Here is a 57671-nt window from a genome sequence, read left to right as displayed (position 1 = left end):
TGTTTTATTTGGCGGTGAGGGAGGGATGATTCGCCACTGCGTGGCTCACCCCTTCGGGGCGGCCTGCGGCCGTTCATCGCAGCAAGCTGCTCTGCTCGAACCCGGCGAGGGTTCTCACCCCCCCTCTTCGAGATGAGCTGATGACACTTCCCCAAAGCAAAAAACCGACCATAAGGTCGGTTTTTTGCAATTTGGCGGTGAGGGAGGGATTCGAACCCTCGATACGTTGCCGTATACACACTTTCCAGGCGTGCTCCTTCAGCCACTCGGACACCTCACCAAATTTTCACTGCTTGAAGTGGCTTTCGGAGCACGCTGCGCGTGCATCTTGCCGACTTCGTCGGTGGGCAGCCACTCGGACACCGCACCCAATTTTGGTCTGTGCTTTAACGTGTTCAGCCAACACGAATTCGCTGCGCCGTTGCGCTGGAACGGGGCGTAATGTAAGGGATAGGCGCGAGGCGGTCAATGCAATTTTTTATCTTTTGCCACTGTTTGCTCAATAAGCGAACCAAGTGACTAAAAATATGCCATTTCCTATCCCTTTCCATCAATTTTCAACCGCTTCGTGCAAATGTTCTCCTCGAATTGCCTCTTCCAGCGAACCGTAGAACTCCAGCTCTCCCGGCACCGGACGCACCTTGGCCCGCGCCAGGGTCTTGAGGGGCTGGAATTGCAATTCAGCCACCTTGAGACGGATCCCCGCCTTGGCCATGCGTTTTGCGAACTGCTGGAAGGCGGTGAGACCGCCAGCATCCAGGATGGAGACCGCCTCCATTTGCAGGATCAACTCCTTGTGGTCCTTCACCTGGGCAAGTAACTCGTCAAAGACCCGCTCGGCGGCGGCAAAGAACAGTGGCCCGTTGATCTTGTAGACAAGGGTCGAGGGGGACACCTCGCTGGCATAGCGTTTGTGATCCGCCAGGTTGTGCAGCCTGGTCATCTTGGCTATCTCGCGCATGAACAGCAAAGAGGCCAGGATCACCCCGAAGGTGATGGCGATGACCATGTCGAAGATGACGGTCAGCGACAGGCAGACCAGCAGCACCAGTACATCGGATTTAGGCGCCCGGCGCACCAGATCCACCACCTTGTGGGCCTCGCTCATGTTCCAGGCCACCAGCAGCAACAGGGCGGCCATGGCAGAGAGCGGCAACCAGGAGAGCCAGGGAGCCAGCACCAGGATGGCAGCCAGCACCACCAGCGCATGGACAATACCGGAAATGGGCGAGGTGGCACCGGCCCGCACGTTGGCGGCGGAGCGCGCGATGGCGGCCGTCGCCGTGATGCCACCGAAGAAGGGAGCCAGGATGTTGCCAAGGCCCTGCCCCACCAGCTCGCCGTTGGAGCTGTGCTTGCGACCCGTCATACCATCGAGCACCACGGCGCAGAGCAGGGATTCGATGGCCCCCAGCATGGCCATGGAGAAGGCGGCGGGCAGCAGCCGCTCGATGGCGGCGAGATTCCACTCCACCGGCGCCCCGTCCGGCCCCGGCAGCGCCCAGGGCATCACCAGCGTCGGCGCGATGGGGGGAATACCCATGCCCTGACTGCCGTCGGCCAAGGTATAGCTGAACTTGCTGCCGATGGTGGCGACGTCCACCCCGAACTGGTGCAGACCAAACCCGAGCCCCACCCCCACCAGCACGGCGGGCAGATGGCCGGGGACCGGCAGGCGCAATCTCGGCCAGAGCAGCAGCACCGCCAGCGTCGCCACCCCGACGAGGGTGTCCCCCCACTGCCAGCTTGGCAGGGCATGGGCCAGCGCCTGTACCTTGCCCAGATAGGTTTCCGGCATATCCAGGACCTGCAGGCCGAAGAAATCCTTGATCTGCAGGGTGGCGATGACGATGGCGATACCACCGGTGAACCCCAGGGTCACCGAGGGGGGAATGTACTCGATGAGGCGCCCGAGACGCGCCATGCCCATGGCCACCAGGAAACAGCCCGAGATGAGGGTCGCCATCAAGAGACCCCCCACGCCAAATTGCTGGGCCACCGGGTAGAGGATCACCACGAAGGCGGCGGTTGGGCCCGAAATGGAGAAGCGGGATCCCCCGGTCACGGCGATGACGATGCCGGCGATGATGGCGGTATAGAGCCCGTGCTGGGGCGGCACCCCACTGGCGATGGCCAGTGCCATGGCAAGGGGAATGGCGATGATGCCGACCGTGATGCCGGCGATGAGGTCGCGGCCAAAGCGCGCCACGCTGTAGGGTTCGTCAATGCAGGATTGGCGCAATGCGATGGCCAGCTTCACGCCTTGTAAGGAAGCTTGATTGTGCATGTCTAGGGTAATACCAGAAGAGGGAGACAAAGGCCGGGGTGAACCGGCACCCGATCATCATCAAGGGCCGGCAGAGCTGTCGACGCGGCGATGGTATCCAGAGCAACCATACCCGAGCCGGCCCGATAATTCGATGGGCAGGATCAAGAAATGGCCATTACCCCGCATTATTGTCATCGATAGCTCGCATATCGCCGATTTTCCCAGCCATCCCTTCATTTCTATGCTCATCTTTCGGCTCATCACGAGCCAGCATCTTCCCCGCCTCCCTCGCCCATCACCTCGGAGGCAAGCCCATCGACAACCGGTATATCGCCGATTTCCCCTGCCATTCCCTTAATCGATCCCTGGTCATCGCGAACCGGCATCTCCCTCGCATCCCCCACCACCTCGGAGGCAAGCCCATCGACAGGGGCGACATCGCCGATATTCATCGGTTCCCACCATGATCGGCTCATCCATTGCCCCGCACCCTCCAGGCCGGGGCGCGCCTTCACGGCCAGCTCGACCGTGGCCGCTGGCGGAAGCATCTCAAGCTGCTGATTGTGCTGAAAATAGTCCACAGCGCCCAAGTTTTGGGCAAACGGGCCGAAAAGCCCTTTTTCCGTGGAGTGGCGGGTTGACACCCGTTCGGGGGATCATTAATATCCGCTGCGTCTCGACGAGACAGGCAATTCCTCCTTAGTTCAGTCGGTAGAACGGCGGACTGTTAATCCGTATGTCACTGGTTCAAGTCCAGTAGGAGGAGCCAATTCCCTCGTAGTTCAGTCGGTAGAACGGCGGACTGTTAATCCGTATGTCACTGGTTCAAGTCCAGTCGAGGGAGCCATCTTCTAAAGCCCAGTCTCAGGACTGGGCTTTTTCGTATCTGTCTCTTCATTTGTATGGAGATGGTATTCACCTGACAGTTGCCCACAAAAGGGAGTGGTCATACGGCTTCAAACCGGATAACAAAACGGTACCCCTACCGTGTTATCTGGAGTCATCGTATGACCACCAACGAGAAAGTAGCACGTCGTAAACTCAGCTTGCTAGAGCTCGCCAAAGAGTTCAATAACGTCAGCAAAGCCTGCAAGCTCATCGGCTACAGCCGTCAGCAGTTCTACGAGATTCGCCGTAACTACCAGACCTATGGCGCCGAGGGCTTGCTCGACAAACTCCCCCGGCTGTAAAGGGGCTCATCCCAACCGGGTCGCTCCCGAGATTGAGCAAGCCATCCTCGATTACTCTCTCACCAGACCAACCCATGGCCCGCTGCGGGTCGCGCAAGAACTGGCTCTGCAAGGCATCAACGTCAGTGCGGGCGGTGTGCGTGGCGTGTGGCAACGTCACGACTTGCTCTCCAAGCATGACCGCTTGTTGCGCCTCGAGAAAACCCATAGGGAACAGACGATTGAGCTCAATGACGAGCAGATCCGCCTGCTCGAGCGCTTCAGCCCCGAGTTTCGCGAACGCCAAATTGAGGTTCACTACACCGGGGAACTGGTGGCGGTCGACACCTTCTTCATCGGCGCACTCAAGGGGGTAGGCAAGGTGTATCTGCAAACCGTGCTGGACTGCTACAGCCGCCACGCCTGGGGACGGCTCTACACCAGCAAGCTGCCGGTGACCTCGGTTCATGTGCTCAACGAAACGGTCCTCCGTTCTTCGAAGCCCATGAGGCTCGGGTCTATACCATCTTGTCGGACAACGGGCGCGAGTTCTGTGGGCGCCCTGACCATCATCCCTACGAGCTGTTCCTGCAACTGGAGGGGATTGAGCACCGGACCACCAAGGTACGCAGGCCGCAGAGCAATGGCTTTATCGAGCGGTTGCACCGCACACTGCTGGATGAGCACTTCCGTATCAAGGGGAGGACGACCTGGTATGAGTCGGTAGAACAGATGCAGACAGACCTGGATAGCTACCTGGAACACTACAACACCGAGCGGCCACATCAGGGCAGGATGATGGAGGGTCAGACCCCCTACAGCATGTTCAAGAAGGGTCTGAAATTGATACCGAAGGAAGTGCGCACTAAAGTAGCGTAAACAAGACACCGGTTTGAGGCCGGTGTCAGGTGATAACTAGATCTGTACACCTCTCCTGACGTAGATTTCCCCTGAAAAACTCTCCGGTCACAGCTTCCGGTCTTTCTGCTAGGAAACCATGGGGATGTTCAGACCGGAACTTGTTGCACTGGCGTGGAGATAATGCAGATTGAAAGATGGAGGCGATCACGAAGAGCAAGGAAAAGGAATGGTTAGTGAAACAGACCGGGGTCGTTCTGGGGCATATCCGGTCTTTGTGGATGTAGCTGAGTTTGCCAAGAGTTGTGCAAAGCCGCATCGATGCCGACGCGGTGACGGGTCGTCACGCCGACGCGATCGTCGGCAACCTTCACTGGAGTTAAGCTCAGCCGATACTTTGAGTTTTACCCCGACTCTTACAGAAACGAACCCATTGCAGCTTTCTGGTCTTCGACACCATTTGTTGCAATGCAAAAAGGTGATGAGATTGCCCCCTATGCTTGGCCTAATGGTCATGAGGGTAGTTATACAAATAAGGATATTGTTAAACCAGGTTGCGTACTTGATGTAACAGGAATTCGTCATTTAATGATGACGGCAGCTAAAGACCATATTTGACAAAGCATCAGTATTAAGGTGGTCTAGAAGGATAACGCTTAATATAAATAGTTATATTTTCAAAAACTAAATATAGCTCCATCCTTACAATGAAGATGTCCAGACCTGAGCCACTAAGGGCATATCCGATCTTTTTAGCTTGGGGCAGTATTGCCAGAGGTAGCGGGAAGTTTCGTCGATGCTGACGAGGTATCTATTTTTCTGTTTCTGTGTAGAGTGGTTATTCACTACCGACCTCAAAAACCCAAGTGACATCATCACTTGGGTTTTGAGAAAATCTACGCTACTTCAGTGGAAGTCAAAGCTCTTTTATCAAACTCCGGTTCAACAGCTTGAAGACGCAAACTCTCATAGTATTCCTCTGCCAGCGCAGTCATTTTAAAGTCAGCGTCAATATCAACAATTGTATCCACTGCATCCTTTATCGATAACAAGTCCACTTGGAAGAACTCTTTTCTCAAGTTAACTGCATTGACCCGATGCTCTCGAAACTCCCGATGCAAAGTAGCCTCCAACGCCGGAGCATCATCGGAATAAATCATAGCATGAACATCAAAAGAAAATGGCACACTAGCATCACCGAGCTCTTTAACTCGATCCATAGGGTCTAGTCGCCTTGTTAAACCAATTTTATAGACATCCTCACCAAATGAACCAATATTACTGATAACGTATACATGGCCTTTGCGTGTTTGTTCAGCCATGCTCTTTGCCCGAGCCTCTTTCATCTCAGCCTCAAGTAGTTGCTGTTCAAGCTCAGCTATTCTCTGCTCTGCAAATGCCCTTTCGCTCTCAGATGCTTTCAACAACTCTTCTCGCGCCTTGTTCAATAGCTCCCTATATATACGTTCTTCCTTTTCAGCCTCAGCAATAGCCCGCTCATACTCTTTAATAGCTCGCTGTTCTTCGCGGATTTGTTCTTTTATGATTCTTTGCTCATCCGCCTCTTCTTGCTTTTTCAAGGCATATTGATACTGAAGTTTGCACTCTTCGAACTTCAATTCTACATAGCTGATATTAAAACCACATTTCAATGTTGCCGCTGATTTTTCAAGTGTATTAGCCAGGTTCTCTATTCTCTCCAAGGTTCGAGCAAAGTTACTAGGGCTCACTTTACCGATCAAGAGATCACATTCAATATTAAATGCTGTTAGCATTAACTTTACTTGACCATCAAGAATCTTTTTATTTAATGACTTGTCATTTGCTATAGTCAGAGCGATAGGATACGTTATCGCATTTTTATCTCTAATTAAGTCTTTTTGTTGGCTTCGGACATATTTTATTTCTTCTGAGAATCTGGCTGATGTTTCATAGAGATACTCTGGAGTTTCAAAATGCCCAACAGATGTGAACTCGTCCAACCGAGAGTATAGATCAAGCATTCCCATCAAATTTTTAACGTCAACATTGAGCTTTGTTATTTCTAATGCCAGCCTGTCTTTTTCTTCATTTTGCTTGTTATTTGTTTCAGTTGCTTCGCAGATTCGTTCTAAAAGCCGAGCTTCATCTGCCTTAAGTGCCTGTAGATCTTTCGTCTCAATTCTGACCCGCTCTAATTCTTGCGCATCGTTATATAAATCACTTTTAAGCGATGAAAGGCTATCTTTTAACTGAGACAACTCCTGCTCAAGGCTTGTATGCTCGCCAAGTTTAGCATCAATGTTGGCCTTATACTTAGCCAGTTCCTTATTACTTTTTCCCTTGATAATAAAATAGCCTATCAATATTGTTGCAATTGCACCAATGATGACGGCTAAAAGCATGTATTCCATTTTTCTACCTTAGTTGTAAACTGATAAATTGCTGGCGTAGAGTCGCTCTCTCCAAACATCTGTCTTCATATTCTTCTTGGGCATCAGCAAGCTCATCTTTTAATCTTTCCTTTGCCTGAACAATACTCAGCTTTTCAGCTTGTTTTGCCAGTGCAGATCTTTCTTTTTCTGCACGAATTGCATCTCGCTCCTGTTCTCTTAAAAATTTTTGATATTCTCTTTCTGCTCTAGCATTTTCGCGTTCAGCTGCTTTCTGTCTACGCGCTGAATCCCTAGCAGCCTGTTTACCAGCCCTGTCAATAGCTTTAACAACTTTGATAGATAAACCTAAAAGACTACCCCGCCTTGCCAAACCATCCTCCTTACAACATTTTGTTTATATAGCCTTAGTCATATGAAAACATAGAAGCCTATTTGAAATCCATGATCGATATAACAGTCTCGGGACTGGGCTTTTTCGTTTCCCCTGCCCCAGCTCGGGGCAAGGGGGCGCGCCTCCCGCCCCCGCATCCCGCTGCGCCCGTCCCTTGCCCTCATGGCCTGTTGCCACAAGATGGCGCAGCCATACCCTCTCTGGGGTACCACTCTGGTGCGCCCTGCCTTGCCCCGTGATGACATAAAAGTCATCCATATGATTTTTCAATGAAAAATTACTGACACTGGCCTCGATAGCGACTCAATTGGCTGGCACAGCCCTTGCACTTTGTGATGTACGCAGGGACGTCACAAGGAGTTGCCTATGCTGCCCATCAAGCCCCCCGGACCCGGTTGTTACGACGAGATGCTGCTCACCGACAACCAGTTTCGCGATCATTACCACGCCTACCTCTCGTGGCTGCACCAGACCGACGAGAAGAGCATAGAGCGCAAGCGTGAAGAGGCCGACCTGCTGTTTCGCCGGGTCGGCATCACCTTCAACGTCTACGGGGATGGGGACGGCGCCGAGCGCCTCATCCCGTTCGACAGCATTCCCCGCATCATTCCCGCCCGGGAGTGGCAACATCTGGACAAGGGGATCCGCCAGCGCGTCACCGCCCTCAATGCCTTTCTGCACGACATCTATCACGATCAGCGCATCCTGAAGGCGGGGGTGATCCCGGCCGCCCAGATCCTCACCAATGCCCAGTACCAGCCCTGCATGCAGGGGGTCGATCTGCACCGGGACACCTATGTCCACATCACTGGGGTCGACATCATCCGCAACCACGACGGTGAGTACTATGTGCTGGAGGACAACCTGCGCACCCCCTCCGGGGTCTCCTACATGCTGGAGAACCGCAAGATGATGATGCGCCTCTTCCCGGAGCTGTTTCACAACCAGCCCATCGCCCCGGTGGAGCGCTACCCGGCCCTGTTGCTGCAGACCCTGCGCGAGAGCAGCCCGGTGGACAACCCCTGCGTGGTGGTGATGACCCCGGGGCGCTTCAACAGCGCCTACTTCGAGCACAGCTTCCTCGCCCAGCAGATGGGGGTGGAGCTGGTGGAGAGCGCGGATCTGGTGGTCAAGGATGGTCAGGTGCTGATGCGCACCACCACGGGGCTGAAACGGGTGGATGTCATCTATCGCCGCATCGACGACGACTTCCTCGATCCCCTCGCCTTCAACCCGGACTCCCTCATCGGCGTGCCCGGGCTGCTCTCGGTCTACCGCGCCGGCGGCGTGGTGCTGGCCAATGCCATCGGCACCGGGGTGGCGGATGACAAGTCCATCTACCCCTATGTGCCGGAGATGATCCGCTTCTATCTGGGGGAAGATCCCATTCTCAACAACGTGCCCACCTGGCAGTGCCGCGAGCCGGCTGCCCTCTCCCACGTGCTGGCCAATCTGGAGGAGCTGGTGGTCAAGGAGGTCCATGGCGCCGGCGGCTACGGCATGCTTATCGGCCCCTGCGCCAGTCGCGAGGAGCTGGCCCGTTTTCGCGAGCTGCTCAAGGCGCGGCCGGACAACTACATCGCCCAGCCGACCCTCTCCCTCTCCACCTGCCCGACCTTCGTCGACGCCGGCATCGCCCCCCGCCACATCGATCTGCGCCCCTTCGTTCTCACGGGGCAGGAGCTGCGCCTGGTACCGGGCGGCCTGACCCGGGTCGCCCTCACCGAAGGCTCCCTGGTGGTCAACTCCTCCCAGGGCGGTGGCACCAAGGACACCTGGGTCATGGAGGGCAGCCCATGCTGAGCCGCACCGCAAGCGAACTTTACTGGATGTCCCGCCACCTGGAGCGGGCGGAGAACACGGCGCGCATGCTGGACGTCACCCAGACCATGTCGCTGATGCCCTCCATCGACGCCGATCACAGCGAGCTGGTGGCGCCCCTCACCATCAGCGGCACTCACGAGCCCTTCCTGGCCCGCTACGGCCAGGTGAACATGGAGAACCTGCTGCAATTTTTCTGCTTCGACGAGGAGAACCCGAGCAGCATCTTCAGTTGTCTGCGCATGGCCAGGGACAACGCCCACGCCGTGCGGGGCAAGATCCCCGGTGAGGTGTGGGAGAGCATCAACGCCGCCTGGATAGAGATCCGCCGGCGCCGCCAGGCGGGCCTCTCCAGCGGCCAGGCCCAGGAGTTCTTCGACTGGATCAAGGAGCGCTCCCACCAGTTTCGCGGCGCCACCTATGGCACCATCATGCGCGGTGACGTGCTCTGGTTCCTGCGCCTTGGCACCTTCATCGAGCGGGCCGACAACACGGCGCGCATCCTGACCGTGAAGTATCAGGTGATCCGGGAGGACGAGGACAGCGTGCGCGAGTTCTACCGCTGGAACGCCCTGTTGCGGTCAGTGGGCGCTTACGAGGCCCACCAGACCCTTTACAAGACGCTCTCCCATGCCTCCATCGCCGAGCTGCTGATCCTGCGCAATGAAGTGCCGCGCTCCCTGCGGGCCTGCCTCGACGAGATGGAGCTGATCCTGGCCCAGATCGAGGGCAACGCCGGTCAGACGCCCCGGCGCCTGACCACCATACTCAACGCCCATCTGACCTATGGCGCCATCGACGATGTCTTTGCCCTCGGCATGCAGGAGTACCTGAGTGATTTCCTCAGCGACATCGGCGCCATCGGCCAGAGCATCCACGCCGCCTACCTGGAGGTATTATGAGACTCATCATCGATCACCAGACCCGCTACCACTATGCCGACGTGGTGCGCCGCAGTACCCAGTACCTGCGCCTGACCCCCCACAGCACTGCCCGCCAGCAGATCCTCTCCTGGGAGCTGGAGCTGCCGGGGGAGGCCACCTGCACCACGGACGGTTACGGCAACATACTGCACGTGCTGAGCCTGGAGTCCCCCCACGAGGGGATCCTGATCCGCGCCCACGGGGAGGTGGAGATCTGCGACGACGCCCCGGAAGATGAGGAGTCCTCCCTCATCTCTCCCCTGAGCTACCTGAGGCCCACCCCCCTCACCCGCCCGACCCCGGCCCTGCAGGATCTCGCGAAGGCCTGCCTGCCAGAGGAGCCAACCCTGGCCGACTTGCAGAGCCTGATGGCACGCATCCTGGTGCTGATGCCCTATCAGCCAGGCAGCACGGATGCCACCTTCAGCGCCGACGAGGCACTTGCTTCGGGCAGCGGCGTCTGTCAGGACCACACCCATGTCTTCCTGACCTGCTGCCGCCACGCCGGCCTGCCGGCCCGGTACGTGAGCGGTTACCTCTACAGCCAGGACAACAGCCACGTGGCGATGCACGCCTGGGCCGAGGTGTGGATCGAGGAGCGCTGGCACACGTTCGACGTCACCAACCTCACCAGCTCCACCAGCGAGCACCTCAAGCTCGCAGTCGGCATGGATTATCTGGATGCCTGTCCGGTGCGCGGCGTGCGCTATGGCGGCGGGTGCGAACAGTTGCAGAGCCAGGCGCAGGTGACCCGCCTGGATGGACAGCAGCAATGAAGACCGGGAGAGTCCTGGCGGGAGTGCGGTCATGACCTATTGCGTCGCCATGTGCCTGCAAGACGGCATGGTGTTTGCGTCCGATTCGCGCACCAATGCGGGGGTGGATCACATCGCCACCTTCCGCAAATTGCACCTCTTCACCCGGGAGGACAGGGTGATAGTGCTGCAAAGCGCGGGCAATCTGGCCACCACCCAGAGCGTCATCAGCCTGCTGACGGAGGGGCAGGAGCTCCTTGCCCTCCCCAGCCTCTACGAGGCTGCCGCCCTCATCGGCCAGACCATACGCACCGTCATCAGCCGGGATGGGGGTCAGCAGCAGGGCCATATCAACTTCGGCTGCAACATCCTGCTGGGGGGGCAGATCCGGGGGGAGCGCCACCGCCTGTTCCACATCTATCCGGAGGGCAACTTCATCGAGGCGAGCGCTGATACCCCCTACTTCCAGATTGGTGAGAGCAAGTACGGCAAACCCATCATCGATCGCATCATTCACCATGAGACGCCGCTTCAGACCGCCCTGCAGTGCGCCCTCATCTCCATCGACTCGACCCTGCGCAGCAATCTGTCGGTGGGCTTGCCTCTGGATGCCCTGGTCTATCACGAGGGCAGCTTCTCGGCGACGAACCAGCACCGCATCACCGAACAGAATCCCCATTTCGTGGCGCTGCGAAAGGCCTGGGGCGAGGGGTTGCAGCAGTTGTTCCAGGGCCTTCCCACCTTCCCCCTCTAGGCCGGGCGGGAGGCGCCAAGGCGCTTTCCCGCTCCTTTCTTTCCGGATATTCTGGCTGCCTTCCTTTTCGATGGAGTTTCCCATGCGCCGCTTCAACGTCATGCTCAACGGCAGCCGGTTGATGATGTTCCCCTTCTATGTCTGCATCCTTATCTGTGTCGCCCTCCTGATGGTGAAGTTCGCCATGCAGCTCTATGTGCTGTGCCGCGACATCATCGACATCCACTATCTGGATCTCATCACGGGGGTACTCACCCTGGTGGACTTCGTGCTGGTGGCCCAGATGCTGATCCTGGTGGCCATCTGCGGCTACGTGCAGTTCATCAAGACCCCGGAGCAGCGAGCAGCCCTTGGCGACAACTGGCTCAGCAAGATCAACTTCGCATCCCTCAAACTCATCGTCATCAACTCCCTGGTGACCATCGCCGGCATCGAGGTGCTCAAAGCCTTCCTCGACGACGGCACCGGCAACGAGATCGAGATGAAGTGGTCGGTCATCGTCTTCCTCGCCTTCTCCACCGCGGCACTTATCTATGCGGTGACCGAGCGGCTGGCGGAGCACAAATAGGACCCGATGCCATTCAGGGTCTATTCATCAAGAGCCGAATTGATAACTCTTTTCATTACCCTTACTGCATTGTAAACTTGCTCGCCCCGGGCTGAACCGCCCGGGAGCTGGAGCACCCATGACGAGTCTTTCCCTCTCACCACGACAATGCTGGCAGTGGCTGGCCTATCACCATCAGGCGGCCGAGGGTGCCCTTTATCTGATGTTTTTCTCCGGTCTGCTGCTGTGGGAACCCCTGACACCGACCTGGTCCCTGGCGCGCTGGAACCTGTTTTTGCACGTCGCCCTCTCGCTCACCCTGTTCCCCTTGCTGTTTGGCGCCTTCTGGCTCTCCCATCGCAGCCTGCTGCGCAAGAGCCGCAAGCCTTTTCTGCGTACCACGGGACGCATCATCGAAGCCTTGCTGCTGGTCTGTCTGGCAAGCGGACTGGTGCTGGTGCTGCACGGCACCCCGGGGGATAGCCTCGGCAACCTTGCCAGCTGGGCCCACTGGCTGAGCGCCCTCGCGTTGACGCCCCTGGTGCTGCGCCACGCTTGGCGCTGGACCATCTTGAAATGGCGCACCTGATCTTATGTTGAAGCTGTTGTTATCCCTGATGTTGGCCACCCTGTTGCTGGGGACCGCCTCGGCCCGGGAGATGGGCGCCGCCATGATTGCCTATGACGAGGGGAGCGCCCCGCGCCTCGTCACCGCCAACCAGAGTGCCGGCTCGATCACCCTGCTTGAGCGCGATAGCGGCAAGCGACTCAAGGAGGCACAACTAGGTGGCGATCTGCGCCAGCTGGCCCGCGCCGATGACGGCACCCTGCTGGTCACCGATTACAGCGGCGATCGCCTGCTGCTCTTGGATGATGAATTCGAGCTGGAAAAGGCGATCCCCACCGGCCATAGGCCCTATGGCGTCATCTTCGATCCCAAGCGGCAGTGGTTCTGGGTCACGCTGTTCGAGGGAGGGCGCCTTCAGGCTTATGACAGGGCGGGCAACCTCCAACTGGATGCAAAAACCGCCGAGACTCCCCGTGGGCTGGCCCTGACCGACAATGATCGCCTGCTGCTCACCCACGCCATGACCGGCCAGCTCGCCATCTATGATCTCGCCAAGCTTGAGAAAGACGCTAAGGGGGCTACTCTGCCCAAGCCCAAGCTCATCACCCTGGCGGAAACCCACAGCGCGCCCCCTACTGGAAAAGCGAGCGACTCCCAGGGCTTGCCGCGCCTGCTGGACGGCATCGCCCTCTCCCCCGATGGCAGCGAAGCCTGGCTGCCCCACGTGCTCTGGAGTTTCGATCACCCCTTCCAGTTTCAGAGCACCGTCTTCCCGGCCGTCTCCATCATCGATCTCGATGAAGAGAAGGAGCGGGTCGATGAAAGAAAACAGCTCTTCTTGCAGATCAACCTGCCCAGCGTCGGCAACCGCAGCCAGATCGTCTCCAACCCGTTCGCGGCGCGCTTCGCCGCCGATGGCAAGCGGGTCTACCTGACCCTGGCGGGTTCCGAAGACTTGCTGGTGTTCGACCTGTCGCGCAGCGGCAAGCAGAACAGCAACCGCCACCGCCGCAAGAAGTTTCAGGGGGGCGCCAAGGCGACCCAGCTCTTGCGTCACCTGCCGGGCCAGAATCCGCGCGATCTGCTGATCGATGGCGACCACATCCTGGTGCACAACGTCATGGGGCAGGATCTCACCCGTCTCAACACCGGCGGCAGCGGCCCGTTTGCCCGGGTCACGGTGGATGTGCCCCACTTCGCCAAACTGGTAGAGACGGATCCCCGCCCCGAGCCGCTTCAGCGCGGTGAACGATTGTTCAACCTGGGCAACACTGCCGCCAACAGCCGCTTCCCCATGGCGGGGGACAACTGGATGAGCTGCAACTCCTGCCATCTGGACGGGTTCAACTTCACCAACCGCTATCTGATGGCGGCCCATCGCCAGAAGAGCGGCGACAACGCCATCAACGGCCACGCCAACCTCGCCAACATGGTGGCGGGGGACTTTATCGGCGAATACCTGCGCATGACCCAGCAGACCCAGGGCGGCATGGGCCATGACACCCGCGATGGGGCCGATGCGGTCGACCCCGCGAGGCCCCAGCCCGAGGTGCAGGCGATGATGGAGGATCTGCACGCTTTCGTCACCAGTGATGGCAACCTCCCCTATCTGGCCAACTGGCTTAGGCTCGATGCCCCGCGCAGGGATCCTGCCAAGGCGCCGACCACTCATCCGAAGGAGTGGCTCAACTCCGCCTCCTGCCAGAACTGCCACCAACAGGCGTTCAAGGACTGGAGCGAGAGCAACCACCGGCTGATGGGCAACTCCCACCCCTACTACAAGGTGGTGCAGGCGCTGGCCCGCGAAACCGAAGGGGAGGCCTTCGGCCAGTGGTGCCAGGGCTGTCACATGCCCCAGCAGGTGATGAACGGCCAGACTGATCTGCCCAAGGGCTCTCACATGTTCGAGCAGGGCGGTGCTTCGCTCATTGCGGCCCACCAGAAAGGCGAGCCCGTGGTGGAGGAAGGGACTGGCTGTGTGCTCTGTCATCGCATCACCAAGCTCGAGGATGCCGGCGGCAACAGCGCCTTTACGGTCAATTTGAAAGACCGCGAGAGCTATGTGTTCGAGGATACCCCGGGGGGCAGCCTCCAGCACTGGCTGGCAGAGCGGCAGATCAACGCCCGCCCCGCCATGCACAAGGCCTCCTACCAGAAGGATTTCTACCGGGACGCGGCCCTGTGCAAGTCGTGCCACAACGAGTTCGCCCCCGGCACCGGCGCCAATATCGTCAACACCTGGGATGAGTGGGAAAAATCCAGCTTCGCCAAAGCCGAAGATCCTGCCAAACGGCGCACCTGCATCGACTGCCACATGAACCCTACACCTGGCAACGGCGGCGCGCCGGTGGCGGGCCAGTCCACCGAAAACGGCACCGTGAAAGAGCGGCTCTATCGCCACAACTTTACCGGCGCCCAGCATCAGCTGGTGGGGCTGAGGAGTGCAACCCTTGAGCAGGAGAGCCTGGCGCTCTTGCGCTCCAGCGCCACCCTCTCGGCCCGCATTGAAAACCAGAGCGGCCAACCCGCACTGGTGGTGAGAGTCGCCAACACCGGCGCCGGCCACGCCCTGCCCACCGGGGTCGCCGATTTCCGTGAACTCTGGCTGGAGCTGACCGTTACCGACGCCAGCGGCAAGCTGGTGCTTGAAAGCGGCCAGCCGGTGAACGGCGCCGTCCCTGAGGATGCGCGGCTGTTCAGAAAAGTGTTCGGCGATGCCGAGGGCAAGCCGGTGGGGCTCAAGTTCTGGCGCTATGCCAAGCTCCTTGAAGACACCCGCATCCCGGCCGATGGCTCGCGCGATGAAACCTGGCCGCTGCCGGCGGACGCTCAGGGGCCCTTCAAGGCCGATATCAGACTCAATTTCCGCACCTACCCCAAGTGGGTCAATGATGCGGTGCGCGCCGCCGAGCCGAGCTTGCCGGAGCCCCCCATAGTGCTACTCAATCGGCTGCAACTGACCCTGCAGCCCCTCCCCGTTACGCCCGATACGGAGCCTCAATCCTGATGTTCGCAAGTTTTCTCATTACCCTGCGCGAGGGGCTGGAAGCCTTCCTGCTGGTCGGCATCTGCCTCTCCTACCTCGCCAAGCTGGGGGCAAGCCGCTACAACAAGTTCATCTATCTGGGGGTGGGGCTGGGTCTTATCGCCTCCCTCGTCGTCGCCTTCCTGTTCCAGGTGGTGGTGAGCCAGTTCGAGAGCGAGCGCTATAACCATTTGCTGATGGCGGGGATCCTGATGTTCGCCACCCTGGTGCTCACCTATATGGCTATCTGGATGCAAAAACAGGCCAAATCCCAGGTGGGGGCCATGACGGCGCGCATCGATGCCGCCATCGACGGTGGCAACCTGTTTGGTCTGGTGCTGCTCGCCTTCCTGGCTGTGATGCGCGAAGGCTTTGAAACCGTGCTCTTCTTCTCGGCCCTGGTCTACTCCGGGCAAGGGGTGGATCTGCACCAGGGGCTGATGGGGGCGCTGGCCGGACTGCTGGTCTCTGTGGTGCTGGTGTGGGGGCTGCTGCGCTCCACCCGCAAGGTGGCGCTGGCCCCCTTCTTCCGCTGGACCGGCCTGCTCATCATCATCATCGCCGCAGGCTTGCTCTCGTCCGCCGTCAACATGTTGCAGGCAGCGGACGTCATCACCTTCTGGGCAACGCCGGTCTTCAACATCAGCCACATCCTCGACGATCAGGGGGTATTCGGCACCTTCCTGCGCGCCCTGTTTGGCTACAACGCCTCACCGGCCGGCCTGCAGTTGCTGACCTGGGCCAGCTACCTCATGATCTTTGTCACCCTCTGGCATCGCAGCTATCGCCCCCAGGGGAGCGCTGCCCCGACCAAGGGCTGAGCCCGGGGATCACACTCTGTTCGGGAGCCGCGCACAGGCGGGCTCCCCCAGCTATCACGCCGTTTCGGAACACTCATGAACGACAACAACAAGAAGCATATTGCGGTGCTGGGTGCCGGCCCTGCCGGTTTGATGGCCGCCTGGCGCCTGCGCCAGGCCGGTTTTGCGGTCACCCTGTTCGAGCAGGAGAGCGTGGTGGGCGGCATGTGCGCCACCCAGACCTTCAAGGGGCGCGACGGGGAGTATCGCTTCGACTACGGCGGCCACCGCTTCATCACCAAGAACCCCGAGCTGCTCGCCTTTATCGATGAGCTGATGGGGGACGACCTGCTCCACGCCGAGCGAAAGAGCGTCATCCGCTTTGGCGGGTGCACCTATGACTACCCTTTGAACCTGCCCAATTTGCTCAAGACGGCGCCGCTGGCCCTGATGGCCGGTGCGGTGAAGGATCTGCTGCTGTTGCCCTTTGCCAAGAAGCCTACCGATTTTGCCAAGGCGAGCTTTGCCGAGTGGATCCAGAGCCACTTCGGTCGCACCCTCTACCGCCAGTTCTTCGAGGGCTACACCGGCAAGCTGTGGGGCATCAACCCGGACAAGCTCTCCGCCGACTGGGCCGGCCAGCGCATCAGCCTGATCGATCTCAAAGACGTGGCACGCCGCCTGCTGCCAAGGCGCAACGGCAGCATGTCGGTGCGCACCTATGCCCGCAAATACCGCTATCCCAAGTACGGCTTCGGCCAGATCTTCACCACCTTGGGGGAGCGGTTGGTGGCCGAAGGGGTTGAGCTGAAAACCGGCGCCACCATCACCCGTCTCGAGCAGGCTGATGGCCGCATCGAACGGGTTTATTGGAAACAAGATGACGTGGAGCAGAGCGAGCGCTTTGATCAGGTGATCTCCACCCTGCCGCTGCCGCTCACCTGCCAGCATCTGGGCTTGCCGTGTGATCTGCACTACCGGTCGCTTCGCTTCGTCAATATGCCCCTCAAACAGGAGAACCTGTCGGACAACACCTGGCAGTACCTCTCCGACCCCCATATTCTGGCGACCCGTCTGCAGGAGCCGCGCCGGCGCAGCCCCTTTATGGCGCCCCAAGGCCAGACCTCGGTGATGCTGGAGATCCCCTGCAATCCGGGGGATGCCACCTGGCAGGCACCGCTCTCTGATCTGCGCGGCCGGGTCACCGCCGATCTCGACAGCCTCGGCGTCGATACCCAGAAGCTCGGCGATGAGACATTCGAAGCGCGCAGTGAATACGCCTATCCGCTGATGGATCTGGGTTATCAGGCCCGCCGCAACGAAGCCATCAAGGCGCTGATGCCGATAGGCAACCTCATCATGACCGGCCGTCAGGGGACATTCCGCTACATCTTCACCGACACCGCCATGGAGATGGGGATGATGGCCGCAGACATGGTGATCGACGGGGTGGACAGACGTCACGCCATCTTCAATCATCGCAACGAAAATACCGTCATTGAAACCCAGAGCGTGGCCTGAGTGCCGCGCCATGGGCATAACCTCTTGGCATAAGTAAGGAGAACAGGATGACCATCCGCCCGGGTTTACTTGCCCTCACCCTGCTGCTGACCCTGAGCGGGCAGGCGCAGGCTTACTCCTACGCCGCAGCCGGCAAGGAGCCGCTGATCGATGCCCGCGAGGCACTGCTGGGCGCCGCCACTGACGGCAAGGATGCCAGCGCCACCTTGAGCGAGATTGCCGAGGAGCTGACCTATCTGGAAGAGCACCACCAGGTCGAGCTGCAAGCACCGCTGGCCGCCGCCATCAAGGCCAAAGACGCCGTGGCTACCGCGGCCCTGCTCAACCGGGCCTACAAGGCGGAGATCGAGCGCCGCCTCGAAGGGGCCAGCCAGAACCTTGGCGACTACCAGACCGCCAAGGTGCTGGTGGTCAAGAGCAAGCGCTTCTTGGATTTGATCCTCCCCTCCCTCAATGAAGGAGATCGCAAGGCCGCCGAACAGGCGCTGGCCAAGGTGCTCGATGCCATCGGCAACCCGGGAGTGTTCGGCGTGGGTGCCAAACCTGCCGATGCCGCTGCCTTTGGCGATGCCGAAAAAGCGCTGATGACCGTGCTGGCGCCGCTTTGATGACCTCTCATCGATGACGACGGCCCCCCTCATCCCCACCCCTTCTCCCGCAAGGGGAGAAGGGGGGCGTCGCCACGGCCGATTACGCTTCGCTAATCGACCCTACTTGCTTGCCCTGCTGCAACTGGCCTGGCTTGGCTGGCTGCTGACCTTCCCCGTGGCGCTCGATTCCGACGATGCCCTGAACATCGCCCACGGGGTGGTGCGCTTCAGCGTACTGGAGTTCTCCCCCCACTTTCCGGGCTACCCCGCCTTTATCTGGCTGGCGCGGCTGATCAATCTGGCGGTGGACGATCCGGCCCGCGCGGTGCAGTGGGCCAGCCTCTTGGGGAGCAGTTTGCTGGCGCCACTCGCCGCCTCCCTCGCGGTCAGATTGTGGCAGCGGCCCAGCCTGCTGGCGCCGGTCTGGCTGCTGGTACTAGCCCTGCCGCTCACCCCGACGCTCGCCCTCTCCGGCCTGTCCGACGGGCCGGCGCTGGCCGCCTGGCTGGGCGCGCTCCTGGCTTTGCAACAGCGCAAGATAGCGCTGGCGGGTCTGCTGTTGGGCCTCATGCTGGCCCTGCGTCCCTCCTACTTCGTGCTGGCCCTGCTGCCCCTTTGGCTGGGGATGGCGCAGCAGGGCACGCGCGTCAGGTTTGTGCTCCCCATCGCGCTGGTGGGGCTAGCCTGCCTGCTGTTTGTCTGGCAGGCCGATGGCTGGGCCTATTTCAGCGAGGGGCGGCGCTTTACCGACGGCCACTTTACCCTGTGGGGCAACACGGCGGCAGCCCACGGGGATCGACTGCTGAGCTGGGCGAATACCTTCAACGATCAGCTCACCCCGCTCTGGCCCCTGTTGATGGGAGCCTTGCTGATACTGCCACTCTGGCAACGGTCAAAAGATCACAATGCGACCCCCTCCGTGCTCTGGACGCTCTACTGGCTCGCCCTGCTGCTCTGGACCCTGTTTGGCCAGAATCCGGACAATCCCCGCCATCTCGCGCCCATCACCCTGCTTGGCCTCGTGCTGCTGGCAGGCTGGCTGCCGCGCCGGGGCGAGCTGCCAGCCATGCTGGGAGCCCTGTTGTTGCTGCTCTGCACCCTCACCCCACCGGCGGCACCAGCCATGACCCGGGCCGCCAGACTGGCCGAACAAACGTGCCCGGCGCTGGTAACCCAGTGGGGAGTGAGGCTGCTTAGGGAAACCACAACCCTGCCCGTCACCGACGGCTGGTACCGGGGGGATGCCGCCCTTGCGCTCACCCAGGGGGCCTGCCGCCTCAGCCGCCGCCCCCTGGGGGCAGAGGCGCTACCAGGCCCTTATGACACCCTCTGGTTTGCCCCCCGCTTTCACGCCGAACCCGGCCTCTGGCTCGCCCTGCCCCGCTGAACCGGGCGCTTGCGAGGGCATCGCTCGACTCGTCTACACTCACAGCCGGGTCTGTCAGGAACCAGTGCAATGGAAAGAAACACGAGCGGAACCGGGGAGGGGATCCGGGTCGCGCTGGCCCTGTTGCTGGCCTGCGCCCTGCTGATGCTGCCGCTCTGGTGGCAGGGGGGCAGTCAGGGGCACGATCTGTTCCACCACCTGCTATCCGGCCACTACTTTGCCCGCCAGCTCTGGCAGGGGGAACTCTATCCCCGCTGGCTGATGGCCATGAACGGCGGCTTCGGTAGCCCCACCTTCTTCTTCTATCCCCCGCTCCCCTACTACGTCAGCGCCCTCTTTGCCGGGCCCGGTGCCCACCCCCAGCAAGCCATCTACCCTTTGCTTGGCAGCGCCACCCTGGCCCTGCTGCTCTCCGGGGTGTTTGCCTATCTGTGGCTGCGTGCCACCACGCCCCCTGGCCGGGCCCTGGCCGCCAGCCTGCTCTATTTGGCGCTGCCCTATCATGTCGCCATGGATCTCTATGCCCGCTTCGCCCTGGCGGAGTTCTGGGCCTTCGCCTGGGCTCCCCTTATCCTGCTGGGGCAGGATCTCGCCCACCGCGGACGACCTCAGGGGTTGCCCCTGCTGATCCTGGGGCTGGCGCTGCTGGCCTTCTCCCACCTCCCCAGCCTCTTGCTCATGATGGGGCTGGTCACCTTGCGCGCCTTCTGGTTCACCAGACGCACCCGCACTCTGACGCCCTGCTGGCAAGCCCTCGGCGCCCAGGGGGTGGGGCTTTGCATGGCAGCCGCCCTGCTGCTGCCCGCCCTGGCGGATCAGGGGGCCATCTCCATGGAGCTGATGCGCGGCGGCATGTTCGACTACAGGCGCAACTTTCTCGACCGCCTGCCCAGCGCCTGGGAGGACTGGCGTTTTCGCGGTCACCTGGCGTGGCAGAGCATGCTGACCCTGGTCCTGCTGCTCATCGCCTGGGCCGCCGCCCGGGAGCCGCGCCACCCCGAGCTGCTGTGCTGGGGGGCGATCGGCGTCGTCGCCTTCCTGATGATGCTGCCCCCGAGCCAGCCTCTCTGGAGCCTGCTTCCCCCCTTGCAGCGGGTCCAGTTTCCCTGGCGGCTCAACCTAGTGCTCGCCCTTGCCACGGTCGCCGTGGTGGCGCTCGACACCCAGCCCCATCGTCTCTGGCAGGGGCTCTGGTGGGGAGTATTTCTGCTGACCCTCCTCTCCACCCTGGCCTATGTGCGTCACGCCCCCCTCACCCAGGCCCCCGAACGGGAAGCCATGGCATTCGAGTTCGACAGCAAGCGCAGTGCCCGGGAATACAGGCCAAGGCAGGTGCCGGGGGGCATGTTCGCCCCGACCCTGCTCGCCTGGAAGGAGGAGTTCCAGCCGCCCGTCAGCGCCGAACCGCCAGGCGCGAGCTGGAGCCTGACCCGCTGGCAACCCCGCGCCCTGGCGCTGGAGGTCAAGGCCCGGGTGCCGACCCGGCTGGTCCTGCACCAATACCATTACCCCAGCTGGGAGGCCCGCCTCGACGGGCACCTGGCGCTGACGGTGAGCGCCAATCGCCAGGGGTTGATGCAACTCTGGGTTCCGGCGGGCCACCACAGTCTCACCCTGACCCTGGCGGTACGATGGCCGGAGCGCACCGGCAATGCCCTCTCCCTGCTTGGATGGCTTGCCTGGCTCTGGCTGCTCTGGCGCCACACCAGACAAAAGGGCATCGGGCAGGATGCACCTGATCGCGCCCGCCAAAACTGATAGACTCAACACCTGCCTCTCAACCCGGCCCAGCCCACGACTCGGATACCCTATGCCCCAAGCCAGCTCCCTCTCCCCCCGTTTCCTCTTCATCCTGCTCGGTGCCCTGGCGGGCCTGACTCCGCTCGCGGTGGACATGTATCTGCCCGCCATTCCCGCCATCGCCCGGGATCTGGCTACCAGCATCGACGGCGCCCAGCTCACCATCAGCGCCTTCCTGGGGGGCTTTGCCATCGGCCAGCTCTTTTACGGGCCGCTCGCCGACAGCTTCGGCAGAAAGCCGGTGATCCTGGCGGGCCTGACGATGTTTGCCGTGGCCTCCGTGGGCTGCGCCATGGCGGACTCCCTGCCTGAGCTCCTCGCCTGGCGCATGTTGCAGGCCGCAGGGGGCGCCGCGGGTTCCGTGGTGGTCAACGCCCTGCTGCGCGACCTGTTCGAGAAGGATGCGTTTTCCCGCGCCATGTCCTTCGTCATCCTGGTGATGACCCTCGCCCCCCTGGTGGCCCCGGTGGTAGGGGGGTACATCAGCGCTCACAGCGACTGGCGGGTCATCTTCTGGCTGCTGGTGGCCATCAGCCTGCTCATCTGCCTGGTGATGCAGTGGAAGATTGAGGAGACCCTCAAACCCGAGCACAAGCAGCCCCTGCGACTCGGGCAGGTGCTTCGCAACTACTGGGGGGTGCTCTCCCACCGTGGTGCCATGGGCTATGTGCTGTGCGGCGCCCTGTCGAGCTCCGGCATGTTTGCCTTCCTGAGCGCATCCCCCTATGTCTACATCGAGTATTTCAAGGTGCCGACCGAGCACTATGGCTGGCTCTTTGGTCTCAACATCCTGCTGATGATGGTGGTCACCTTCGCCAACAGCCGGCTGGTGAAAGGGGTGGGTGCCGAACGCATGCTGCGATACGGCCTGACCGTGCTGCCGCTCGCCGGGGCCCTGCTCATCTACAACGCCTGGAGCCAGACCGGGGGCCTGTGGGGCATCGTCATCCCCGTCGTGCTCTTCGTCGGCCACATCAGCCTGGTGGGGGCCAACGCCATGACCGGCCTGATGGGCCACTTCCCCCAGTCCGCAGGCACCGCCTCGGCGCTGGCGGGTACCCTGCGCTTTGGCCTTGGGGCCCTGGTGGGGGTACTGGTCAACCTCAATCCCCCCGAATCGCCGCTCCCCATGGCCATCGCCATCGCCGGTTGCGGCCTGGGGTCGGCCCTCAGTTACTGGCTGCTGAGCGGCAAGCGCGTCCCCTGATGCCTTGCAATGAAAAAGCCCTGTCCATGGACAGGGCTTTTTGCATCGGGGCGCAGGCCTCAGTCATCGGCCTGCAACCCGCTGCGCGCCAGGATCTCGCTCTCCAGCCCATCCAGGCTTAGCTGGTTCTTCTTGCGCCAGTAGGCCTCAATCCCCTCCCGGCCCTGCCGCTCGGACCAGTTGGCAAGATCCTCCCTGTCTCCCTGGTACTCATACAGAGGCACCGACATGCCGCACGACGTCTGGACCCGTTCAATGTTCAGCAGGAAGATCTGGCGAGCCGCGACGCTTGGGGGGAACAGCGCCAGCAACGACGGCCACTGCGGATCAGTGCGGTGCAGCACCCGTGCCTGGCCATAGGCTCGCAGAATAAGCGGCGCCCCCTCGAAGGCGCAGAACATCACCGTCATGCGCGGCTGTTGCAGCACCTGGGCCGCGGACTCGTTGCCGCTGCCGGTCAGGTTGAGCCAGACCAGGGTGTGGGCATCGAGGACGCGCAGCGAATCCCCGCCCTTGGGGGAGAGATTGACCGATCCCTTCGCAGCCGCCGTGCCGACGAAGAAGATCTTCTGCCCCTCGATAAAGGTGACATGGCGCGGCAAAAGCGCCTCGAACAGTTGTCCCATCCTGCCTCTCCCTGGTGCCTGGAACCGGGTTGCCTAAAACAGGGCGCTGTTGAGCCACAGGTGCGCCCCTATGCCGACCATATAGCCAAGCAAAATGGCAGGCAACCACTTGAGGTGCCCGACGAAGGTATACATGCCCCTGGCCTGCCCCATCAGGGCCACCCCGGCGGCGGAGCCGACCGAAAGCAGACTGCCCCCCACCCCGGTGGTCAATGTCACCAGCAGCCACTGCCCCGTGCTCATCTGCGGCTCCATGGAGAGCACGGCGAACATCACCGGAATGTTGTCGATCAGGGCGGAGAGCAGGCCGATGACGACGTTGGCCAGGGTCGGATCGCCACCGTCATAGAGGAAATGGGAGGCAAGCGCCAGATACCCCATAAACCCGAGGCCGCCGACGCACATCACCACCCCGTAGAAGAAGAGCAGGGTGTCCCACTCCGCCTTGGCAATCTTGTTGAACACATCGAACGGCACCACCGAGCCCAGACGCAGCAGCCTGGCCTCGTCCCCGGTGCGCTCATACAGCGCCCGTGCCCGGGCCAGGGTGACGGGCTGGGTCTTTCGCAGATAGAAACTGAAAAATTGCAGGTAGCCCAGCCCCATCATCATGCCGAGCACGGGGGGCAGCCCCAGGAAGTGATGGCAGGCGACTGCGGTCACTATGGTGAGTACAAAGAGCAGCACGATGACAACGGCGCCGCGCCTTGGCACCACCATCTAGCCCGGCATGGCGGGCACCAGACGGGGCACCATCAGGCTCATCAGGGTGGCCGGCACCAGGAAGTTGAGCAGGGCGGGGATGAAGAGCAGCAAGAACTGCTGGAACGGCACCTTGCCCGCCTGCCACACCATCAGGGTGGTGATGTCGCCAAAGGGGCTGAAGGCGCCGCCCGCATTGGCTGCCACGACGATGTTGATGCAGGCCAGGTTGATGAAGCGGCGCTCCCCGTTGGCCACGTTGAGCACCACTGAGCACATCAGCAGCGCCGTGGTGAGGTTGTCCACCACGGGGGAGATGAAAAAGGCGAGAAAACCGGTGAGCCAGAAGAGCGTACGCAGGCTGAATCCCGCCTGCACCAGGCGTACCCGCAGCACGGCGAACAGCAGCCTGTCCTCCATGGCGTTCACATAGGTCATGGCCACCAGCAAGAAGAGCATCAGTTCGGCATACTCCAGCAGGTTGTGCCGAAAACCGGCCTGAACCAGCTCGCTTTGCCCCTGCCCCGTATAGACCAGGCCGATGGCTATCCAGATGATGCCGGCGGCCACCAGCACCGGCTTGGACTTTCGCAGCTTCAGGTACTCCTCGGCCATCACCAGGGCATAAGCCAGGGCGAAGATGGCGAGGGCGAAGAGCCCGACCCCGCTGTGGGTCAGATCGAGGGGGCCGTTGCCCGCAGCGGCGGGGGCACTGAGCAGGGCCGTCCCGGGCACGAGGCGAAGGAGTCCAGACATGGCGGCATCTCCTGGCAGGCGTCTGGCATTGAGGCTAGCAGCGCAAAGGGAAGCCGCCCTCCTTGTCATCCTGATGAGCGGCCCGCCGCGGGCACTAAGGCAAACATGAGCGAGGCCCGTTGCCGGGCCCCGTCATCAGGAGGTCTTCTTGCCAAAACCCGATTGCTTGAGGGTGTAGCCTGCGCTGTTTTGCCAGGCATCCAGCCCGCTTCGGTTGTTGCCCGCCACCAGGCTCGCGGCCAGGCTCGGGCTGTTGAAGAGCTGATCGGCGGTAAAGATGAAGCCCCCTTCGGGGTGGGGAACGAGCACCCCCTTGCCCAGCAGCTCCTGGCGCAGCTCGATCACCGCCTCGCGCAGGGAGGCCGCATCCTCGCCGTTGGCGGTGGAGCCCGCCTGGACCATGAAACCGGGGTTTTGCCGCTTGCCCACCGGATAACCATGGGCCTCTGCCCCCTTGCCGTTGAAGTGGTAGAGCTCGCGCTCCCCCGGCTTGTTGTCGGAGAGGGCCTTTTGCAGGGTCATCAGCTCGTTGTAGATATCGATGGGGACCACGGCAGCCTGCTTGACGCCCTTGCTGTCGACGATAAAACTGACTTGCTTGTGTAACATCCTTGCTCATCCTGTGACCCATGGAAGGCCCTATTCTAACCACCTCAGGCAAGCGGGATCCAGCGAGGATCCCCATCCCTTTTGCAGGCGCGATCACTAACTGGCATAGTGACGGACATTGTGAAAGCCATTGACCATCAAACGGTTATCCCATGCTTAGCCTGCGCAACCTCAGTAAACGCTTCGCCAACGGCGGCGAGACGCTCCCCCTGTTTGAGGGGCTGGATCTCGCCCTCACCCCGGGGGAAACCTGCCTGCTGCTGGGGCAAAGCGGCTGTGGCAAGTCCACCCTGCTCAACCTCATCGCCGGTCTCATCGCCCCGGACGAGGGGGAGATCTGGCTGAAAGAGACCCGTCTCGACACCCTGCCGACAGACGAGCGGGCCCGGCTTCGCGGGCGCCATTTCGGCATCGTCTATCAGGATTTCAACCTGCTGCCGACCCTGACCGTGGCCGAGAACCTCGCCCTGCCCCTTCAGATAAACAACCTGCCCCAGGACGATGGGCGCCTCGATGCCCTGCTCGCGCGCCTTGGCATGGGCCACAAACGCCACGCCTGGCCGGAACAGCTCTCCGGCGGCCAGCGCCAGCGGGTGGCGCTGGCCCGAGCCCTCATTCATCAGCCCCGTTGGCTGCTCGCCGACGAACCCACCGGGAGCCTTGATGAACACAACGCCGAGCAGGTGATGGCCCTGATGATGAGCGCGGTGCGCGATACCGGCGCCGGTCTCTTGCTGGTGAGCCACAACCCGGGCTATGGCGACCTGGCGGATCGGGTGCTGCGCCTTGAAGGGGGGCAGCTGGTCGAGCTCAAGGGGCGCCGCCATGGCTGACGTCTGCCGGGGGGCCTGCTGATGTTGCCGCTCAAGGCGCTGCTGCGCCTCTATCGCGCTCACCCCTGGTTGCTCTTGATGAGCCTGGCCGGGCTCACCCTCGGGGTCACCCTGGTGGTGGCCATCGAGCTCTTGAACCACAGCGCCCGCACCAACTTCGTCGCCGCCCGCAGCCAGCTCGCCGGGGAGGCCAACTACCGCCTGGCCCCCCAGGGTGGCCTGGATGAGCAAGTCTACGTGAGGCTGGTGCGAAGCCAGCCGAACCTTGACGCCATGCCAGAGCTTCACGCCTGGCTCAAGGACGAGCAGGGGCACAGCTTCCAGTTGCTGGGGATGGATCTCTTCAACCCCGGCCCCCTGCGCCGCCTCTTTGGCGATGCGCCTGACAGCCAACCCGATGTCTCGTTGAATCGCGCCGACAGCGTCTGGCTGGCCGCCCCCGAGGCGAGGCGCCTTGACTGGCAAGCGGGCCAGTCGCGAACCTTTGTGCTGGGGGATGAGGGGCAACGCCCCCTGACTCTGACCCTGGCGGGCACCTTCGAGCCCGGCGCCGTCCCCATGGAGCGGCTGCTGGTGACCGACATCGGCCTCGCCCAGCCCCTGCTTGGCAAGGAAGGCAGACTGGATCGCATCGTCTTCAAACTCAGCGAGCAAGAGGCCCATACCTTGCAAAGAGCCTTGCAGGCGGCCCTGCAATCCTATGCCCCCCATCAGCCCCTCTGGCTTGAGCCCATCAGCCCGGCCCTCGATGCCAGCCAGCTCGGAGATGCGCTGGCGCTGAACCTTACCGCCCTCTCCCTGCTCGCCATGGCGGTGGGATTGTTCTTGGTGTTCAACGCCCAGCGCTTCGTGCAGAGCGTGCGCCGCCCCCTGCTCGCCCAGCTCATCATCCTCGGGATGCCGCCGCGCCGGGTGCTGCGCTGGCTGACCCTGGAGATCCTGATCCTCGCCACCCTCGGCACTCTGCTCGGGCTGTTGCTCGGCAGCCTGCTGGCCCTCGCCCTGATGGGGCAGCTCACCCAGGCGCTGGCCGACCTTTATGGCCCCAACCCCATCGACCTGCTGCGCCTCTCCCCGACGAGCCTTGGCAAGGCGCTGGTGATTGGCCTTCTGGGGATGCTTGCCGCCAACCTGCCCGGCTGGTGGCAACTGCTGCGCCAATCCCCCCTTGCGCTGCGAGAGGGCAACAGTCGCCCACCGGCTCACCCCTGGCAACGCCGGGGGCTTGCCATCGTCATTCTGCTGCTGTGCGCCCTGTGTCTGTGGCAGCCCGCCACCGGCCTTGGCGGCGCCCTCTTCGTGGCCGGAGGCTGGCTGCTCGCCATGGCCCTCCTGCTGCCCGATGCCCTTCGCTCCTTGCTGGGGCGGCTGCGTGCACGCGGCCCCCTCACCGCCCGGCTCGGGGTGGCAGAAACCCTCTATCACCTGGATCGCACCGCCATCGCGGTGATGGCGCTGCAACTGGCCATCGCCGCGGCCATCGGCATCGGGGTCATGGTGTCGAGCTTTCGCTCGAGCGTGGAGATCTGGCTCGGCCAGCGCCTGGCCGCCGATCTCTACGTCACCGCTCCCAAGGGGGTGGCCGGCAGCAGGGGCGCACTCGGCGAGCAGACCCTCAACACCATCCTCGCCTCGCCAGATGTGCGCGCCGCCTCCCGCCGCGCCGTGCTCCCCGCCCGCTGGCAGGGGCAGCCCATCGAGTGGGCGCAGATGGACTTTATCCCCGAGCTCAAAGCCGCCTATCCCCTGTTGGCCGGGCGCTGGCCCGCTGCTCCCGACGAGGTGCTGGCGAGCGAACCGCTGACGGTACGTCTCGGGGTCAGGGTGGGCCAGCGCCTCGAGGTAACCAGCGAAGGGGGGCCGAGGGCTTTCACCGTCACCGGCGTCTATCAGGATTACGGCAGCGACAAGGGGCAGATACTGCACGCCTTCGAAGGGGGCAAGGTGCAATCCCTGGCCCTCTTCAGCCCGGATCCCGAGCACCTTGGTGACAGGCTCAGGAGCCAGTTTGGTGAGCAGGTGAACCTGTTGCCCGCCCCCGCCATCCACGCCGCAGCCCTCAAGGTGTTCGATCAGACCTTCGTGGTGACCGAGCTATTGAAGTTGCTCATTCTGGGGATCGCCTTCGTCGGCATCGGCTCGGCCTTTATGGTGCTGGGGCTGGCCCGGCGCGGCGAGTTGCAGACCCTGCAAAGCCTTGGCCTGAGCCCGCGCCACTGCCGCCGGCTGCTGGTGTGGCAAGGGGCGGGCCTCGGGCTGCTCACCGCGCTGTTGGCCCTGCCGGTGGGCTATGGCCTTGCCTGGGTGCTCATCGAGGTGGTCAACCCCCGCGCCTTTGGCTGGCGGCTGGCCTTCGAGGCCGCCCCCTTGCACGCCGTCACGGCGCTCCTGCTCGCCCCCGTCTGTGGCGCGCTCGCCTCCTGGTACGCCGCAAGGAGAGTGGTATGAAATATCGGTTGGCGCACTGGCTCAGCCATGGCTTGACGTTCCCATTGACCAGATCCCTGTCACCGCCCTTGATTCAACGCAGAGAAGCGCACAGAGCTATCGTGAACCATCCCCTCTCCCTTCGGGAGAGGGCCAGGGTGAGGGAAATCTTGTCCTCTTTACGGACCCTGTGGCTTGCAGCCCCCTTGATCCCGCTTATTGCCATAAGCGGCAACGCGCAGGCCAGCGATTTGGGGAGCATCCTTGGCGGCGGCAGCGATCACTTCAAAAAGGCACTGCCGGGTCAGTCCATCAACCTGCCCGTGGATCACGGTGCCCACCCCGACTACCGCTCCGAGTGGTGGTATCTCACCGGCAACCTGAAAGACGAGCAGGGGCGCGATTACGGCATGCAGTGGACCCTGTTTCGCCAAGGCATCGAGCAGGAGATCACATCGGAGAACCCCTGGCTCACCCCCCAGCTCTGGCTGGCCCAGTTCGCCATCACGGATGTGAGCAAAGGCAGCCACCAGCAGGACGAGCGCACCAGCCGCCAGGGGCCAGGGCTCGCCGGTGCCAGCGGCGGTCAGTATTGGCTGAAAGAGTGGGTGCTGGCCTCTCAGGGCGAAGCGCTTTTTCCCGCCACCCTCAAGGTGCAAAGCAAGGCGGGGGAGCTTGATGTGAAGGTGAGCGCCGCCAAGCCGGCGGTGCTACAGGGCAAACAGGGTTACAGCGAGAAGAGCCCGGGCAACGCCTCCTTCTACTACTCCTACCCGCGCCTGACCATCAGCGGCACCCTGACCCTGGATGGGGAGACCCGCAACGTCAGCGGTGAGGGTTGGTTTGATCACGAGTGGAGCAGCTCGGTATTGGCCGAGTGGCAATCGGGCTGGGACTGGTTTTCGCTGCAATTTGAAGATGGCCGCGAGCTGATGCTGTTTCGCCTGCGCACCAAATCGGGCCGCGCCCATTCCGAAAACAAGCCCGAGAACCGCTACGGCATCCTGATTGAACGGGACGGCAGCAGCCGGGTGCTGAGCCCAGATCACATCCGCCTCACTCCCGGCAAGACCTGGCGCGGCCCCAAGGGGCAAGCCTACCCCATCGAGTGGCAGCTGGAAGCCGCCGATATCAAGCTCACCATCCAGGCGCGCCAGCCCAATCAGGCCATGACGGGGCGTTTTGACTACTGGGAAGGGGCGGTCTTAGTCTCGGGGGACGCCAAAGGCGTCGGCTATCTGGAAATGACGGGATATTGACCGCCTTGAAATCAGATCGCCTTCAAAAAATCATTCAGATTCCATGCTTTAGATGGTTTTTTTCTCAACAGAATTTCTCGTACTTGATACCTTACCCAGACGGCCCTTCCCCTACTGCCCAAAACCCCAAGGATCACCTGTGGCTTTGCTCATCCTCCATTAACACATTGTTATATTCAAAGAGATGAAATGTTACATCCGAGAATTTTATTTAAATATCGAAAACTCGATAAAAGCTGTTTGGAACTGCTCCTAAGGAAGGTGCGAATAAGCGGGGAAATTCTTCTCGGCTGACTCAGTCATTTCATTTTTTCAGTTTGAGCCGATCTTTTCTCCCGTAAATGCCTTGAATCAGCCTATTTAGACCGTTTCTTCGCCATTTAAGGCGTTATTCCCAGTTTTTAGTGAGATCTCTCCCACTGACGTATCATTTGGTCCGCCCGAAACAGGTTGGCCAGCGTGAATAACATCGCCAGTTGGTTATCGTTTTTCAGCAACCCCTTGTATCTGGCTTTCACGAAGCCGAACTGTCGCTTGATGATGCGAAACGGGTGCTCCACCTTGGCCCGGATGCTGGCTTTCATGTATTCGATGTTGATGGCCGTTTTGTTCTTGCGTGGATGCTGTTTCAAGGTTCTTACCTTGCCGGGGCGCTCGGCGATCAGCCAGTCCACATCCACCTCGGCCAGCTCCTCGCGCTGTGGCGCCCCTTGGTAGCCGGCATCGGCTGAGACAAATTGCTCCTCTCCATGCAGCAGATTACCCAGCTGATTGAGGTCATGCTCGTTGGCCGCGGTGGTGACTAGGCTGTGGGTCAGGCCACTCTTGGCATCGACACCAATGTGGGCCTTCATGCCAAAGTGCCACTGATTGCCTTTCTTGGTCTGATGCATCTGCGGATCGCGTTGCTGCTCTTTGTTCTTGGTCGAGCTGGGTGCCTCAATGATGGTGGCATCGACCAAGGTGCCTTGAGTCATCATGACGCCTGCTTCGGCCAGCCAGCGATTGATGGTCTTGAACAATTGGCGGGCCAGTTGATGCTGCTCCAGCAGGTGGCGGAAATTCATGATGGTGGTGCGGTCCGGCAAGGCGCTATCCAGGGATAACCGGGCAAACAGACGCATGGAGGCGATTTCGTACAGAGCATCTTCCATCGCGCCATCGCTCAGGTTGTACCAATGCTGCATGCAGTGAATGCGTAGCATGGTTTCCAGCGGATAAGGTCGCCGGCCATTACCAGCCTTGGGATAAAACGGCTCGATGACTTCCACCATGTTTTGCCATGGCAGAATCTGCTCCATGCGGGACAAGAAAATCTCTTTTCTGGTCTGACGGCGCTTACTGCTGAATTCACTGTCGGCGAAGGTGAGCTGATGACTCATGATGAACCCTTTTTCATGGCTCCAGATGACAAACATGATCTCATATCAGGGACTTGTTCGCACCTTCCCTCACCGGCAGGGGCTTGACGCACACAATTCGGCAGGGATGGGATAATCCGTTTTCTCTATGCAGGTTCTGACTATGACGCGCAGCAACTCCTTGGAGTAACGCCCCAGGCGTTTAACGTCTCCAACAACGGCAGGATTTTTTTGTCCTGCCGTTGTTGTTTTCCTATCTCGCCGCCTGATCCACCAGATAGAGGATGCTGTGATAGGGAATGCCAGCATGCTGGCTAAGCCCCATTTCGCAGGTGCGGCTGTTGCTGAATCCCTGGCGGCAATCCCTGGGGACCTGAACGGGCAGGCTGGCAAGCGCCGCGGCGTTGAGCTCAGGCGTCATCAGCCCCTTGTCGCCGGCAAAGCCGCAGCACTGGATATGCTCAGGGATTATCACCTCGCGGGCACAGGCGCGGGCCACCGCCAGCATCTTATCGCCGAGCCCCATGCGCCGGCTGCTGCAGGTGATATGGAGCATCACTGTCTCATCGATGGGGGTCAGCTCAAGGTGGGGCAGCAGGTGTTCCAGCACAAAGGCAGAGGGCTCAAACACCCGAAGGCCCTTGCCGAGTGCCCCCGAGAGCAGTCGCTGCACGCAGGGGCTGGTATCGAGCAGCACGGGCCAGCGGCCCTGCTCGCTTGCCTGCCACAATGCCTCGGCCAGCTCACTGCGCTTGGCGGCAGCCACCTCGACCATCCCCTTGCTGTCATAGGGCATGCCGCAGCAGAGCCCCTCGATACCTTGCGGCACTATGACCCGGCAACCCGCTTTATTGAGGAGTGATTGCACCACGTCCGGCAGTGACGGGGCTTCCTCCTGCTGGCCGAACACCCGGCTGGCGCAGGACGGCAGATAGACCACGGCGCGATCCTCTCCAATGTCCTCGCTGGATCCGCCATGGCTCCCCTCCCCTTGCGGCCACAGGTAGCGGCTCGGCCCCGGCAGTGTGGGCAACCAGGCGGGTGTGCGCTGGCCGCTCAGATGGCGAACCCCGTTCACCAATCCTGCCAGCGCCTTGTCTCCCAGCACCTTCCCGGCAATGGCTTTGAAGCCGAGGGCCCCACGGGCCGTGCGGGTAACGCCGGCGAAATGATCGGCGCTCCAGCGGGCGATGGGCACGAAGCGCTGGTACTTGTCAGAGCGCAGCTTCTTGATGAGCGCTCCGGTGTTGATGCCCACCGGGCAGCGATCGGCGCACAGCCCGGTGGCGGCGCAGGTGTCGATGCCCTGATAGTCAAACAGCCGGGCAAGATCCCCTGCAACTTCACCGCTGCGACCACGGCGCGACAACTCCCGATAGAGCACGATGCGCTGGCGCGGCGAGAGCGACAGGGTGCGCGAGGGGCAGACCGCCTCGCAAAAGCCGCACTCGATGCACGGATCCACGATGGCATCGCTCGCCGGCATGGGCTTGAGATGGGCCAGGTGGGCCTTGGGGTCATCGTTGATGATGACGCCGGGATTGAGCAGGCCGTCCGGGTCCAGCAGCGCCTTGATGCGGCGCATCAGCGCCATCCCCTCCGGCCCCCATTCCAGCTCCACATAGGGGGCCATGTTGCGGCCGGTGCCGTGCTCGGCCTTGAGAGACCCGCCAAAGCGCACCGCGACGAGCTCCGCCACCGCGTCCATAAAGGCGCCGTAGCGGAGCACCTGGGCCGGATCGTCGAACCCCTGGGTAAAGACGAAGTGCAGGTTCCCCTCCAGCGCGTGGCCGAAGATGATGGCTTCACCGTATTCGAAGCGATCGAACAGGGCTTGCAGCCCCGCCACCCCTTCGGCCAAGCGCTCGATGGGAAAGGCGACATCCTCGATGATGACGGTGGTGCCGGTGGTGCGCACCGCCCCACCGCCGGGAAGAGCCCCTTGCGAATGGCCCAGAGCCCGGCGCTGTCGCTGGTAAAAGGCACAGAGGCGACCTGAGCGAACTCGGCCGCCATGCCCATCACCTGCTCGCAGCGATCCACCAGCGCCTCTTTCGATTCCCCATGCACCTCCACAAGCAAGGCGCAGGCAGCCAGATCCAGCGTCTTGATAAAGTCCGGCAGACCGGGCTTGCCCGCCACCGAGCGAAGGGATCGCCCATCCATCAGCTCCACCGCCGCCACCGGCGCACTTTTCAGGCGCGAGGTGGCCAGACACGCCTGCTCGGCGTCCCGGAACACCAGCAGGGCCGAGGCCTTGTGGGGGTATTCGGGCACGGTATCGAGCACCACCTCGGCGATAAAGCCGAGGGTTCCCTCCGAGCCGATCATCAGGTGGGTGAGGATATCGACGGGATCCTCATGATCGAGCAGGGCGTTGATGGCGTAGCCGGTGGTGTTCTTGAGCCGGTACTTGTGGCGGATCTTGGCGGCAAGCTCGGCATTCGCCAGCACTTCGGCACGCAGGGCGGCGAGCCCGTCCAGCAACTCCGGGCGCTTGGCCGCAAAGGCGGCGCGACTGTGAGGGTCGCCGCTCTCCAGCACGGTGCCATCGGCCAGCAGCAAGGTCATGGCGTGCAATGTGTGATAGCTGTTGTGGGCGGTGCCGCAGCACATGCCGCTCGCGTTGTTGGCGGCGATGCCGCCGAGCTTGCAGGCGTTGATGGAGGCGGGGTCCGGCCCAATCTTGCGCCCCAGAGGCGCCAGATAGCGGTTGGCATCGGCGCCGATCACCCCGGGTTGCAGGGCGATGCGCGCCCCCTCGTCCAGAATGCGGTGGCCGCGCCAGCTGTCGGTCAGGGTGATGAGCACCGAATCACTCAGGGCCTGGCCCGAGAGGCTGGTGCCGGCGGCGCGAAAGGTGCACGGCAGGTGCAATTTGCGGCACACCGCCAGCACAAAGCGCACTTCATCGAGGGAGTCGAGGCGCACGATGCGCTCGGGCACCAGCCGGTAGAAGCTGGCGTCCGTGCCGTGGGCGAGGCGCAAGTCCGGGTCGCTCACCAGCCGCTCCGGCGGGATGCGCTCAAGCATGGCGGCGTCAAATTCATTCCAGCGCATCAGCAATCCTCCACCAGCACGACCAAGAGGCGGCTCGGGCCGTGGGCGCCGTAGGCCAGGGTCTGCTGGATGTCGGCGGTCTTGGAGGGGCCGGAGACCAGCAACAGATTGGTGGGCATGGCCTGCTGCCAGCGCCCGGCCTCTACCAGCCCCGCCAGGTTGTCGGCGATGGTGGAGGCCGCCAGCAGGGCGATATGGCAGGGTGGCACCAGGGACAAGGTGCGCGGCTCGCCGCCATCGGGCAGCAACACGAGCGTCCCGGTATCGGCGATGGCCCCCGCGCAGTGGGTGATGCCCGCCTGACAGGCATCGAACAAATCGTCCTTCCAGCTTGCGAACTCGCCAGAGGGGGTCAACACAGATCGCCCGGCGCAAGCGGCCGCGATTTCGACTTGCCAGCGGCCGCCCTGGCCACAGGCCAGACTCGTCACGCCCTCTTCATCCAGCCAGGCGGTCAGCTCCCGGGCCAGGCTTGCCTCCTTGACGGTGAGGATCTCAGCGTGGCTGGCGCAGATCCCGGCAACAAAGCGCTCGCGCCGTGCGTTGTCATCTACCCCGCGCCAGGGCTGCCAGGCGTGCGGTGCGTGGGCAATGGGGGTGGCGGCGCCGCGCAGGCGGTTCAAGATAGCCTCTTTGCTCGACATCTCAGGACTCCTTCTTCTTCTGGCGCAGCAGGGCGTGCAGGCTCTGGGGGCGGGTTTGGGGGCCTCGCGGCACTGGGTCCAGGGGCCCAGGTGTTTGGGCATCAAGCCCCGCAGGCGACCGGCCACCCCGGTTGCGGCGTGGTAGAGGCGCGGGTGGGTGGCGGCAAAGGCAAAGCCCTGCATGGCAAGGGTCTCGAGCCGGCTTTTGGCCGCCCCCTGCCCCGCCAGCGGTTCGTGACCGGGCTGTGCGTTGTGCTTGGCCTCCCGGCGCAGGCGCTGCAACATGTCGGGAATGGGGATGCGCACCGGGCACACCTCGCCGCAGGCACCGCACAGGCTCGAGGCCGTCACCAGATCGCTCGTGCTTTCCAGCCCCAGCAGGTGGGGGGAGATGATTTTGCCGATGGGCCCCGGGTAGATGGTGCCGTAGGCGTGGCCGCCGATGCGGGTGTAGACCGGGCAGTGGTTCATGCAGGCGCCGCAGCGGATGCACTGCAATGTCTTGCGCAGCTCCTCATCCCGGTAAGCCTGGCTGCGGCCGTTGTCCAGCAGCACCAGGTGTACCTCGTCCGGGCCGTCCAGCTCCCCTGCCCGGCGCGGGCCGCTGATGACGTTGAAGTAGGTGGTGATGGCCTGACCGGTGGCCGAGCGGGTCAGGGCGCTGTAGAGGGGCGGCACGTCGGATAAGCACTCCACCACCTTCTCGATGCCGGTGATGGCCACGTGCACTTTCGGCACCGTGGTGCACATACGCCCGTTGCCCTCGTTCTCGACGAGACACAGGCTGCCGGTCTCGGCCACCGCGAAGTTGACGCCGGAGAGCCCCATGCCGGCGCGGCGAAACTCTTCGCGCAGGGCCCGCCGCCCGGTCTGGATCAGGGCGTCCACGTCCGTGGTGGGGGTGAAGCCTTCCAGGTTGCTTGCGAAGGTGTCGCTCACCTCCTGCTTGTTCTTGTGGATGGCGGGCATGATGATGTGGGACGGGGTGTCGCCGTCGAGCTGGACGATAAACTCCCCCATGTCGCTCTCAAGGCAGCGGATGCCGTGGCGCGCCATCTCGTGGTTGAAGCCTACCTCCTCGCTCACCATGGACTTGCCCTTGACGATGCTGCTCACCCCGTTTTTTTGGGCGATACCGAGGATGATAGCGTTGGCCTCGGCCGGCGTCTGGGCCCAGTGCACCCGGATGCCGTTGCGCTCACAGTTGGCTTCGAGCTGCTCCAAAAGGTCCGGCAGGCGCGAGAGACAGCGCTGGCGAATTTGCTCCGCCGCATCGCGCACCGCCGCTTCTTCCTGCGGGTCGGCGAAGGCATCCCGGCGCTTGGCGCGCAGGTAATCCATGGCGCCGCGAAAATTCTGGCGCAGCACGGGGTCGGCCAGGGCCGCCTCGGCCTGGGGATGGAAGCGGCGCGGCGAATACTTGGCGTGATCAGACATGGGGCTGGGCCTCTTTGGTATGAGCCAAATCGCTAACAGCGGCGCCGTTATGAGCTATTTCGTCACTGTCGGGGCGGCTGTGGGCGAGCAGGAAGCTCGCCAGGTGGGTGGCAGGCAAGATCCTGCCCTGATAGGCCAGGGATCCCTTGATGTTCAAGAGGCACCCCCAGTCGGCGCTCACCAAGGTGTCGGCGCCGGTGGCCAGCAGGTGGCGGGTCTTGTCCTCCACCATGGCCTGGCTGATGTGGGGGTGGCGCACCGAGAAGGTGCCGCCAAAACCGCAGCACTCGCTCTCGTAGGCCTGTTCATGCAAGGTGACGCCATCGAGCTGCCCCAGCAGGCTGCGGGCCGTGGTGTGTACCTGCATCTCGCGCCGGGCCGAGCAGGAGGTGTGCATGACGATGCTCGCCTCCCCCACCCCGTGCCAGCGCACCCGGCAGACCCGGGCCAGAAACTCGGTGAGCTCGAACACCCGATCGCAAAAATCGGCCACCTCGGGGCTCTCGGGGAAGAGGCGGCGGTAGTGGTGGTGCATCATGCCGCCGCAGGAGCCCGACAGCACCACCACCGGCCAGGGCTCGGGGAAGAGCGCCATCTGGCTTTGCGCCACCTTGCGCGCCTCCTCCTCGTGACCCGAGGTGTAGGCCGGCTGCCCGCAGCAGGTCTGTTTCTCGACAAAGTGCACCCTTATCCCTTCCCGCTCGATCAGGGCGATGGCATCGAGCCCCGCCACCGGGTCGAACAGGTCCACCAGACAGGTGGCGTAGAGATAGACATCGGCCGGCTTGGCCGGGTAGACCCGCATTACCTTCATCACTTGCTCTCCTTACTTGAGCTGCAGCAGTGCGTCCGAGATGTGGAAGCTGTACATGAGCACCAGCCCGATAAGGCCGGTGACCAGCAGGTAGTAGAGGGTCGGCAGCGCCGTCTTGCGCAGCGTCGCCCCCTCACGGCCGAGCAGCCCCACGGTGGCCGAGGCCGCCACCACGTTGTGAATGGCGATCATGTTGCCCGCAGCCGCGCCGACTGCCTGCAGGGCCAGCATGGCGGCGGTGGAGACCCCCAGGGTCTGGGCCACCTCGAACTGGAACTGGCTGAACATCATGTTCGATACCGTGTTGGAGCCGGCGATAAAGGCCCCCAGCGCGCCGATGGTGGCGCTGAGCGCAGGGAAGAACTCCCCCACCAGCCCGGCGGCAAAATTCGCGGTGGTCACCGGCATGCTGGCGAGATCCGCCCCGTTGACGCCGGAGTTGATGAAGATGCGCACCATGGGCACGGTGAAGATGAGCACGAAACCGGCGCCGATCAGGGTGCGGCTGGACTCCCCCAATGCCCGACCGAAGGGGGCGAGGGAGCGCGACTGCAGCCAGGTGGCGAGCAGGGCGCAAAGTACCAGCAGGCCCCCCGGCAGGTAGAGCGGCTCAATGGAGGAGCTGACCCCCTTCTCCCCCAAGAGGTCTGTGAAGGCGAGGCTCACCGACAAGAGGCTTGCCTTGAACTCCGGGCTCACCCGGCTCGCCACCAGCAGGAGCGCCAGCGCCACATAGGGGAGCCAGGCCAGCATGAGCGACATGGGGCGACCAGCGGCCTCTTTGAGATCGAGCTTGAGGGAACCCAGCCACTCGGCGGGCCACTCGTTCTCGGGGGCGAAATCCCAGGAGTTCTTGGGCACCAGAAAACCGGCTCGCGCCGCCGTCACCACCAGGGCCAGCCCCACCAGACCGCCGATGAGGGACGGGAACTCGGGGCCGAGCAGCATGCCGGTGAGGGCATAGGGGACGGTGAAGGCGAGCCCGGCGAATATCGCGAAGGGCAGGATGGAGAGCCCCTCTGTCCAGCTGCGGTTGCGGCCGAAGAAGCGGGTCAGCATCATCACCATCAGCACCGGCATCAGGGTGCCGACGGTGGCGTGAATGAGGGCCACGTTGGTGGTCACCTGCTGCAAATAGATGTCCCAGCTGCTGCCACCGGCGCTCAGGGTCTGGCCGATGGCCTGGTTATCCAGCCCCTTGTTGATGCCCACCAGGATGGGGGTGCCCACTGCGCCGAACGACACCGGGGTGGACTGGATCATCATGCCGAGCAGCACGGCGGCCAGCGCCGGAAAACCGATGGCCACCAGCAGCGGCGCGGCGATGGCGGCCGGGGTGCCAAAACCCGAGGCCCCTTCGATAAAGGCGCCGAAGCACCAGGCGATGATGATGGCCTGGATGCGCCTGTCCGGCGAGATGTTGGTAAAACCGCCGCGAATGGCGGTGATGGCGCCGGTGTGTTTGAGGGTGTTGAGCATCAGGATGGCGCCGAACACGATCCAGAGCACGGTCACCGTGATCACCAGCCCCTGCAGGGTGGAGGCGAAGACCCGGGTTGGGCTCATCTGCCAGCCCCAGAGGGCGATGAACACGGTCAACAGGAAGGCGACGGGCATGGCGCGCTTGGCGGGCCAGTTGAGGCCGACCAGCAGCACGGCGGCCACCAGGATCGGCGAGAAGGCCACCAGGGCCAGCAGGGTGTCTGTCATCATTGCGTCCTTGTCCAGAGGGGTGCAGAGGCGCACCTTGTTGTTGTTTTGTTAAGCGGACGTGACCTTACCCTGTTCCTTTTTCGCGATATATGGAAATAATGAACAACATTCGTTCCAAAAGTTGATCAATATGGCCAGTACCGACGACCTCATCCTCTTCGCCCAGGTGGTGGAGGCCGGATCCTTCAGCAAGGTAGCGGAACAAAATTCCCTGACAAATTCAGTGGTTAGCAAGCGGATCGGGCGTCTTGAGGAGGAGCTCGGGGTCCAGCTCCTCTATCGCACCACCCGCCGGCTCACCCTGAGCGAGGCGGGCAAGGCGCTCTATCAAGGTGCCAAAAATGTGAAGGCCGCCGCACTGGACGCCTTCGACGCGGTGGCGGGATTTGGTGAAAAGGTGAGCGGTCATGTGCGGATGTCGGTGCCCACCATCTCGGGGGAGCTCTTGCTCGCCGATGCGGTGGCCGATTTTTGCCAGCAGCACCCGGGGCTCACGGTGGAGATGTCGCTGGACAACCGCTTCGTCAACCTGGTGGAAGAGGGGTTCGATCTGGTCATTCGCACCGGCTATCTGGATGACTCGAGCCTGATTGCCCGCCACATTCTCGACTCCCAGTGGGTCATCTGCGCCGCCCCCGCCTATGTGCGCCGCTTCGGGGCGCCGCGGGAGCCGTCAGACTTGCTCGCCCACAACTGCCTGCGCTACGCCTACCAGAGCACGGGGGCCTCGGAGTGGGCCTTCAAGGGGGAAGAGGGCAACTATCTGGTGTCGGTGTCGGGGAGCTTTTCAACCGACAACGCCGGCGCCCTGCGCAAGGCGGCGCTGGGGGGGCGCGGCATCGTCTATGTGCCGCGCTGTCTGGTCTATCACGACCTGATGCAGGGGGATCTGGTGGACTTGTTTCCCGACCGGGTGGGCAAGAAGCTCGGCATCTACGCCGTCTACCCCTTCACCCGCCAGCCGCCGCGCAAGATAAGGCTGCTCATCGAGCACATCCGCCAGCGCTATCTGGAGATTGGCCACTACTTCCTCTGAGGCCCTTGTCGGGCCTCAGAGGGCGGATGACGCCGCCTGACGGGAGAGAAACGCCAGGGACTGGCGGTTGAAGTGATCCGGCTGCTCCACGTTGCAGACGTGGCCGCACTTTTCGATGATTTCGAGGCGGCTGTAAGGGTCGCGGGCCACCTGCTCGCGCACCGGGGCGAGGAACATGTGATCCTCCTCCCCCATCACGTAGAGGGTGGGAATGGGCAGGGCCCGCTCGCGAAAGTAGCGCATCAGGGGGTTCACCTCGGTGGCGAGACGGAACCAGCGCTTGAACTCCTTCTGGCACAGCTTTCTGGCCTCGCGCACGAAGAGGTTGCGGGACTCCTGATGGTGCTGGCGCGGCATGATGATGAAGGCGAACAGGCGGTAGAGCCACATGTAGGGCAGGAAGTGCTGGCCGAGGCGACCAAGCTGCACCAGCACCCGGGAGCGGATGTCGAGACGCAGGATGGCGCCGCCGAGCACCATGCTCTTGACCCGCTCGGGGCGAAGCTCCGCCAGGTGGCGGATGAGGATGGTGCCAAGAGAGATGCCGACAAAATGGGCGTGGGGGATGCGCAGGTGATCCAGCAGGCGCAGGATATCCTCGGTCACGGCCCGAAAGCTGTAGTGCCCCTTTACCACCTGCTGCAGCTGGTTGGACTGGCCGTGACCGCGAAGGTCCAGCAGCAGCACGTTGAAGTGCTCCCGGTAGGCCCGCAACTGCTTGAACCAGATGGAGGAGCTGCCGCCCGCACCGTGCACGAACACCACCCAATCCCGATCGGGACCCAGTTCAAAGGTCTTGTGGTACAACATCTCATGGGCTCCCGGGGTGATGGGGGGTATACTCGGCGCGCATATTAACAGAAGGCTCACCCCGGTGAACATGCTTCCACCATGATCGGACCAGCCTGGAGTCCCCATGACCCTCGTTCAATTGCGTGAATTTTTGCTCAGCCAGCCCGGCGCCACCGAGGACACCCCCTTCGGCCCGGAGATCCTGGTCTACCGCATCGCCGGCAAGATGTTTGCCCTGGTGGACTGGCAGGCGGAGCCCCTCTCCATCAACCTGAAGTGCGAACCCGAGCTCGCCCTGCTGCTGCGGGAGATCCACCCCGAGGTGAAACCGGGCTGGCACATGAACAAGCAGCACTGGAACACGGTGACCCTGAGTGAAGGCCTGTCTGACGATCTCTGGCAGGGCTGGATAGTCCACTCCTATGAGCGGGTGGTGGCGGGTCTGCCCAGGGCGAAGCGGCCCCAGGCCCCCCGCGCGACCATCAGGGAGGGTTGATCCATGCCGTCTCTTTCTTCTCCTCGCATCGTCCCCCTCGAGGAGGCGCACATACCAAGGCTTTTGGATCTGTTCGAGCAGTCGGTACGCCGCCTGGGGCCTGCACACTATAGCCCGGAGCAGGTGGAGCAGTGGGCCAGGGGCGCCCATCACCCGGGGCTTGCCAGCCAGTTGCGCGAGCACCATGGCTGGGTCATCGAGCAAGACGATGTGCCCCTTGGCTTTGCCACCCTGAGCGATGACGGTCATCTCAGCCTGCTCTACGTGAGCGCGGATCATCCGCGCCAGGGGCTCGGCACCCTGCTGCTGGAGCGGGTGCTGGCAGCCGCCAGCCAGATGGGACTTGGCAGCCTCACCACGGAGGCGAGCGCCTTCAGCCTCGCTCTCTTCCTGCGTCACGGCTTCCTGCTGACCGGATTGGAGACGGTGGAGCGCGGCGGTGTCCAATTTATCCGCCATCGGCTCCACTGCCGCTTGCCATGACGGGTTCAGCCACTAAAATACGCACCATTTCCCCAAGGCAATGAAGAAAGGGCAGCCATCATGGTGGTAGAGAGCGACGGTTACATTGCGCTGATCGAGTATCTGGTAGAGAGTCTGGGTCTGTTCGAGAGCCAGCAACAAGGCGGCGGCGCCCAGACCATCGAGGATCTGGTGAGCAGCCGGGTGGCCGACAACCTGATGGCCATCTGCGAGCAGAACCCCCAGCTCGACCCCAAGGTGCGCTTCCTGATCATGCAGGAGGCCGATGCCGTGGTCGCCGACCTGGAAGAGGTGCTCTCCGCCGTCTGGTTGTCCGCCCCCAGCGAAGCCCAGCAAGCCTTCCTCATCGAGTTCATCGACCTCATCAAGAACCTGTTCGACAGCACCATCAGCTGACCCCCCCCTGCCGTGACGGCAAGGGGACGAGATGCAATGAGGCGAGGAGTGAGGCGGGACGCCCAATGAAAAGGGCCGCCTCATCGGGCAGCCCTGCTTGCTAGCATTGTCAATTCATCGCGCTTGTCAGAGTAATGAATTTCGGGGCAAAAAAATGTGTCTGGTCTTGGCAACCATCCGTGGTCGCTACCCTGTTGGTCAGCCAGGGTTCAGTTTAGTTCCCCACCTGACGCATTTTTTTCAATTATTTTTCATCACAATGACACGGGGGCCTGATGGCCCCCGTGGTATGCAATGACGCCTCAGCGATTCAGGCTGGGAGGCAGGCAGACGCCGATGCCCCCCAGGCCGCAATACCCCTCGGGATTCTTCTCCAGATATTGCTGGTGATAATCCTCGGCGTAATAGAAGGGGGCCAGCGGCAGGATGCGGGTGGTGATGGTGCGCCCGTCACCGCTCGCCGTCATGGCCTGCTGGTAGGCGGCCAGGCTCTGCTGGGCAATCGCCTCCTGGGTGTCGTCCCCGACGAAGATGACGGAGCGATACTGGGTGCCGATGTCGCCACCCTGGCGCATCCCCTGGGCCGGATCATGGTGTTCCCAGAACAGCTTCACGAGATCCCCATAGCTGATGACCTTGGGATCGAACACCACCTGCACCGTCTCGGCGTGGCCGGTCAGGCCGCTGCACACCTCCTTGTAGGTGGGATTGGGGGTCAGCCCCCCCTGATACCCGGCGGCGGTGGAATAGACCCCGGGCTGCTGCCAGAACAGACGCTCCACACCCCAGAAACAGCCCATGCCGAACCAGGCAAGCTCCATCCCCTCGGGCCAGGGCCCCTGGGTCGGGTGGCCGTTTACTGCGTGCACCTGGCCAATCTCCAGCGCTTCCCGCCGTCCCGGCAGCGCCTCTGCCGGTGAAATAATCTGCTCCATATGCCCTGTCCTTGTATAAAACCCCGCGCAATGCGGCTGACGAAAAGGAACACCGAAGATATCAGGTTATTAGCCCGGATCAACCAGGGAGCGGCCCCCGGGGCGACCCTCCCGCCCTCGCCTGCGTCTTCCCCTCCCCGCCCGCACTGGTCAAAATGGCGACAAAAAAACACCAAGTCGATATTTAGTCTTGATTTGTGAATTTATTTTCATATATTGGGCAAATTGCTGCTTTTTTATGGAATGAAACACGTGCGTGAACGCGAACCCAGCTTGGTCCATGCCTTTCGGCAATCCACCCCTTATGTCAATGTGCACCGGGGTGCCACCTTCGTCCTGATGATCGGCGGGGAAGCCATTTGTCACCCCAATTTCGCCAACATCGTCAGCGACATCGCCCTGCTGCAGACCTTGGGGATCCGCCTGGTACTGGTGTTTGGTTCGCGTCCGCAAAATGACGAGGCCCTGGCCCGCGCCGGCATCCAGGCCCAGTATCACAAGCGGATCCGGGTCACCGACGATGCCAGTTTCGCCATCATCAAGCAGGTGTGCGGCGGTCTGCAATACGACATCACCGCCCAGCTCTCCATGGGGCTCGCCAACACACCCATGCAGGGGGCCCGCATCAGCGTGGTGAGCGGCAACTTCGTCACCGCCCAGCCGCTGGGTGTGGATGACGGCATCGACTTCTGCCACAGCGGCCGGGTGCGTCGCATCGATGTGGAGGGGATCACCCGCCAGCTGGATCAGCACGGCCTGGTGCTCATCTCCCCCATTGGCTGCTCGGTCACCGGCGAGAGCTTCAACCTGAGCTCGGAAGAGGTAGCCCGCCGGGTGGCGGTGGATCTCAAAGCCGACAAGCTCATCTGCTTCAGCAGCACCCAGGGGGTAATGGACAGGCACGGGGAGGCCATCTCCGAGCTCTTCCCCGAGCAGGCCGAAGAGCTGCTGGTGGCGCTGGAGCAGGCGGGGGAAGAGATGTCAGGCACCGCCCGCTACCTGCGCGCGGCCATCGCCTCCTGCCGGGGTGGCGTACCCCGCTCCCACCTGGTGAGCTATCAGGACGACGGCGCCATGCTGCAGGAGCTGTTCAGCCGCGAGGGGCTGGGTACCCAGATCGTGCGCGAAAGCGCCGAGCGGGCCCGGGCCGCCACCATTGAGGACATCGGCGGCATCCTGGATCTCATCCGTCCGCTGGAAGAGGAAGGGATCCTGGTGCGCCGCTCCCGGGAGCAGCTGGAGATGGAGATAGACAAGTTCACCATCATCGAGCGGGACGGCCTCATCATCGGCTGCGCCGCGCTCTATTGCTTCATGGAAGAAGCCATGGCCGAGATGGCCTGCGTCGCCATCCACCCGGAGTATCGCAACTCCAACCGGGGAGACACCCTGATCGCCAAGGTGGCCGAACGGGCCAGGCGGCTCGGCATCCGTCGCCTGTTCGTGCTCACCACCCGCTCCATCCACTGGTTCCGGGAGCGGGGCTTCGATCCCCTGGAAGTCGAAGATCTGCCGGTGGAGCGCCAGCGCTTCTACAACTGGCAGCGTCGCTCCAAGGTTTTGTCCAAGACCATTTCGTAACTGATTGATCTTGTGCCTGGTTACCGTCAATTTTGTTCTTTTTTACGAACTCGATTGACAGTGCAATCCAGACCAAGGTATTTGTACATGCACGCCACCTGTCACAGGTGGCACCAGAAGAGGAGCGCTGCCCAGGCAGCCCAGGGGAGGACACCAGTGTCCGGTGAACTTGGGTCAGGGGGAGCAGCGCCGAGACGAGGCGAGTGACTGGACACCGCCACGTCGGCTGCGGGGGCTGAATCCCCCGGGTTGTCATCGGTAGTGGTCATCCCACACCGCGCCCCACTTGGGGCGGGTACGGGATGGGCTCTGCAGGTGGAGTGCTTCTGGCCGGGATCCTCGCGTTTTCCTGCCATTTTTTGCCTCCTCCTCTCTATTTGCCCGATGAAACCGGATTTTCACCTTGAGACAGGAGTATGCAATGAACCCGATCAATGTCGCCAAGTTTGGCGGAACCAGCGTCGCCAATGCCGCGGCCATGAACCACTGCGCCGACGTGGTGCTGGCCAATCCGGCGACCCGGGTGGTGGTGCTGAGCGCCAGCGCCGGCGTCACCAACCTGCTGGTGAGCCTGGCTCAGGGTGAACTGGACGAAGCCGGACAGGATGCCCAGCTTGCCAGGCTTGCCGACATCCAGCTGGCCATTCTGGCCGCCCTTGGCAACCCGAGCGACGTGAGCGCCCTCATCCATGCCCAGCTCGGCGACATTCGCACCATGGCCCGTCAGGCCAGTCAGCACACCGACGCCGAACTCGCCGATCGCCTCATCGCCTGCGGCGAGCTGATGTCCACCCGTCTCTTCACCGAACTCCTGCACCAGCGCGGGGTCAAGGCCCAGTGGCAGGATGCGCGCCAACTGCTGCGCACCGACAGCCGCTTTGGCAAGGCCACCGTGGATCTCGCGGCGACCCGCGCCCTCTGCCAGCAGGCGGTGGGCCCGTTGCTGGGTGACAGCCTGGTCATCACCCAGGGCTTCATCGGTGCCGACGGCGATGGTCGCACCACCACCCTCGGCCGTGGCGGCTCCGACTACAGCGCGGCCCTCCTGGCCGAGGCACTGGACGCAGGCAGCATCGAGATCTGGACCGACGTGCCCGGCATCTACACCACGGATCCCCGCCTGGTTACCCGCGCCCGCCCCATCCCCGAAATCAGCTTCGTGGAGGCGGCGGAGATGGCCACCTTCGGCGCCAAGGTGCTGCACCCGGCCACCCTGCAACCCGCGCTGCGCCAGGACATCCCGGTGTTCGTGGGCTCCGCCAAGGACCCCGCCGCCGGTGGCACCTGGATCCGCGCCACCACCCGCAGCAACCCGCTGTTCCGGGCCGTGGCCCTGCGCCGCCAGCAGGTGCTGGTGACCCTGCACAGCCTCAACATGTTCCACGCCTACGGCTTCCTGGCCGAGGTGTTCGGCATCCTGGCCCGTCACCGCATCTCGGTGGATCTCATCACCACCTCCGAGGTGAGCGTCTCCCTGACCCTGGATCACACCGGCAGCCAGAGCAACGGCGAACCCATCCTGAACGACAAGGTGCTGGCGGAGCTCGGCCAGCTGTGCAAGGTGGAAGTGGAGACCGGCTTCGCCCTGGTGGCGCTCATCGGCAACCGCATGAGCGAGGCGGCCGGGGTGGGCAGCCAGGTGTTCGACGCCATCCGCGAGCACAACATCCGGATGATCTGCTACGGCGCCAGCGCCCACAACCTCTGCTTCCTGGTCAAAGAGGACGAGGCGGGCCACATCGTCAACTGCCTGCACCGGGAACTGCTCGACTGAGTCGCCCCAGCGCTGGCACACAACGAGCCTCCTCCGCCCCATCACACCCGGGGCGGCCTTCCCCACTCAGCAAAGAGGGGCGCCGCGGCGCCCCTCTTGTCACTCTTCTTCCACCATCAGCTGGTGACCAGGGTAGCCCGGGTGGGCAGCAGATTGGCCCGGATCTGCTCGCGCAGCCCTCCCAGCCGTTGCAGCAACCCGGCCTGACCGAGCCCCGCTTCGTCAGGGGCCAGATTGTCCACCAGGGCCGGGAAGTGCTCCTGTACCGCCTGCTCCAGCCAGTCGAGGCGGCGCAGGGTGAGCGGGCCGCAGCTCTTGCCGCTGAGGTCGTCCAGGATGTCGAGCCGATGGCTGCGGTACATGTCGCGCCACCAGTTGGCCGCCAGCGCCTCGTCGCTTGCCAGCGCCGCACTCCACTCCCCCACCAGTCCCTGCATCCGCGCCAGCACGGGGGCGCTCGCCCCCTCCCGCGACAGGTATTGCAGCTCTCCCCTGGCCCAGGCGAGGCAGAGCTCGCGCCAGCGGCGAAACAGCGGCAAGGGATCCGCCTCGTCCAGCCAGAGCCCGGAGAGGGTGCGGGTTTCCAGCCGCTCAGGCACGTGGAAGTCGGGATCGGTGAGGCCGTTGGAATTGAACTCGTGCAGGGGATCGAAGGGCCACATGTAGCCAAAATCGAACACCGAGATATGCTGGCCGTCATCCAGCAGGTTGCCCGGGCTCGGATCCCAGTCAAACCAGCCCCAGCGGGCCAGCTCCGCCTCCACCGCCAGCATCTGCGCCAGGTTGCGCTCGCAGAGCGTGCGCACCGGCTCCCCCCGCAGCCAGGGGGAGACCAGCACCCCGGCCCGGGCGGAGCCGAAACTGGTGCAGACCACGTTGGAGAGGATGGTGGGGTGCAGCTCCCGCAGGCTCTCTATCTCCCGACGCCGCTCCAGCTCGGTGAGAAAGGCGGTCTTGCCGTCCACATTGGCCACCAGAGAGTCCTGGCGGCAGCGTTTCAGGCACCAGTGGTGCCCCTCCACCTTGAGATGGAACACCTCGGCGGTGAGCCCGTGACCGTAGACCTTGACGACGTCCGGGTGATCCTCGGTCAGCCGGACGAGCTGGGGCAGCGGCAGGGGGCAGTCCCGCTCCCGCCCGATCCGGATCTCTTCTTTGCTCTCCAGCATCTGGAGCAATCTGGCCTGACGCGCCGCAACTTTGGGATTCATACATGTACCTCCAACCGTTACTGAGAGACTAAACAGCGCCCCCCTCCCAGACCAGCAGCAAAGGCTCATGATGACGCTTTCATCACAGAATGAGTGCCCCTGGCAGATCGGGATCACAAATTGCTTCACTGTGCTCATCACGGAATATTCATCTTGTTGTCATTAAATTGACATCAAGGAACAAGCCACGCACCATCGGGTCAAAATAGAGGCAGTTGTCGCTGCCATGACCGCTCCAAGGATGAGCCCTTATGAATGCCCCCGTCACCGGCCACCGCCCCGCCTCCCAGCCCCTGGCCGGGCTGTTGCTGGGTCTGCTGACCGCCCTGCTGCTGCTGACCCTCGCCCTGCCGCTGCTCAACCCCGTCAGCTGGCTCGGGCGTGCCGCCCCCCTCATTCTGGGCCCGGCGGATCAGCCCATCGCGACCCTCAATCGCTACAGCCTGCTCTACAAAAGTGACAACCGGGGCTTCTATCTGGTGGTGCGCAGCCAGTGGCAACTGCTCAAACCCCTGCAGGAGGGGGACAAGGTGCGGGTGGAGCTGCTCAACGACAAAGGGGTGCGCATCGACCAGCTGAGCCAGGCGGTGGACAAGCGCCAGAAGTGCCGCAAGGAGCGCTGCACCCTGAGCCTCAACAGCGCCCTGCGCGCCCCCGACGACGCCCTGGACAGCCGCTACCAGCTGCGCATCGGGCTGCTGCTGGCAGACAGGCCGGAGAGCGCCGAATACAGCCAGATCCTCCAGACCCTGCCGGAGCGCGGTTTCAACCTCCTCTACCTGATGACCAGCCTGCTGCTGGTGCTGCTGGTGAGCGCCGCCGTGCTCAAAGCCCTGCTGCCGCGGCTGCGCCGAAGCTACCGCGCCCGGGTGGCAGGCAGCCTGCTGCTCGGCAACCTCACCTTCGTGCTGCTTCACGGCTTCGTGGTGTTCAAGCTGGGGGAATTCCTGTTCTGGTCGGGCTTTCGGCCAGAGCACTACTACCTCGCCTGGGGCAGCATGGTGCTGGGCTGGAGCCTCTGTGCCCTCGCGGGCTTCAGCCTCTATATGGGGCTGCTCTTCACCGCCCTCTCGGGCATCGGGCTGCTCGCCAACTTCATGAAGATCGCCATCTACGGGGTGCCGCTGGGGGGGACGATCTGGGCAACCTGCTGGCCCTGCTGCACATCCTGCTCGATCAGCACCCTGTGGTGCCGGTGCTCGTCGTGCTGGGGCTCCTCTTTCTGGTGTGGCGCTTCGCCCTCTCCCGCTGGATCCTGCGGGGCTTGCTGCGCACCGCCGCCGCCACCGCCGCCTTCTTTGCCCTCTGCGTGTTCGCCACCCAGACCGGCAACAAGCTGCTCGGGGCCAACATCCGCTATGTGGACAGGGCGGTGAACTACCACAGGGACATCATCCGCGCCGGCCCCGGCCTCTACCTGTTCAACCTGGTGGACGAGATGCTGCAAAGCGGCAACGTGTTTCGCTACCCCTTGCAGATCAACGAGCGCACCCCGGAGCTGAGCCTGCCCGCCCAGCCCAGGGCTCCCCGCTTCGATCTGGTGATCGTGCTGCAATACGAGTCGCTCTGGCTTGACTGGCAGGGCCGTCTCTGCGCCCCCGCCCCCACCTTGAGCCTGCCCGCCAGCGTGGCCCAATGGCGCAAGACCATCCACTCCCCCACCACGGGCGGCATGACGGTACTGGCGGAGTTCGAGATGAACACCGGCCTGCCGGTGGGCCTGCTCAAACAGGGGGTGGTGCCCTACTACTACCTCTCAGACAAGGTGCCCGGCCTTGCGCGCAGCGCAGCCCAAAGCGGCTACCAGACCCTGTTCGCCCACCCCTATGTGGAGAAGTTCTGGGGCCGCGCCAAGGCGATCCCGGCCCTCGGCTATCAGGAGCGCTGGTTCGATACCCGCTTCACCGCCCTCGAGCACAAGGGGCTCTACATCTCCGACGATGCCCTCATCGATCACCTGCTCAAACGCAGCAACCAGGACGATCAGCCCCTGTTCGCCTACGCGGTCACCATGCAGGGGCACGGCCCCTTCGACGGGGATCGCTACCGGGCCCAGCAGCGCAGCGGCGCCTGCCCGGATCAGAGCCCGGCGGATACCCAGTTGCTCAACACCTACTACACCGGGGTGGTGGACGCCATGGCCTCCCTGGAGCGGCTGCTCAAGACCCTGGACAACTCCGGCAAGCGCTACCTGGTGGTGGCCTTCGGGGACCACCAGCCCTTCCTGATGTCGGCGGGCAAGGGTATCCACGGCACCAAACCGCCACGGGATGCCAGCTACCAGATCCCCATGATGGCCTTCACTCGGGCCGGGGACGGGCTGGATCTCGCCCGCCAGTTCGACCCGGTGCGCCAGCTCTACCAGATGGGCCAGGCCACAAGGCAGCTGCTGGCGGGGGACCTCACCCCCATCCGTGACCAACCCCTGCTCCACCCGGTGCTCGGGGAAGAGAAAGGCTTCGACCCCTCCCCCCTGGTGCCGCAGATCCGCGCCAGCTTCCGGCCCGATGCATTGCCCTGATCGATTGAGACACGAGGGACACAGATCCTTGCAACACTTCCGGCCCGATGCCCTGCCCTGATCCGCAGCGAACTAGCAGACGACAAAGAGGTCGCCCGGGCGACCTCTTTTTATGGGCGGGATGCGAGTACAGTGCCGCCTGCACCTCGCCATGTTCGTCCCGACCTGGGCTCTGCGACCCCTGACAGGTCATTTTTTTGTTTAGATATATCAAACGATAACTCATTATCGAATAGCAAAATTGAACAACTTTGCCGACCTTCAGGCCCCGTGCCCCCCATGTTCCCGCACCTTCTCCGGGCCGGGCCGCTTTTTCTCTCATTCCCGGCCAGCCCAGAACCATCGGGGCATTCGATACGTTCAGGCCTTGAGCCCCACTCACTTGCACCCACCTTTGCGCGTCACACCCAACAAAAAGCCGACCTCGGGGTCGGCTTGTGACGGGGCGTTTGGCCATGCAGGGCCGGGCACTGGCGGGCTAGATCACCACGGCGGTGCCGCTGATGCTGACCATCAGCATGCTGCCGTTCTGGCCCACCACCTCGTAGTCGATGTCGATGCCCACCACGGCGTTGGCCCCCAGCGCCTGGGCACGCTCCTTGAGCTCCTCGAAGGCGATCTCCCGGGCCCGGGCCAGCTCTTTTTCGTAGGCGCCGGAGCGACCGCCGATGATGTCGCGGATGCCGGCGAACAGATCCTTGAAGATGTTGGCGCCGAGGATGGCTTCGCCCACGACGATGCCGCGGTACTCGCGAATGGTCTTGCCTTCCAGGGTGGGGGTGGTTGAGAGGATCATGAGGTCTCCTGTGAGTTGGGCTGGGTGCGCGAAGCACCGTTGCCGTCATGGTAGCAAGGCGCTGGCCAAAGCATAAGCCCGGCGTGGCCAGGGGCTTCAAGCACAGCGCCCGCCAGGCTCATCAAGGTGCCATCCATACGGCCTGTGTCGTGCCACTTACCCCCTCAAAGCGACCTTGGGCACCGGTGCTGGGGAGAGTGCTTCCAGGCCACGATGAAAGCGGGGCCTTGATGATGCAGACACGACGGCAGCTGCACCCGGCCCTCTACTTCTTCGCCCTCAACTACGGCAGACGTTTCTAGCGTCGCCCTGCGTCGGCCATAAAAAAAGGAGAGGCAAGCCTCTCCTTCTTGATGTTCGCAGCGGCAGCCGCCATGCACTCAGTGCAGCTTCATGCTCGGGCGCAGCACCCGGTTGATGCGGCCCACCAGCATGATGAGGCCGGTCTTGATGTAGCCGTGCAGGGCGACCTGGTGCATCCGGTAGAGGGAGATGTAGACCAGGCGCGCGATGTAGCCTTCTACCATCATGGAGCCGCGCATCAGGTTGCCCATCAGGCTGCCCACGGTGGAGAAGCGGCTCAAGGAGACCAGGGAGCCGTGATCGTGGTAACGGTAGGGCTTCATCTCGCCGCCGTTCATCTTGGCCAGGATGTTCTTGAACGCCTGGGTCGCCATCTGGTGGGCGGACTGGGCGCGGGGCGGCACGAACTTGCCGTCCGGCTGCGGGCAGGCGGCGCAGTCGCCGATGACGAAGATGTTCTCGTCCCGGGTGGTCTGCAGGGTCTCGTGGACCACCAGCTGGTTGATGCGGTTGGTTTCCAGGCCCGCGATCTCCTTCATGAAGTCCGGCGCCTTGATGCCCGCGGCCCACACCATGAGGTCTGCTTCAATCAGCTCCCCATCCTTGGTGTGCAGACCATCGCTGGTCGCTTCGGTGATCATGGTGGCGGTGCGCACGTCCACGCCCAGCTTCACCAGCTCCTGATGGGCGGAGCCGCTGATGCGCTCCGGCAGGGCCGGCAGGATGCGGGGGCCCGCTTCCACCAGGGTCACCTTGAGGCTGTCGGTGGTGAGGTTCTTGAAGCCGTAGGCGTAGAGCTGCTCCACCGCGTTGTAGAGCTCGGCGGAGAGCTCGACGCCGGTGGCGCCGCCGCCGACGATGGCGATCTTCACCTTGTCACCGGGCTGGTATTCGGTGGCGAACTGCAGGAAGCGGTTCATCATGCTGTTGTAGAAGCGGTGCGCCTGGGAGGGGCTGTCCAGGAAGATGCAGTGATCCTTGATGCCCTTGGTGTTGAAGTCGTTGGAGACGGAGCCGATGGCCATCACCAGAATGTCGTAAGCCACTTCCCGCTCGTTGACCACCAGGGCGCCGCTCTCGTCGTGGATGGGGGCCAGCACGATGCGTTTCTCGTCGCGCTTGATGTCGGTCAGGCTGCCGAGCTGGAATTCGAAGCCGTGGTTCTTGGCGTGGGACTGGTAGCTCAGGGCGTCGATGCCCGCATCCATGGAGCCGGTGGCCACTTCATGCAGCAGGGGTTTCCACAGGTGGGTGCGATTGCGATCCACCAGGGTGATCCTGGCCTTGTTCTTCTTGCCCAGCTTGCGGCCCAGGCTGGTCGCAAGCTCGAGACCACCGGCGCCACCGCCTACAACGACAATATTCATCATGATGATTTTCCTTGGTTCCTCAAAACGAAAGGGAGCCATTGGCTCCCTAAAACGAAATCGGTTGACGTGATGGCTCAGGCTTCTTTGAAGGCCTTCATCCGTTGCAGATGGTGCGAGATGTTCTTGAACTTATGGGTCTCGCGCTCATCCCATACGATGTCGTAATAGTTCTTCAATTCACGTTCAGTGTCCCGATTATCGCGGATTTCATCCTGAACGGAAAGGATGCACAGGCAGTTTCCTGAATTTTTATTACGAAATTCGGTTACACACTTGGTGCCGATGTCCTCGTACTCCTCCGGCCGGTCGATCTTGCCCTGCATGTTCTCTTCCGGGTGCAGATTGGGGTTGAAGACCACCTGCTTGATGCCGCACAGAAACCCGATCCGCTCGCTCCAGTAGCCACCCAGGCCCACGCCGCAGATGAGGGGGTTGGGATCGGTGCTCATGTCGAGCTGCTTCTTCACTTCCTTGAGCAGGTGGCTCATGTCGTGGCGGGGGTGAACCGTGCTGTAGTGCACGAAACGCACATCATCATCGATAAACTGCAACTGCAGCACTTTTTCATGATTGCCGGGGCTGGTGGCATCAAAGCCATGCAGATAGATGATCATGGACAAGACCTCAAAAACTGTGTCGGTTCTATCGAAACTACCCCAGCGACAGGGCCTTGCGCCACCAAAACATCCCACTTTCTTGCTTTGGATCACGCCCCTTCGGGCCACCAAACCGCGCGTCGGGGCGGCTGTGGCAGCGCCATGCCCCGGCGGGACATGGCGCAAACCGGGTCTGGCGAGGTTACCCGCCGCACTGGGCGAAGCGCGCCACCGCCGCTTCCACCAGGGCCAGGCTCCCCTGCCAGAAGGCGGGTTTTCGAATGTCCTGCCCCAAATGCCGTTCGACCAGTTCTTCGGCGCTCATGCGACCGGTGTCTCGCAGCAGGGCGCGGTAGGCCTCGGCCACCCCCGCCTCCCCTGCGGCCTTGCGGCTCATCAGCTGCTGATAGACCCCGAGGCTGAACAGATAGCCAAAGAGGTAGGGGTAGTTGTAAAAACCGAAGCCCGCGATGGAGAAGTGCGCCTTCGCGGCCCAGAACAGGGGGTGATAGCGGTCGAGGCTCTGCTCGTACCAGCGCCCCCAGGCCTCGTCGGTGAGCCCCTTGAGCCGGGTCGACGACACATAGCCCTGCTCGCGCTCGGCCACCAGGGCCCGCTCGAAGTCGAAGCGGGCCGGGATGTTGACCAGGAAGGTGGCGGCGCCATCGGCATCCGCCCAGGCGATGGCCAGACGCTCCTCGGCGCTTCGGGCCTGCTCGTAGAGGGCGCTGCGCACCAGGGTCTCGGCGAAGATGGAGGCGGTCTCCGCGAGCGTCATGGGGTAGCTGCGCTGGCTCATGGGCAAGTCGCGGATGAGCCAGTTGTGCCAGGCGTGACCGAGCTCGTGGGCCAGCGTGATGACGTTGTCCATGGTGCCCGCATAGGTGATGAAGACCCGCGGCTCCACCGGCTCGGCAAACTTGGTGCAATAGGCCCCGGTGCGCCGGTTGGGGGTGGGGGCGGCATCAATCCAGCCGCGCTCGGCCATCATGCGGGCAAAGTCCCCCATCTCGGGGTCAAAGCGCGCGAAGGCCTGGGCGATGATGTCGACCGCCTCCTCGAAGGGGATCTCCCGGCGGCTGGCGGCAGGGGGCGGCGCAAAGAGATCCTCCGGCCCCAGCACCTCGAGGCCGAGGTGACCGGCCATCAGCCCCAGGGCCCGCTGGCCCAGATGGCGGGCCTGCCAGGTCTCCGCCATCAGGGTATCCAGGGTCGCCCGCTCGATGTGGCTCTGGTGGCAGGAAACGTCCAGGGCATCGAGGCGCCGGTGTTTGCTGCGCTGGCGCGAGAGCTCCAGGCGCCAGCCGTTGAGGGCGTTGAGGATGGCTGCCACCGTCTCCTGCTCCCCTTCCCAGCCGGCGCTGATGGCATCGAAGGCCTCTTTGCGCAGGGCACGATCCGGGCTGGAGAGCAGGTTGCTCGCCTCCGCCAGCCCCATCTCGCGACCCGCGATCACCAGCCTTATCTTGCCCACCAGATCGTTGTAGAGGTTGCCCCAGGCGTGCAGGCCATCGGTGCCAAGGCCGATGACCAGTTGCTCCGCCTCCACCGGCAGCCGCTGATCCTGCAGGCGGCGCTCGTGGTGCAGCCGGTACCCCTCCTCCCCGAGCAAGGGGTCAGCCATCAGTCGCTCAAACTCGGGCGCAGGCAGCCCCAGCATCAGATCTTCGATGGGGGCCAGCGTCTTGAACAGATCCGCATTGAGGGCACGGGCCCGGGAGGCAACCTGCTTGGCGAGGGGATCCCGGGCGTCCTGGCTCCCCTTGCAGGCGGCCAGCACGGCGATGTTCCAGCCGATGTCGCGAATGCGCCGGGCCCGCAGGCGTACCTCCCTGAGGAAGTCCTGCAAGGCGCCTGGGGTGCGCGGAACCTGGGCCAGTCCCTCGATAAAACCGCTCAGCTCGGCCAGGCTGGCGCGGGCCAGGCTCATGTCCGCCTCGAGGACACAGCTGTCGAGGGAGGGGTAGATGTGATCATTTTGCCACTGCTGTGGATAGACTCGTTGTTGCATCGAACGCTCATCGTCAGGGACGGGCCTGGCCCGTCGTGAAATCCAGGTGGCCAGAGCCACCACCTTCGCGGGCAGGCATCACACCAGCCGCTCGAGGCGCACCACCGCCTCTTCCACATAGCGCAGGCTCTCCTGCCAGAACCCGGGTTCGCGGATGTCGACCCCCAGGTGCTTCTCCACCAGCGCCTCGGCGCTCATGCGGCCGGTATCTCGCAGCAGGGCGCGATAGGCGGGCACAAACTCGCCCCCGGCCCGCGCATGCTGGGCATAGAGCCCCAGGCTGAAGAGATAGCCAAACAGATAGGGGTAGTTGTAGAACCCGGACTCGGCGATGGAGAAGTGACCCTTGCTGGCCCAGAACAACTCGTCATACTGGCTGAGGGCGTCACCATAGCACTGCTGCTGCGCCGATTTCATCATCTCCCGCATCTGGCTCGCCCCCACGTAACCCGCCTCCCGCGCCGTCACCAGGGCGCGTTCGAAGGCAAAGCGGGCGGGGATGTCGAGAAGCAGGCTCGCGGCCCGCTCCCCGTCCAGCCAGGCGATGGCCCGGCGCTGCTCCACCTTGTCGGTGGCGGCCAGCAGGGCATCGCGCACCAGGATCTCGGCAAAGAGGGAGGCGGTCTCCGCCAGCGTCTTGGGGTAGCCCCGCTGTTCGAAGGGAAGATCCCGCAGCAACCAGCTGTGCCAGGCGTGGCCGAGCTCATGGGCCAGGGTGATGACGTTGTCCATGGTCCCCTCGAAGGTGAGGAAGACCCTTGGCTCGGGCGGATCGGCATACTCGGTGCAATAGGCGCCACTTCGCCTGTGCTCGCTCGGGGCGGCATCAATCCACCCCTTGTCGGCCATCATGCGGACAAACGCCCCCATCTCGGGATCGAAGGCGGCAAAGGCCTCCATCACCAGATTCAGCGCCTGCTCGAAGCCGAACTTGCCGTGCACGGCCTGGGGCGCCGGGGCAAAGAGATCCCAGGGGGCGAAGTCGGTGATCTGCTGGGCACAGGCCATGGCCCTCAAGGCGCGGCGCCCGAGCTCCCTGTGCTCCCCGGCCGCCGCCATCAGGGTCTCCAGGGTCGCGCCCGTGATGTGCTCCTGATGGCAGGTGACCTCGAGGGCATCCAGCCTGCGCCCCTTGCCACGCTGGCGGCCGAGCTCGTTGCGCCAGCCGTTGATGGCGTTGAGAATGGCGGTCACCGTCTCCTGCTCCGCCTCCCAGGCGCCCTGGATGGCGTGCCAGGCACTGGCGCGCCGCGCCCTGTCCGGGTGGGCGAGCAGGTTGTCCGCCTGGGCAAGCCCCATGGGCACCCCCTCCACCACCGGCAGCAGCCGCCCCACCAGGTTGTCATAGAGATCCCCCCACCCCTGCAGGCCGTCTACCGCCAACCCCTCGATGAGCTGCTCGCTCTCGAGCGAAAGCCACTGATCCTGCTGCGCTCTGTCGTGATGGATGTGGTAGGCCAGCTCGAAGAGTTCGGGATCTTGCAGCAGGGTGCGCACCAGTGACTTGGGGGCGCGAACCCAGAACAGGTCCACCGGCTTGCTGCGCTGGGCCAGGGTCGCCTCCAGCTGCTGGCCCCGGGAGAGCAGTACCCGGGCCTCCTCGTCGCGCCCGTTCTGGCTCAGCCGGTTGTAACCATAGACCTGACTGTTCCAGACCAGGCTCTTCACCCCGTTGGCCTCGCGGCGGATGGCCCGCAGCAGGTGGCGCAGGGCATTGGCATCCGCAACGGGATGGGCGGGATCCGGCAGGTCCGCCAGGAGGGCGTCAAGCCGGGTGAGGGCGCGGGCAGCCTCCTGGAAGGCGGCCTCGATGGCAGGATCGTCGGGGGCGGCATAGATGTGATCATCTCGCCAAACGGGTGGTTTCATGGTTGTCCTTGTCTGTTTGCGTCCATATCGGGTCACCCCGCCTCTGCGGGCGGGTGAAACCGGATAGTACGAAGGGGGCCAGGCACTTGCCTAGCCCCCATTCGAGGCAACCGGCAGAAGAGCGCCCCCGGGTGCGACGGCCCCTGTCGGCCCTCCCCCGACAAGCGACCTATTTGGCGGGCTGAAGCTTGCTCACCAGGGTCATGGCCACCACCAGCACCAGCCCTGCCACCACGCCGGCCAAGGCGCTCAGCAGGGTGGGCGTCACCACGGCCAGTACCCCGCCGACCCCGGGCAGGGCGGCCACCGTGTCCGCCGTCCCTTCGATGAGATGATGGAGGAAGGGCCAGCCATGGACCAGAATGCCGCCGCCGACCATGAACATGGCGATGGTGCCCACCAGGGCAAGCAGGTGCATCAGACGGGGCGCCGTCACCAGCAGCCCCTGCCCCACCGCCCGGCGCACGGCGCCGCCATCGGGCTTTTGCAGCAGGTGCAGA

42 protein-coding genes, 3 tRNA genes, 1 other RNA gene, 5 pseudogenes and 1 riboswitch (1 of these 52 only partly in view) are annotated in these 57671 nt (G+C 63.0%); of the genes and pseudogenes, 27 read left to right on the top strand and 24 right to left on the bottom strand.

All coding sequences use genetic code 11. The features are described from left to right. Positions 1-9 precede the first annotated feature (9 nt). From C2U47_RS19425 to C2U47_RS19410, 4 genes are all read right to left on the bottom strand, one after another. Positions 10-138, bottom strand: a non-coding RNA gene (locus C2U47_RS19425) — RtT sRNA. 54 nt (positions 139-192) lie between these two features. Next, positions 193-280 (bottom strand) — tRNA-Ser (locus C2U47_RS19420). A gap of 270 nt (positions 281-550) precedes the next feature. Beyond that, entirely contained in the window at positions 551-2287 is a 1737-nt protein-coding gene (gene dauA, locus C2U47_RS19415) for a C4-dicarboxylic acid transporter DauA (RefSeq protein ID WP_103261866.1), read from the bottom strand. Between the two features lie 242 nt (positions 2288-2529). Beyond that, positions 2530-2913, bottom strand: coding sequence for a hypothetical protein (locus C2U47_RS19410; protein WP_103261865.1), 384 nt, complete (start codon positions 2911-2913; stop codon positions 2530-2532). 49 nt (positions 2914-2962) lie between these two features. On the opposite strand from C2U47_RS19410, the gene C2U47_RS19405 reads away from it, so the two are divergent. The 4 genes and pseudogenes from C2U47_RS19405 (at position 2963) to C2U47_RS22995 (ending at position 4914) form a co-directional block, all read left to right on the top strand. Next, positions 2963-3038: transfer RNA gene (locus C2U47_RS19405), tRNA-Asn, on the top strand. Between the two features lie 2 nt (positions 3039-3040). Then, positions 3041-3116, top strand: a tRNA-Asn gene (locus tag C2U47_RS19400). Positions 3117-3276: 160 nt separating this feature from the next. After that, positions 3277-4317: pseudogene (locus C2U47_RS19395) on the top strand (IS481-like element ISAs19 family transposase). Between the two features lie 447 nt (positions 4318-4764). Continuing rightward, positions 4765-4914, top strand: a complete 150-nt coding sequence (locus tag C2U47_RS22995; RefSeq protein WP_154670444.1) for a hypothetical protein — start codon at positions 4765-4767, stop codon at positions 4912-4914. Positions 4915-5192: 278 nt separating this feature from the next. Here C2U47_RS22995 and C2U47_RS19390 read toward each other — a convergent pair whose 3' ends face one another. Together C2U47_RS19390 and C2U47_RS19385 are read right to left on the bottom strand one after the other, a co-directional pair. Continuing rightward, entirely contained in the window at positions 5193-6689 is a 1497-nt protein-coding gene (locus tag C2U47_RS19390; protein WP_103261864.1) for a DUF4041 domain-containing protein, read from the bottom strand. A 4-nt stretch (positions 6690-6693) separates the two neighbouring features. Continuing rightward, positions 6694-7041, bottom strand: coding sequence for a hypothetical protein (locus C2U47_RS19385; protein ID WP_103261863.1), 348 nt, complete (start codon positions 7039-7041; stop codon positions 6694-6696). Between the two features lie 387 nt (positions 7042-7428). Between C2U47_RS19385 and C2U47_RS19380 the strand changes: the two genes are divergently transcribed. From C2U47_RS19380 to C2U47_RS19320, 13 genes are all read left to right on the top strand, one after another. After that, positions 7429-8865, top strand: coding sequence for a circularly permuted type 2 ATP-grasp protein (locus C2U47_RS19380; RefSeq protein ID WP_010674397.1), 1437 nt, complete (start codon positions 7429-7431; stop codon positions 8863-8865). Continuing rightward, positions 8859-9785, top strand: coding sequence for an alpha-E domain-containing protein (locus tag C2U47_RS19375; RefSeq protein ID WP_010674396.1), 927 nt, complete (start codon positions 8859-8861; stop codon positions 9783-9785). The genes C2U47_RS19380 and C2U47_RS19375 overlap by 7 nt, the downstream gene beginning before the upstream one ends. Beyond that, positions 9782-10582 carry a transglutaminase family protein gene (locus tag C2U47_RS19370; protein WP_010674395.1) on the top strand — a complete coding sequence of 267 codons (801 nt, stop codon included), beginning with the start codon at positions 9782-9784 and terminating at the stop codon, positions 10580-10582. The genes C2U47_RS19375 and C2U47_RS19370 overlap by 4 nt, the downstream gene beginning before the upstream one ends. Then, a complete protein-coding gene (locus C2U47_RS19365) occupies positions 10566-11315 on the top strand; it encodes a peptidase (RefSeq protein ID WP_223916588.1) in 750 nt (249 codons plus the stop codon). Before C2U47_RS19370 ends, C2U47_RS19365 begins: the two co-directional genes overlap by 17 nt. 82 nt (positions 11316-11397) lie before the next feature. Further along, the gene (locus C2U47_RS19360) at positions 11398-11883 is read left to right on the top strand and encodes a YqhA family protein (protein WP_010674393.1); all 486 of its coding nucleotides are present in this window, start codon (positions 11398-11400) and stop codon (positions 11881-11883) included. Between the two features lie 118 nt (positions 11884-12001). Beyond that, the gene (locus C2U47_RS19355; RefSeq protein WP_103261862.1) at positions 12002-12451 is read left to right on the top strand and encodes a hypothetical protein; all 450 of its coding nucleotides are present in this window, start codon (positions 12002-12004) and stop codon (positions 12449-12451) included. Between the two features lie 4 nt (positions 12452-12455). Then, positions 12456-15437: a YncE family protein gene (locus C2U47_RS19350; protein WP_174722080.1), complete on the top strand. Its 2982-nt coding sequence runs from the start codon at positions 12456-12458 to the stop codon at positions 15435-15437. After that, a complete protein-coding gene (locus tag C2U47_RS19345; protein WP_052814858.1) occupies positions 15437-16276 on the top strand; it encodes an FTR1 family iron permease in 840 nt (279 codons plus the stop codon). The genes C2U47_RS19350 and C2U47_RS19345 overlap by 1 nt, the downstream gene beginning before the upstream one ends. Before the next feature lie 75 nt (positions 16277-16351). Then, positions 16352-17776: an FAD-dependent oxidoreductase gene (locus tag C2U47_RS19340; RefSeq protein ID WP_052814857.1), complete on the top strand. Its 1425-nt coding sequence runs from the start codon at positions 16352-16354 to the stop codon at positions 17774-17776. Positions 17777-17823: 47 nt separating this feature from the next. Continuing rightward, positions 17824-18384 (top strand): hypothetical protein, encoded by a 561-nt coding sequence (locus tag C2U47_RS19335; RefSeq protein WP_052814856.1) that lies wholly within the window; start codon positions 17824-17826, stop codon positions 18382-18384. Positions 18385-18490: 106 nt separating this feature from the next. Beyond that, a complete protein-coding gene (locus tag C2U47_RS19330) occupies positions 18491-19753 on the top strand; it encodes a hypothetical protein (RefSeq protein WP_052814855.1) in 1263 nt (420 codons plus the stop codon). 69 nt (positions 19754-19822) lie between these two features. Next, positions 19823-21511: a 6-pyruvoyl-tetrahydropterin synthase-related protein gene (locus C2U47_RS19325; RefSeq protein ID WP_103261861.1), complete on the top strand. Its 1689-nt coding sequence runs from the start codon at positions 19823-19825 to the stop codon at positions 21509-21511. Positions 21512-21563: 52 nt separating this feature from the next. Further along, on the top strand, positions 21564-22760 hold the full coding sequence (locus C2U47_RS19320; protein ID WP_010674385.1) for a Bcr/CflA family multidrug efflux MFS transporter: 1197 nt from the start codon (positions 21564-21566) through the stop codon (positions 22758-22760). A 59-nt stretch (positions 22761-22819) separates the two neighbouring features. Here the strand turns inward: C2U47_RS19320 and C2U47_RS19315 are convergent, their stop codons facing one another. From C2U47_RS19315 to C2U47_RS19305, 3 genes and pseudogenes are all read right to left on the bottom strand, one after another. Next, on the bottom strand, positions 22820-23386 hold the full coding sequence (locus C2U47_RS19315; protein ID WP_041212871.1) for a pyridoxamine 5'-phosphate oxidase family protein: 567 nt from the start codon (positions 23384-23386) through the stop codon (positions 22820-22822). 33 nt (positions 23387-23419) lie between these two features. Next, positions 23420-24844, bottom strand: a pseudogene (nhaD, locus tag C2U47_RS19310) (sodium:proton antiporter NhaD). Between the two features lie 135 nt (positions 24845-24979). Further along, a complete protein-coding gene (locus C2U47_RS19305) occupies positions 24980-25453 on the bottom strand; it encodes a DUF4357 domain-containing protein (RefSeq protein WP_010674381.1) in 474 nt (157 codons plus the stop codon). Positions 25454-25605: 152 nt separating this feature from the next. Here C2U47_RS19305 and C2U47_RS19300 point away from each other — a divergent pair, with 152 nt between their 5' ends. The 3 genes from C2U47_RS19300 (at position 25606) to C2U47_RS19290 (ending at position 29972) form a co-directional block, all read left to right on the top strand. Next, complete coding sequence (locus tag C2U47_RS19300) at positions 25606-26286, top strand: ABC transporter ATP-binding protein (protein WP_041212869.1); 681 nt, start codon at positions 25606-25608, stop codon at positions 26284-26286. Between the two features lie 21 nt (positions 26287-26307). Continuing rightward, positions 26308-28734, top strand: a complete 2427-nt coding sequence (locus C2U47_RS19295) for an FtsX-like permease family protein (protein WP_041212868.1) — start codon at positions 26308-26310, stop codon at positions 28732-28734. 185 nt (positions 28735-28919) lie between these two features. After that, the gene (locus C2U47_RS19290; RefSeq protein WP_041212867.1) at positions 28920-29972 is read left to right on the top strand and encodes a lipocalin-like domain-containing protein; all 1053 of its coding nucleotides are present in this window, start codon (positions 28920-28922) and stop codon (positions 29970-29972) included. Between the two features lie 401 nt (positions 29973-30373). Here C2U47_RS19290 and C2U47_RS19280 read toward each other — a convergent pair whose 3' ends face one another. From C2U47_RS19280 to C2U47_RS19255, 6 genes and pseudogenes are all read right to left on the bottom strand, one after another. Beyond that, entirely contained in the window at positions 30374-31354 is a 981-nt protein-coding gene (locus C2U47_RS19280) for an IS5-like element IS5 family transposase (protein WP_026141915.1), read from the bottom strand. A 232-nt stretch (positions 31355-31586) separates the two neighbouring features. Continuing rightward, a pseudogene (locus C2U47_RS23665) lies at positions 31587-34393 on the bottom strand (FAD-binding and (Fe-S)-binding domain-containing protein). Then, a complete protein-coding gene (locus C2U47_RS23115; RefSeq protein ID WP_041212865.1) occupies positions 34393-35037 on the bottom strand; it encodes a LutC/YkgG family protein in 645 nt (214 codons plus the stop codon). Before C2U47_RS23115 ends, C2U47_RS23665 begins: the two are co-directional and overlap by 1 nt. A gap of 1 nt (position 35038) precedes the next feature. After that, positions 35039-36474 (bottom strand): annotated as a pseudogene (locus C2U47_RS19265) (LutB/LldF family L-lactate oxidation iron-sulfur protein). Next, positions 36467-37288: a (Fe-S)-binding protein gene (locus C2U47_RS19260; protein ID WP_080989992.1), complete on the bottom strand. Its 822-nt coding sequence runs from the start codon at positions 37286-37288 to the stop codon at positions 36467-36469. Before C2U47_RS19260 ends, C2U47_RS19265 begins: the two are co-directional and overlap by 8 nt. Positions 37289-37300: 12 nt before the next feature. Further along, entirely contained in the window at positions 37301-38998 is a 1698-nt protein-coding gene (locus C2U47_RS19255) for an L-lactate permease (RefSeq protein ID WP_052815658.1), read from the bottom strand. Between the two features lie 61 nt (positions 38999-39059). Between C2U47_RS19255 and C2U47_RS19250 the strand changes: the two genes are divergently transcribed. Further along, on the top strand, positions 39060-40037 hold the full coding sequence (locus C2U47_RS19250; RefSeq protein WP_080989993.1) for a LysR family transcriptional regulator: 978 nt from the start codon (positions 39060-39062) through the stop codon (positions 40035-40037). Positions 40038-40052: 15 nt separating this feature from the next. Here the strand turns inward: C2U47_RS19250 and C2U47_RS19245 are convergent, their stop codons facing one another. Continuing rightward, the gene (locus C2U47_RS19245; protein ID WP_010674369.1) at positions 40053-40847 is read right to left on the bottom strand and encodes an alpha/beta fold hydrolase; all 795 of its coding nucleotides are present in this window, start codon (positions 40845-40847) and stop codon (positions 40053-40055) included. A gap of 106 nt (positions 40848-40953) precedes the next feature. Here C2U47_RS19245 and C2U47_RS19240 point away from each other — a divergent pair, with 106 nt between their 5' ends. Genes C2U47_RS19240 through C2U47_RS19230 form a run of 3 tightly spaced genes read left to right on the top strand, consistent with a single transcriptional unit; the run spans position 40954 to position 42204 of the window. Next, positions 40954-41325, top strand: a complete 372-nt coding sequence (locus C2U47_RS19240; protein ID WP_039038958.1) for an MmcQ/YjbR family DNA-binding protein — start codon at positions 40954-40956, stop codon at positions 41323-41325. Between the two features lie 3 nt (positions 41326-41328). Continuing rightward, the gene (locus C2U47_RS19235) at positions 41329-41808 is read left to right on the top strand and encodes a GNAT family N-acetyltransferase (RefSeq protein WP_029314371.1); all 480 of its coding nucleotides are present in this window, start codon (positions 41329-41331) and stop codon (positions 41806-41808) included. A 60-nt stretch (positions 41809-41868) separates the two neighbouring features. Further along, positions 41869-42204, top strand: a complete 336-nt coding sequence (locus C2U47_RS19230; RefSeq protein ID WP_010674366.1) for a DUF3802 family protein — start codon at positions 41869-41871, stop codon at positions 42202-42204. A 302-nt stretch (positions 42205-42506) separates the two neighbouring features. Here C2U47_RS19230 and msrA read toward each other — a convergent pair whose 3' ends face one another. After that, on the bottom strand, positions 42507-43139 hold the full coding sequence (gene msrA, locus C2U47_RS19225; RefSeq protein ID WP_010674365.1) for a peptide-methionine (S)-S-oxide reductase MsrA: 633 nt from the start codon (positions 43137-43139) through the stop codon (positions 42507-42509). Between the two features lie 252 nt (positions 43140-43391). On the opposite strand from msrA, the gene argA reads away from it, so the two are divergent. Both argA and lysC read left to right on the top strand, forming a co-directional pair. After that, positions 43392-44720 (top strand): amino-acid N-acetyltransferase, encoded by a 1329-nt coding sequence (gene argA, locus C2U47_RS19220; RefSeq protein WP_010674364.1) that lies wholly within the window; start codon positions 43392-43394, stop codon positions 44718-44720. Between the two features lie 109 nt (positions 44721-44829). Beyond that, positions 44830-45054: riboswitch (Lysine riboswitch) on the top strand. A gap of 87 nt (positions 45055-45141) precedes the next feature. Further along, positions 45142-46494, top strand: a complete 1353-nt coding sequence (gene lysC / locus C2U47_RS19215) for a lysine-sensitive aspartokinase 3 (protein WP_010674363.1) — start codon at positions 45142-45144, stop codon at positions 46492-46494. Positions 46495-46610: 116 nt separating this feature from the next. Here the strand turns inward: lysC and C2U47_RS19210 are convergent, their stop codons facing one another. Next, positions 46611-47705 (bottom strand): hypothetical protein, encoded by a 1095-nt coding sequence (locus tag C2U47_RS19210; RefSeq protein ID WP_041212861.1) that lies wholly within the window; start codon positions 47703-47705, stop codon positions 46611-46613. A 251-nt stretch (positions 47706-47956) separates the two neighbouring features. On the opposite strand from C2U47_RS19210, the pseudogene C2U47_RS19205 reads away from it, so the two are divergent. Continuing rightward, a pseudogene (locus C2U47_RS19205) lies at positions 47957-50226 on the top strand (LTA synthase family protein). A 478-nt stretch (positions 50227-50704) separates the two neighbouring features. On the opposite strand, the gene C2U47_RS19200 reads toward C2U47_RS19205, so the two are convergent. The 6 genes from C2U47_RS19200 to C2U47_RS19175 form a co-directional block, all read right to left on the bottom strand. Continuing rightward, complete coding sequence (locus C2U47_RS19200) at positions 50705-51022, bottom strand: heavy metal-binding domain-containing protein (RefSeq protein ID WP_010674360.1); 318 nt, start codon at positions 51020-51022, stop codon at positions 50705-50707. A 380-nt stretch (positions 51023-51402) separates the two neighbouring features. Beyond that, entirely contained in the window at positions 51403-52695 is a 1293-nt protein-coding gene (locus tag C2U47_RS19195; RefSeq protein WP_042015040.1) for an NAD(P)/FAD-dependent oxidoreductase, read from the bottom strand. A 74-nt stretch (positions 52696-52769) separates the two neighbouring features. Continuing rightward, positions 52770-53309: an alpha/beta hydrolase YcfP gene (gene ycfP / locus C2U47_RS19190; protein ID WP_103261859.1), complete on the bottom strand. Its 540-nt coding sequence runs from the start codon at positions 53307-53309 to the stop codon at positions 52770-52772. Positions 53310-53493: 184 nt separating this feature from the next. Continuing rightward, complete coding sequence (locus tag C2U47_RS19185; RefSeq protein ID WP_103261858.1) at positions 53494-55302, bottom strand: M3 family oligoendopeptidase; 1809 nt, start codon at positions 55300-55302, stop codon at positions 53494-53496. 78 nt (positions 55303-55380) lie between these two features. Next, positions 55381-57171, bottom strand: coding sequence for a M3 family oligoendopeptidase (locus tag C2U47_RS19180; RefSeq protein WP_103261857.1), 1791 nt, complete (start codon positions 57169-57171; stop codon positions 55381-55383). Positions 57172-57340: 169 nt separating this feature from the next. Beyond that, on the bottom strand, positions 57341-57671 hold the 3' end of the coding sequence (locus C2U47_RS19175; protein ID WP_041212856.1) for a DUF808 domain-containing protein. It continues 581 nt past the right edge of the window; 331 of the gene's 912 nt are visible here — the last part of the coding sequence; its start codon lies off the right edge, out of view; it ends in the stop codon at positions 57341-57343.

Origin of the sequence: Aeromonas sp. ASNIH7, assembly GCF_002903485.1 — a bacterium.
GTDB lineage: Bacteria > Pseudomonadota > Gammaproteobacteria > Enterobacterales > Aeromonadaceae > Aeromonas > Aeromonas caviae.
This window is presented reverse-complemented; position numbering and strand designations above follow the sequence as displayed.

Coding starts and splice junctions, on each gene's coding strand:
- lysC (WP_010674363.1), top strand. CDS start 45,142: ATGAACCCGATCAATGTCGCCAAGTTTGGCGGAACCAGCGTCGCCAAT.
- C2U47_RS19340 (WP_052814857.1), top strand. CDS start 16,352: ATGAACGACAACAACAAGAAGCATATTGCGGTGCTGGGTGCCGGCCCT.
- C2U47_RS19260 (WP_080989992.1), bottom strand. CDS start 37,288: ATGAAGGTAATGCGGGTCTACCCGGCCAAGCCGGCCGATGTCTATCTC.
- C2U47_RS23115 (WP_041212865.1), bottom strand. CDS start 35,037: ATGTCGAGCAAAGAGGCTATCTTGAACCGCCTGCGCGGCGCCGCCACC.
- C2U47_RS19195 (WP_042015040.1), bottom strand. CDS start 52,695: ATGATGAATATTGTCGTTGTAGGCGGTGGCGCCGGTGGTCTCGAGCTT.
- C2U47_RS19350 (WP_174722080.1), top strand. CDS start 12,456: ATGTTGAAGCTGTTGTTATCCCTGATGTTGGCCACCCTGTTGCTGGGG.
- dauA (WP_103261866.1), bottom strand. CDS start 2,287: ATGCACAATCAAGCTTCCTTACAAGGCGTGAAGCTGGCCATCGCATTG.
- C2U47_RS19335 (WP_052814856.1), top strand. CDS start 17,824: ATGACCATCCGCCCGGGTTTACTTGCCCTCACCCTGCTGCTGACCCTG.
- C2U47_RS19355 (WP_103261862.1), top strand. CDS start 12,002: ATGACGAGTCTTTCCCTCTCACCACGACAATGCTGGCAGTGGCTGGCC.
- C2U47_RS19295 (WP_041212868.1), top strand. CDS start 26,308: ATGTTGCCGCTCAAGGCGCTGCTGCGCCTCTATCGCGCTCACCCCTGG.
- C2U47_RS19360 (WP_010674393.1), top strand. CDS start 11,398: ATGCGCCGCTTCAACGTCATGCTCAACGGCAGCCGGTTGATGATGTTC.
- C2U47_RS19320 (WP_010674385.1), top strand. CDS start 21,564: ATGCCCCAAGCCAGCTCCCTCTCCCCCCGTTTCCTCTTCATCCTGCTC.
- C2U47_RS19245 (WP_010674369.1), bottom strand. CDS start 40,847: ATGTTGTACCACAAGACCTTTGAACTGGGTCCCGATCGGGATTGGGTG.
- C2U47_RS19210 (WP_041212861.1), bottom strand. CDS start 47,705: ATGAATCCCAAAGTTGCGGCGCGTCAGGCCAGATTGCTCCAGATGCTG.
- C2U47_RS22995 (WP_154670444.1), top strand. CDS start 4,765: ATGCAAAAAGGTGATGAGATTGCCCCCTATGCTTGGCCTAATGGTCAT.
- C2U47_RS19325 (WP_103261861.1), top strand. CDS start 19,823: ATGGAAAGAAACACGAGCGGAACCGGGGAGGGGATCCGGGTCGCGCTG.
- C2U47_RS19300 (WP_041212869.1), top strand. CDS start 25,606: ATGCTTAGCCTGCGCAACCTCAGTAAACGCTTCGCCAACGGCGGCGAG.
- C2U47_RS19315 (WP_041212871.1), bottom strand. CDS start 23,386: ATGGGACAACTGTTCGAGGCGCTTTTGCCGCGCCATGTCACCTTTATC.
- C2U47_RS19370 (WP_010674395.1), top strand. CDS start 9,782: ATGAGACTCATCATCGATCACCAGACCCGCTACCACTATGCCGACGTG.
- C2U47_RS19235 (WP_029314371.1), top strand. CDS start 41,329: ATGCCGTCTCTTTCTTCTCCTCGCATCGTCCCCCTCGAGGAGGCGCAC.
- C2U47_RS19230 (WP_010674366.1), top strand. CDS start 41,869: ATGGTGGTAGAGAGCGACGGTTACATTGCGCTGATCGAGTATCTGGTA.
- msrA (WP_010674365.1), bottom strand. CDS start 43,139: ATGGAGCAGATTATTTCACCGGCAGAGGCGCTGCCGGGACGGCGGGAA.
- C2U47_RS19255 (WP_052815658.1), bottom strand. CDS start 38,998: ATGACAGACACCCTGCTGGCCCTGGTGGCCTTCTCGCCGATCCTGGTG.
- C2U47_RS19345 (WP_052814858.1), top strand. CDS start 15,437: ATGTTCGCAAGTTTTCTCATTACCCTGCGCGAGGGGCTGGAAGCCTTC.
- C2U47_RS19240 (WP_039038958.1), top strand. CDS start 40,954: ATGACCCTCGTTCAATTGCGTGAATTTTTGCTCAGCCAGCCCGGCGCC.
- C2U47_RS19375 (WP_010674396.1), top strand. CDS start 8,859: ATGCTGAGCCGCACCGCAAGCGAACTTTACTGGATGTCCCGCCACCTG.
- ycfP (WP_103261859.1), bottom strand. CDS start 53,309: ATGATCATCTATCTGCATGGCTTTGATGCCACCAGCCCCGGCAATCAT.
- C2U47_RS19365 (WP_223916588.1), top strand. CDS start 10,566: ATGGACAGCAGCAATGAAGACCGGGAGAGTCCTGGCGGGAGTGCGGTC.
- C2U47_RS19305 (WP_010674381.1), bottom strand. CDS start 25,453: ATGTTACACAAGCAAGTCAGTTTTATCGTCGACAGCAAGGGCGTCAAG.
- C2U47_RS19200 (WP_010674360.1), bottom strand. CDS start 51,022: ATGATCCTCTCAACCACCCCCACCCTGGAAGGCAAGACCATTCGCGAG.
- C2U47_RS19180 (WP_103261857.1), bottom strand. CDS start 57,171: ATGAAACCACCCGTTTGGCGAGATGATCACATCTATGCCGCCCCCGAC.
- C2U47_RS19380 (WP_010674397.1), top strand. CDS start 7,429: ATGCTGCCCATCAAGCCCCCCGGACCCGGTTGTTACGACGAGATGCTG.
- C2U47_RS19390 (WP_103261864.1), bottom strand. CDS start 6,689: ATGGAATACATGCTTTTAGCCGTCATCATTGGTGCAATTGCAACAATA.
- C2U47_RS19185 (WP_103261858.1), bottom strand. CDS start 55,302: ATGCAACAACGAGTCTATCCACAGCAGTGGCAAAATGATCACATCTAC.
- C2U47_RS19280 (WP_026141915.1), bottom strand. CDS start 31,354: ATGAGTCATCAGCTCACCTTCGCCGACAGTGAATTCAGCAGTAAGCGC.